Source organism: Pseudomonas sp. Soil_N_39 (genome assembly GCF_057655955.1).
The window spans coordinates 71793-128862 of record NZ_JBDGLI010000006.1 but is presented as its reverse complement, the minus strand read 5'-3'; the positions used below and the strand labels follow the sequence as shown (position 1 = coordinate 128862).

General features: G+C 60.9%; 52 protein-coding genes and 1 tRNA gene (1 of these 53 running past the window's edge). 31 read left to right on the top strand and 22 right to left on the bottom strand.

Annotation, left to right across the window (positions count from 1 at the left end):
- A protein-coding gene (rapA, locus tag AC3A5O_RS11355; RefSeq protein WP_122566806.1) for an RNA polymerase-associated protein RapA crosses the window boundary here: on the bottom strand, positions 1–2819 show its 5' portion. Its footprint begins 28 nt before the window's first position; 2819 of the gene's 2847 nt are visible here — the first part of the coding sequence; its start codon is at positions 2817–2819; its stop codon lies off the left edge, out of view.
- 230 nt (positions 2820–3049) lie between these two features.
- Here rapA and AC3A5O_RS11350 point away from each other — a divergent pair, with 230 nt between their 5' ends.
- The 3 genes from AC3A5O_RS11350 to ccoM all read left to right on the top strand — a co-directional run bounded on the left by AC3A5O_RS11350 (position 3050) and on the right by ccoM (position 3908).
- Positions 3050–3391, top strand: a complete 342-nt coding sequence (locus tag AC3A5O_RS11350; RefSeq protein ID WP_122566805.1) for an aspartate-semialdehyde dehydrogenase — start codon at positions 3050–3052, stop codon at positions 3389–3391.
- 94 nt (positions 3392–3485) lie between these two features.
- Complete coding sequence (locus tag AC3A5O_RS11345; protein ID WP_163006773.1) at positions 3486–3647, top strand: hypothetical protein; 162 nt, start codon at positions 3486–3488, stop codon at positions 3645–3647.
- 144 nt (positions 3648–3791) lie between these two features.
- Positions 3792–3908: a cytochrome c oxidase subunit CcoM gene (gene ccoM, locus AC3A5O_RS11340; protein ID WP_025212288.1), complete on the top strand. Its 117-nt coding sequence runs from the start codon at positions 3792–3794 to the stop codon at positions 3906–3908.
- Positions 3909–4163: 255 nt separating this feature from the next.
- Here ccoM and AC3A5O_RS11335 read toward each other — a convergent pair whose 3' ends face one another.
- The 3 genes from AC3A5O_RS11335 to AC3A5O_RS11325 all read right to left on the bottom strand — a co-directional run bounded on the left by AC3A5O_RS11335 (position 4164) and on the right by AC3A5O_RS11325 (position 6595).
- Complete coding sequence (locus tag AC3A5O_RS11335; RefSeq protein ID WP_122566804.1) at positions 4164–5639, bottom strand: inorganic phosphate transporter; 1476 nt, start codon at positions 5637–5639, stop codon at positions 4164–4166.
- Positions 5640–6004: 365 nt separating this feature from the next.
- Entirely contained in the window at positions 6005–6205 is a 201-nt protein-coding gene (locus AC3A5O_RS11330) for a hypothetical protein (RefSeq protein WP_003184509.1), read from the bottom strand.
- Positions 6206–6301: 96 nt separating this feature from the next.
- Positions 6302–6595, bottom strand: a complete 294-nt coding sequence (locus AC3A5O_RS11325; protein ID WP_122566803.1) for a hypothetical protein — start codon at positions 6593–6595, stop codon at positions 6302–6304.
- A 182-nt stretch (positions 6596–6777) separates the two neighbouring features.
- Here AC3A5O_RS11325 and pcaR point away from each other — a divergent pair, with 182 nt between their 5' ends.
- From pcaR to pcaC, 11 genes are all read left to right on the top strand, one after another.
- A complete protein-coding gene (pcaR, locus tag AC3A5O_RS11320; RefSeq protein WP_487753188.1) occupies positions 6778–7620 on the top strand; it encodes a pca regulon transcriptional regulator PcaR in 843 nt (280 codons plus the stop codon).
- 141 nt (positions 7621–7761) lie between these two features.
- Positions 7762–9108 carry a 4-hydroxybenzoate transporter PcaK gene (pcaK, locus tag AC3A5O_RS11315; protein WP_122566802.1) on the top strand — a complete coding sequence of 449 codons (1347 nt, stop codon included), beginning with the start codon at positions 7762–7764 and terminating at the stop codon, positions 9106–9108.
- A gap of 336 nt (positions 9109–9444) precedes the next feature.
- Positions 9445–10305, top strand: coding sequence for a CoA transferase subunit A (locus tag AC3A5O_RS11310; protein WP_018610924.1), 861 nt, complete (start codon positions 9445–9447; stop codon positions 10303–10305).
- Positions 10302–11081 (top strand): CoA-transferase subunit beta, encoded by a 780-nt coding sequence (locus tag AC3A5O_RS11305; RefSeq protein WP_053182625.1) that lies wholly within the window; start codon positions 10302–10304, stop codon positions 11079–11081. Before AC3A5O_RS11310 ends, AC3A5O_RS11305 begins: the two co-directional genes overlap by 4 nt.
- On the top strand, positions 11078–12283 hold the full coding sequence (gene pcaF, locus AC3A5O_RS11300) for a 3-oxoadipyl-CoA thiolase (protein WP_205929615.1): 1206 nt from the start codon (positions 11078–11080) through the stop codon (positions 12281–12283). Before AC3A5O_RS11305 ends, pcaF begins: the two co-directional genes overlap by 4 nt.
- Positions 12284–12320: 37 nt before the next feature.
- Entirely contained in the window at positions 12321–13025 is a 705-nt protein-coding gene (pcaH, locus tag AC3A5O_RS11295) for a protocatechuate 3,4-dioxygenase subunit beta (RefSeq protein WP_122566800.1), read from the top strand.
- Between the two features lies 1 nt (position 13026).
- Entirely contained in the window at positions 13027–13593 is a 567-nt protein-coding gene (pcaG, locus tag AC3A5O_RS11290) for a protocatechuate 3,4-dioxygenase subunit alpha (RefSeq protein ID WP_122566799.1), read from the top strand.
- 191 nt (positions 13594–13784) lie between these two features.
- Positions 13785–15083 (top strand): MFS family transporter, encoded by a 1299-nt coding sequence (locus AC3A5O_RS11285; RefSeq protein ID WP_122566798.1) that lies wholly within the window; start codon positions 13785–13787, stop codon positions 15081–15083.
- Positions 15084–15128: 45 nt separating this feature from the next.
- Complete coding sequence (locus AC3A5O_RS11280) at positions 15129–16493, top strand: 3-carboxy-cis,cis-muconate cycloisomerase (protein ID WP_487753187.1); 1365 nt, start codon at positions 15129–15131, stop codon at positions 16491–16493.
- A gap of 12 nt (positions 16494–16505) precedes the next feature.
- Positions 16506–17306: a 3-oxoadipate enol-lactonase gene (pcaD, locus tag AC3A5O_RS11275; protein WP_122566796.1), complete on the top strand. Its 801-nt coding sequence runs from the start codon at positions 16506–16508 to the stop codon at positions 17304–17306.
- A 10-nt stretch (positions 17307–17316) separates the two neighbouring features.
- Positions 17317–17709, top strand: coding sequence for a 4-carboxymuconolactone decarboxylase (gene pcaC / locus AC3A5O_RS11270; RefSeq protein ID WP_440799779.1), 393 nt, complete (start codon positions 17317–17319; stop codon positions 17707–17709).
- A 360-nt stretch (positions 17710–18069) separates the two neighbouring features.
- Here pcaC and AC3A5O_RS11265 read toward each other — a convergent pair whose 3' ends face one another.
- From AC3A5O_RS11265 to AC3A5O_RS11250, 4 genes are all read right to left on the bottom strand, one after another.
- Entirely contained in the window at positions 18070–19323 is a 1254-nt protein-coding gene (locus AC3A5O_RS11265) for an OprD family porin (RefSeq protein ID WP_122566794.1), read from the bottom strand.
- 716 nt (positions 19324–20039) lie between these two features.
- A complete protein-coding gene (gene adeC, locus AC3A5O_RS11260) occupies positions 20040–21497 on the bottom strand; it encodes an AdeC/AdeK/OprM family multidrug efflux complex outer membrane factor (RefSeq protein ID WP_354336261.1) in 1458 nt (485 codons plus the stop codon).
- Positions 21494–24658, bottom strand: a complete 3165-nt coding sequence (gene emhB / locus AC3A5O_RS11255) for an efflux RND transporter permease subunit EmhB (protein WP_122566792.1) — start codon at positions 24656–24658, stop codon at positions 21494–21496. The genes adeC and emhB overlap by 4 nt, the downstream gene beginning before the upstream one ends.
- Before the next feature lie 3 nt (positions 24659–24661).
- Complete coding sequence (locus tag AC3A5O_RS11250) at positions 24662–25819, bottom strand: efflux RND transporter periplasmic adaptor subunit (protein ID WP_122566791.1); 1158 nt, start codon at positions 25817–25819, stop codon at positions 24662–24664.
- A gap of 267 nt (positions 25820–26086) precedes the next feature.
- On the opposite strand from AC3A5O_RS11250, the gene AC3A5O_RS11245 reads away from it, so the two are divergent.
- Complete coding sequence (locus AC3A5O_RS11245) at positions 26087–26719, top strand: TetR family transcriptional regulator (RefSeq protein WP_186704494.1); 633 nt, start codon at positions 26087–26089, stop codon at positions 26717–26719.
- 368 nt (positions 26720–27087) lie between these two features.
- On the opposite strand, the gene AC3A5O_RS11240 is transcribed toward AC3A5O_RS11245, so the two are convergent.
- From AC3A5O_RS11240 to AC3A5O_RS11225, 4 genes are all read right to left on the bottom strand, one after another.
- On the bottom strand, positions 27088–27714 hold the full coding sequence (locus AC3A5O_RS11240; RefSeq protein WP_305470074.1) for a hypothetical protein: 627 nt from the start codon (positions 27712–27714) through the stop codon (positions 27088–27090).
- 171 nt (positions 27715–27885) lie between these two features.
- Entirely contained in the window at positions 27886–28935 is a 1050-nt protein-coding gene (locus AC3A5O_RS11235; RefSeq protein WP_122566788.1) for an alkene reductase, read from the bottom strand.
- Positions 28936–28969: 34 nt separating this feature from the next.
- On the bottom strand, positions 28970–30136 hold the full coding sequence (locus AC3A5O_RS11230) for an MFS transporter (RefSeq protein WP_122566787.1): 1167 nt from the start codon (positions 30134–30136) through the stop codon (positions 28970–28972).
- A gap of 17 nt (positions 30137–30153) precedes the next feature.
- Positions 30154–30456: an ArsR/SmtB family transcription factor gene (locus tag AC3A5O_RS11225; protein WP_003198672.1), complete on the bottom strand. Its 303-nt coding sequence runs from the start codon at positions 30454–30456 to the stop codon at positions 30154–30156.
- A gap of 157 nt (positions 30457–30613) precedes the next feature.
- Here AC3A5O_RS11225 and AC3A5O_RS11220 point away from each other — a divergent pair, with 157 nt between their 5' ends.
- On the top strand, positions 30614–31198 hold the full coding sequence (locus AC3A5O_RS11220; RefSeq protein ID WP_487753186.1) for an acyl carrier protein phosphodiesterase: 585 nt from the start codon (positions 30614–30616) through the stop codon (positions 31196–31198).
- A gap of 114 nt (positions 31199–31312) precedes the next feature.
- Here the strand turns inward: AC3A5O_RS11220 and AC3A5O_RS11215 are convergent, their stop codons facing one another.
- Together AC3A5O_RS11215 and olsB are read right to left on the bottom strand one after the other, a co-directional pair.
- Positions 31313–32107 (bottom strand): lysophospholipid acyltransferase family protein, encoded by a 795-nt coding sequence (locus tag AC3A5O_RS11215; protein ID WP_305491839.1) that lies wholly within the window; start codon positions 32105–32107, stop codon positions 31313–31315.
- The gene (olsB, locus tag AC3A5O_RS11210; protein ID WP_122566783.1) at positions 32107–32862 is read right to left on the bottom strand and encodes an L-ornithine N(alpha)-acyltransferase; all 756 of its coding nucleotides are present in this window, start codon (positions 32860–32862) and stop codon (positions 32107–32109) included. The genes AC3A5O_RS11215 and olsB overlap by 1 nt, the downstream gene beginning before the upstream one ends.
- A gap of 146 nt (positions 32863–33008) precedes the next feature.
- Between olsB and AC3A5O_RS11205 the strand changes: the two genes are divergently transcribed.
- The 5 genes from AC3A5O_RS11205 to AC3A5O_RS11185 all read left to right on the top strand — a co-directional run bounded on the left by AC3A5O_RS11205 (position 33009) and on the right by AC3A5O_RS11185 (position 37429).
- Entirely contained in the window at positions 33009–33881 is an 873-nt protein-coding gene (locus AC3A5O_RS11205) for an acyl-CoA dehydrogenase (protein ID WP_487753185.1), read from the top strand.
- Positions 33882–34061: 180 nt separating this feature from the next.
- Positions 34062–35156, top strand: a complete 1095-nt coding sequence (locus AC3A5O_RS11200; RefSeq protein WP_122566781.1) for a serine hydrolase domain-containing protein — start codon at positions 34062–34064, stop codon at positions 35154–35156.
- Entirely contained in the window at positions 35153–35464 is a 312-nt protein-coding gene (locus AC3A5O_RS11195; protein WP_305470083.1) for an amidase, read from the top strand. Before AC3A5O_RS11200 ends, AC3A5O_RS11195 begins: the two co-directional genes overlap by 4 nt.
- A gap of 215 nt (positions 35465–35679) precedes the next feature.
- Positions 35680–36270 (top strand): YceI family protein, encoded by a 591-nt coding sequence (locus tag AC3A5O_RS11190; protein ID WP_122566779.1) that lies wholly within the window; start codon positions 35680–35682, stop codon positions 36268–36270.
- Position 36271: 1 nt separating this feature from the next.
- On the top strand, positions 36272–37429 hold the full coding sequence (locus tag AC3A5O_RS11185) for a phospholipase D-like domain-containing protein (RefSeq protein WP_122566778.1): 1158 nt from the start codon (positions 36272–36274) through the stop codon (positions 37427–37429).
- Positions 37430–37604: 175 nt separating this feature from the next.
- Here AC3A5O_RS11185 and bglX read toward each other — a convergent pair whose 3' ends face one another.
- Entirely contained in the window at positions 37605–39896 is a 2292-nt protein-coding gene (gene bglX, locus AC3A5O_RS11180; RefSeq protein ID WP_122566777.1) for a beta-glucosidase BglX, read from the bottom strand.
- Between the two features lie 246 nt (positions 39897–40142).
- Here bglX and AC3A5O_RS11175 point away from each other — a divergent pair, with 246 nt between their 5' ends.
- From AC3A5O_RS11175 to AC3A5O_RS11150, 6 genes are all read left to right on the top strand, one after another.
- Positions 40143–40751, top strand: coding sequence for a LemA family protein (locus AC3A5O_RS11175; protein WP_109755930.1), 609 nt, complete (start codon positions 40143–40145; stop codon positions 40749–40751).
- Positions 40752–40888: 137 nt separating this feature from the next.
- Entirely contained in the window at positions 40889–41638 is a 750-nt protein-coding gene (locus AC3A5O_RS11170; protein WP_122566776.1) for a TPM domain-containing protein, read from the top strand.
- A 34-nt stretch (positions 41639–41672) separates the two neighbouring features.
- Positions 41673–42290 (top strand): TPM domain-containing protein, encoded by a 618-nt coding sequence (locus AC3A5O_RS11165; RefSeq protein ID WP_122566775.1) that lies wholly within the window; start codon positions 41673–41675, stop codon positions 42288–42290.
- A 228-nt stretch (positions 42291–42518) separates the two neighbouring features.
- Complete coding sequence (locus AC3A5O_RS11160; protein ID WP_487753184.1) at positions 42519–43736, top strand: class I SAM-dependent methyltransferase; 1218 nt, start codon at positions 42519–42521, stop codon at positions 43734–43736.
- A gap of 257 nt (positions 43737–43993) precedes the next feature.
- A complete protein-coding gene (locus AC3A5O_RS11155; RefSeq protein ID WP_305470089.1) occupies positions 43994–44575 on the top strand; it encodes a DJ-1/PfpI family protein in 582 nt (193 codons plus the stop codon).
- Positions 44576–44646: 71 nt separating this feature from the next.
- Complete coding sequence (locus AC3A5O_RS11150; protein ID WP_122566772.1) at positions 44647–44991, top strand: YegP family protein; 345 nt, start codon at positions 44647–44649, stop codon at positions 44989–44991.
- 161 nt (positions 44992–45152) lie between these two features.
- Here AC3A5O_RS11150 and AC3A5O_RS11145 read toward each other — a convergent pair whose 3' ends face one another.
- A complete protein-coding gene (locus AC3A5O_RS11145) occupies positions 45153–46172 on the bottom strand; it encodes a DUF4917 family protein (protein ID WP_305491845.1) in 1020 nt (339 codons plus the stop codon).
- A 140-nt stretch (positions 46173–46312) separates the two neighbouring features.
- Between AC3A5O_RS11145 and yiaY the strand changes: the two genes are divergently transcribed.
- Positions 46313–47461 (top strand): L-threonine dehydrogenase, encoded by a 1149-nt coding sequence (yiaY, locus tag AC3A5O_RS11140; RefSeq protein WP_122566769.1) that lies wholly within the window; start codon positions 46313–46315, stop codon positions 47459–47461.
- Here yiaY and AC3A5O_RS11135 read toward each other — a convergent pair.
- The gene (locus AC3A5O_RS11135; protein WP_122566768.1) at positions 47458–48621 is read right to left on the bottom strand and encodes an MFS transporter; all 1164 of its coding nucleotides are present in this window, start codon (positions 48619–48621) and stop codon (positions 47458–47460) included. The two genes, yiaY and AC3A5O_RS11135, sit on opposite strands and share 4 nt — an antisense overlap.
- 13 nt (positions 48622–48634) lie before the next feature.
- Positions 48635–49870, bottom strand: coding sequence for an aminotransferase class I/II-fold pyridoxal phosphate-dependent enzyme (locus AC3A5O_RS11130; protein ID WP_305482930.1), 1236 nt, complete (start codon positions 49868–49870; stop codon positions 48635–48637).
- 257 nt (positions 49871–50127) lie between these two features.
- Between AC3A5O_RS11130 and fos the strand changes: the two genes are divergently transcribed.
- The 3 genes from fos (at position 50128) to AC3A5O_RS11115 (ending at position 52814) form a co-directional block, all read left to right on the top strand.
- On the top strand, positions 50128–50544 hold the full coding sequence (fos, locus tag AC3A5O_RS11125) for a fosfomycin resistance glutathione transferase (protein WP_305470093.1): 417 nt from the start codon (positions 50128–50130) through the stop codon (positions 50542–50544).
- Positions 50545–50710: 166 nt separating this feature from the next.
- Positions 50711–52060: a sensor domain-containing protein gene (locus AC3A5O_RS11120; RefSeq protein WP_122566765.1), complete on the top strand. Its 1350-nt coding sequence runs from the start codon at positions 50711–50713 to the stop codon at positions 52058–52060.
- A 250-nt stretch (positions 52061–52310) separates the two neighbouring features.
- Positions 52311–52814, top strand: coding sequence for a DUF4142 domain-containing protein (locus AC3A5O_RS11115; RefSeq protein WP_163006772.1), 504 nt, complete (start codon positions 52311–52313; stop codon positions 52812–52814).
- Positions 52815–52900: 86 nt separating this feature from the next.
- Here AC3A5O_RS11115 and AC3A5O_RS11110 read toward each other — a convergent pair whose 3' ends face one another.
- The 4 genes from AC3A5O_RS11110 to AC3A5O_RS11095 all read right to left on the bottom strand — a co-directional run bounded on the left by AC3A5O_RS11110 (position 52901) and on the right by AC3A5O_RS11095 (position 56944).
- Positions 52901–53305 carry a low affinity iron permease family protein gene (locus AC3A5O_RS11110; protein WP_122566764.1) on the bottom strand — a complete coding sequence of 135 codons (405 nt, stop codon included), beginning with the start codon at positions 53303–53305 and terminating at the stop codon, positions 52901–52903.
- Positions 53306–53458: 153 nt separating this feature from the next.
- Positions 53459–55288 carry a hypothetical protein gene (locus AC3A5O_RS11105; protein ID WP_487753183.1) on the bottom strand — a complete coding sequence of 610 codons (1830 nt, stop codon included), beginning with the start codon at positions 55286–55288 and terminating at the stop codon, positions 53459–53461.
- 90 nt (positions 55289–55378) lie between these two features.
- A complete protein-coding gene (locus tag AC3A5O_RS11100; RefSeq protein WP_487753182.1) occupies positions 55379–56761 on the bottom strand; it encodes an MATE family efflux transporter in 1383 nt (460 codons plus the stop codon).
- Between the two features lie 105 nt (positions 56762–56866).
- A tRNA-Lys gene (locus AC3A5O_RS11095) sits at positions 56867–56944 on the bottom strand.
- Positions 56945–57070 lie beyond the last annotated feature (126 nt).

Genomic DNA, 57070 nt, shown 5'->3' with positions numbered 1-57070 from the left:
TCCAACCGCAACGCCGCCTTCTCAAGCATCGCCAGCCCTTGCTCGCGCTGTTGGCGCAGGGCCACCAGTTCACTGTCGCGCACGGTCGGGTTGACCGCTTGCAGGGCGGTCAGGCGGGCCAGTTCCTCGTCGGTATCGGCGGCCAGGCGGCGCTGGGCCTCGGCCACGCGTTCGGCGTGACGCGGGGCGATCTTCTCTTCGCCGGCATTGATCCGTGGCGTGAGCTGGTCGCGCTGGGCCTGGATGAACTTGTTGGCGCTGGCGCGGGGCACGCTTTCGAGTTGGTCGTTCAGGGTTTCGAACGAAACCCGGGCGGCCAGGTCGTTGCCGTTGGCGTCCAGCAGGCAGCGCAGGGCGGCCGGCGGCAGGTAGCGGCCCAGTTGCAGCGAGCGCGGGGCGACCACTTCGCTGACATAAAGCAGTTCCAGCAACACGGTGCCGGGCTTGAGCGCCTTGTTCTTGATCAGCGCCACCGCGGTGTTGCCCATCGAGCCGGACAGCACCAGGTCCATGCCGCCTTGCACCATCGGATGCTCCCAGGTGATGAACTGCATGTCTTCGCGCGACAGCGCCTGGTTGCGGTCGTAGGTGATGGTCACGCCTTCGTCGTCGCCCAGCGGGAAGCTGGCGTCGAGCATTTTTTCGCTCGGCTTGAGGATCAGCGCGTTTTCCGAATGGTCCTCGCTGTCGATACCAAATGCGTCGAACAGGGTTTCCATGTAGATAGGCAGGGCAAACTGATCATCCTGTTCAAGAATGGCTTCCACCAGCGCATCGCCTTCACCGGCGCCGCCGGAGTTGAGCTCCAGCAAACGGTCGCGGCCGGTGTGCAACTCGGCTTCCAGGCGCTCGCGTTCGGTACGGGCTTCATCGATCAGCGCTTGCCACTGGCCATCGTCGGCTTCTTCCAGCAAGGGCAGCAGGCGCGGGCCGAACTGGTGCTGCAAGGCGTTGCCGGTCGGGCAAGTGTTGAGGAAAGCGTTCAGGGCTTCGTGATACCACTGGAACAGCCGCGCTTGCGGGCTGGTTTCCAGATAAGGCACATGCAGCTCGATGACGTGTTTCTGGCCGATCCGGTCCAGACGGCCGATGCGCTGCTCCAGCAAGTCCGGGTGGGACGGCAGGTCGAACAGCACCAGGTGATGAGCGAACTGGAAGTTGCGACCCTCACTGCCGATTTCCGAGCAGATCAGCACCTGGGCGCCGAACTCTTCGTCGGCGAAATAGGCCGCCGCGCGGTCACGCTCCAGGATGTTCATGCCTTCGTGGAACACCGTGGCCGGAATGCCGGAGCGCACGCGCAAGGCGTCTTCCAGGTCCATGGCGGTTTCGGCGTGAGCACAGATCACCAGCACCTTGGTGCGTTTGAGCATCTTCAGGGTGTCGATCAGCCACTCGACCCGCGGGTCGAAACGCCACCAGCGTTCTTCTTCGCTGGCGTCCGGCTGGGCCTGGAAGCTGACTTCCGGGTACAGCTCGGCGTGATCGCCCAACGGCAATTCGAGGTATTCGGCCGGGCAGGGTAGAGGGTAGGCATGCAGCTTGCGCTCGGGGAAGCCTTGCACGGCGGCGCGGGTGTTGCGGAACAGCACGCGGCCAGTGCCGTGGCGGTCCAGCAATTCGCGCACCAGGCGGGCGCTGGCTTCGACATCGCCATCATTGACAGCGGTCAGCAATGCTTCGCCTTCATTGCCCAGGAAGCCGTGGATGGTCTTGTGGGCTTCAGGCGAGAGGCGGCCTTTGTCCAGCAACTCCTGCACGGCTTCGGCCACCGGGCGATAGTTTTCGCTCTCGGCGCGGAAGGCCTTGAGATCATGGAAGCGGTTCGGATCCAGCAGGCGTAGGCGGGCGAAGTGGCTGTCCTGACCCAGTTGTTCCGGAGTCGCGGTCAGCAGCAGTACGCCCGGGATGGTTTCGGCAAGCTGCTCGACCAGGGCGTATTGCGGGCTGACCTGGTCTTCGTGCCACACCAGGTGATGGGCCTCGTCGACCACCATCAGGTCCCAGCCGGCGGCGAACAGCGCGTCCTGGGCCTTTTCATCGTCCACCAGCCACTCCAACGCCACCAGGGCCAGTTGGGTGTCTTCGAACGGGTTGCTGGCATCGCTTTCGATGAAGCGTTCTTCGTCGAACAGTGCGACCTGCAGGTTGAAGCGCCGGCGCATTTCCACCAGCCACTGGTGCTGGAGGTTTTCCGGCACCAGGATCAGGACGCGGTTGGCGCGGCCGGACAGCAATTGACGGTGGATGACCAAGCCGGCCTCGATGGTCTTGCCCAGGCCCACTTCGTCGGCCAGCAATACCCGCGGCGCAATGCGGTCGGCCACTTCACGGGCAATGTGCAATTGGTGGGCAATCGGCTGGGCACGTACGCCGCCCAGGCCCCAAAGCGAAGACTGCAATTGGCGACTGGTGTGTTCCAGGGTGTGGTAACGCAGGGAGAACCAGGCCAGCGGGTCAATCTGGCCGGCGAACAGACGGTCGCTGGCCAGGCGGAACTGGATGAAGTTCGACAGTTGGGTCTCGGGCAGGGTGACGACTTCGTTCTGCCCGTTGAGGCCGTGGTAGACCAGCAGCCCATCGACGTCATCGACTTCGCGCACGGTCATCTTCCAGCCTTCGAAGTGAGTGATCACATCGCCCGGCGAAAACCGTACACGGGTAAGTGGCGCATTCCGTAGCGCGTACTGGCGAGTGTCGCCAGTGGCCGGATAGAGCACGGTCAACAAGCGGCCGTCCTGTGCCAGAACGGTGCCTAAACCCAGCTCGGCTTCGCTGTCACTGATCCAGCGTTGCCCCGGTTGATACTGCTGCGCCATGCTGCCTGACTCCCGCCTTGAAAAAGCCGGTTATCTTAACGGAAGGATCCTTCAGACCAAAGGATTTACGTACGCTGATTCATTACCAACGGCACGGAACTTACGCTTGCCCAGCGATCAAACAAGCTCGGCCCTGGTGATCGCTGCAATTGCCAACTGGGTCACAAGTTTCAGACCGGCGGTTCAAGCTGCCACTTTAGCCGCCGACAACCTGAAGACAGGAGAACTTTATGTTGCCACCCATGCTCCCTTTGAGCGCCGTACCCATCACCGCTCAACAGGATCCGGTTCGTCAGCGACCGGACATCCCGCCCGTGGTTCCGGTGCAGCAAAGCTCCAACGAAAGCACCATCGACCTGCAAAATCGTGACCCGGAAGAGACCGCGCTGCTGCTGCGCGAGGAGCAGCGTCGCCAGCAGGAACGCGAGCGCCGCCGCCGCGAGGCCGATGAAGACCCTGAAGAGCACCTGGCCGTACCGGGTACCGAACTCAACGCCGACAACACCGTACCGGTGGTGCCGCTGATCGACGACGAGACACGCCAGGGCCTGTGGGTCGATATCCAGATCTGATCCAGGCGTTTGCCTGCATCCACAGGCTGGTCAACGCCGCCAACAGCCCGCATCATGGGCGCATCCGCAATTCACTGCACGATGCCCACACGCCATGAGCCAAGAAGACAAACTGATCGACCTCAGCGCCGAGCGCGCCAAGCGCGTTCACGACCTCAACGAAAAACGCCTCAATGAAGTCCGCCAGGCCTTCGAGCAGGCCATGCCGTTGGGCAAGCCCAAGAAAAAGCCGAAGAACAAGCCGAAAAAGCGCTGAACCCCCTCGATCCATTGATGCAGATCAGTTATTTCCCCACCTTTGCGCTCCGTTGCGGGCGTTATTGACCCCGGTCAATTTTCATCCAGGCCTGATTGGTTACCTTGAACCCATCGCAACAGGGGCAAGACCAGGAGGCTAGTCATGTTTTTCGATAATGTGGTGTTTGCCGGGGTGTTGACGGTCGGCCTCATGTTCGTGTTTTTCGCAGGTTTCGGATTATTCATCTGGAAAGATGCACACAAGCGGAAAAAACCGTAGGTCTTTCCGGCTACAACGAGCACGCAAGGCATTTTGGGCGACTTCGGTCGCCCTTTTTTTTTGAGCAGATTTCCCCTGTTCCACACAAGCCCATTGTGGGAGCGAGCTTGCTCGCGATAGCGGTATGTCTGTAGATACATGTGTTGACTGACCCGGCGCCATCGCGAGCAAGCTCGCTCCCACAGTAGTCAGGTGTCCGGGCATAAAAAAAGGTGCGACCCGTAAGGGTCGCACCTTTTTTGCAAGCCGCTAGAATCAGCTACCCAGGGCCTTGGACGCCAGCCAGAACAGCCCGGCCGACAGCGCCACCGTCGCTGGCAGGGTCAATACCCAGGCCAGCAGGATGGTTCGTACCGTGCCACCTTGCAGGCCGCTCTTGTTGGCGACCATGGTGCCGGCCACGCCCGAGGACAGCACGTGGGTGGTGGAAACCGGCAGGCTGAAGATATTCGCCATGCCGATCATGCACGCGGTGGTGATCTGCGCCGACATGCCCTGGGCGTAGGTCATGCCTTGCTTGCCGATCTTCTCGCCGATGGTCAGCACGACACGTTTCCAGCCAACCATGGTGCCCAGGCCCAGCGCCAGTGCGACAGCCAGGATCACCCAGAACGGGGCGTATTCGGTGGTGGCGGTCAGGTCCTTGCGCAGCTTGTTCAGGTCGTCTTTCTCACGGGCTGCCAGGCCTGGCAACTTGCCAACCTTCTTCGCCGTGTCGTCCAGGCAAAGCAGGTAGCGACGAACCTCGATGCGTCGTTCCGACGGCAGCGAGTGGTAGTCCGCCACGCCTTTGAGCGTGTCGAGCAGGGCATTGATGGTCGGCTCGGTCTGCTGCGGGTTGCAGCGGAACTTCTCCGGCAGATCGCCTTTCACGCTTTTGCCCAGCGCCAGGTATTCACCCAGGGATTCGTTGTTGCGTTGGTAGAACTGGCTCAGGTGCAGGGTCGCGTCACGGGTCCGTTCGATCTGGTAGGTGGTGCTGCCCAGGTCGAGTACGAATTGCGCCGGCACGATACCGATCAGCACCAGCATGATCAGGCCGATGCCTTTCTGGCCATCGTTGGAACCGTGGACAAAGCTGACGGCCATGGCCGAGATCACCAGTACCAGGCGATTCCAGAACGGCGGGTGCTTCTTATCGTCGATCTTGCGGCGCTGTTCCGGTGTCTTGTGCATCTTCGACAGCGGGCGCCACCATTTCAGAGCGATCAGCACCAGGGCGGCGATCAGGAAGCCGGCCATGGGCGAGAACACCAGGGAGGCGCCGATATCGATCGCCTTCTGCCAGTTCACCCCATCGGCCAACGGGATATCGTTGATCAGGGCGTTGGCCAGGCCCACGCCGAGGATCGAGCCAATCAACGTGTGGGAACTGGAGGCCGGGATACCGAAGTACCAGGTGCCCAGGTTCCAGGTGATGGCCGCTGCGAGCAGCGAAAACACCATGGCCAGCCCGTGTCCGGTGTTCACATTGATCAGCAGCTCCACGGGCAGCAGGTGAACGATGGCGTACGCCACCCCCACGCCGCCCAGCAGCACACCGAGGAAATTGAACACACCGGAAAAGAACACCGCCAGGTGAGGCGGCATAGCTTTGGTGTAGATAACAGTGGCAACCGCGTTAGCGGTGTCATGAAAGCCGTTGATGAACTCGAAGGCGAGGACAAAAGCCAGGGCGAGCAAGAGGCTCACGAGCACCCAAGCATCCAGTCCGCTGAATAAATCGATCATGAAGGTTTTCTGACCCGGTCGTAAGGGGGCGCGATTATGCCAGAAAACCTTGGCAATCGATGCATTGCCTGCTCGTCGGTAACATTCTTCAACGAAATAATTTGTAGGAAAGCCTCAAGGGCGAGGTTTTCCGCGGGACGCGTAACCCCTTGATTCAGGGGGGCAAAGCGCATCTGGCCGGGATCACCGCCAGCGGTAGGACGCCTCGAGGGATTGTATGAAATATCTGAAAAGGAGGTCGGCCATGACCCTTCCCGACCGTCGGACGGGAGCGGATGGCGGCCCGCTCATGGCGGGCGTGCGCTACGGTTTCCGGCCTGGGTGGTGGCCGGAGACCTCTTCACAAGAACATCGGGCCCGGAGCGTCACTGCTCTTCGGCTTTGAGTTCTTTTTCCATTTTCTGGAGTTCCTGGGTGAAGGCCTGGTCCTGAACGGTGGCGCGCTTACGCCAAGGCTTGCGTTCCGGTTCAGGTTGCGCGGCGTAGGTGGTGACTTCCCCGCCGTAAACTTCCTTGTAACGTTGTTCCTGGCGCTCAAGTTCCGCGCGCAGTTCGTCTTTCGTCACAGTTTTACCTAAATTAATTGAAGTTGAATCTGGTGATACGCACTGCATGTGGACATGCAGACGGCCACGGCACCAGAGCTGACAGCTGACGTAGCATCAGGGCTTCGCGTTGTTGCCAAACAGGGGAAGCGACCATGAAGGTGCTTCGGGCACCGGGGTAGCGACCACGATGCCTGCGTACGGGAACGGTCGATTGGCCGTACCGTCGCTGTTTTGCATTATAGCGGTCCAGCCGAATAACACTATCGGGAAAAAGTAAAAGACGTTGTTGTTGTGTGAACTCATGTTTGTATGTGCAACTTGTATCACAGCTTGCAGAAAGATGCCGGCGAGTGCCAGTAACCAGATGCCATTGAGGCCAACAAGTTCAAATATCGCCAGCCCCTTCACGGCAAACCGCGTGTCACTGTTTCCTTCGACTTACTGGCGAACGCACGCGCGGCTGGCCAACACACGGGTCTGATTGCGATTATCGGTCGACGGTTCGATAATCGAACGATCTTGGCCGGCAGCCCTTGCTTGCCCATCGTGCAGCCGTTTGAATAGCCGTCACTTCCGGGGAAGGATCAGACATGAACGACCAATTGCGCAATGCCTTCACTTCCGTCGCGCCACCGATCGTCGCCTCGCCGGCCAAGCGAATCCAGGCGCTGACCGGCGATCCTGACTTCATGACCTCCTTGGCCCGCGGGTTGGCCGTGGTCCAGGCCTTCCAGGAGCGCAAGCGGCACCTGACCATCGCCCAGATCAGCCATCGCACGGAAATTCCCCGCGCCGCCGTCAGACGTTGCCTGCATACCTTGATCAAGCTTGGCTACGCCACCACGGACGGGCGTACCTATTCGCTGTTGCCTAAAGTGTTGACCCTCGGTCACGCCTATCTGTCCTCCACGCCCCTGGCCGTTTCTGCCCAGCCGTACCTGGACCGCATGAGCGAGCAACTGCACGAAGCCTGCAACATGGCCACGCTTGAAGGCGACGACATCCTCTATATCGCCCGTTCCGCCACCACCCAGCGCCTGATCTCGGTTGACCTGTCGGTGGGCGGGCGCCTTCCCGCCTATTGCACCTCGATGGGCAGGATTCTCCTGGCGGCCCTGGATGACGCTTCGTTGCGCGATTACCTCGACCATGCCGACCTGCAAGCCAAGACCAGCCGCACTTTGCACACACCCGAAGCGTTGCTCGAATGCGTGCAACAGGTGCGCCAGCAGGGCTGGTGCATCGTCGACCAGGAACTGGAACAGGGCCTGCGTTCGATTGCCGTGCCGGTGTACGACGCTTCCGGCCAAGTGGTGGCCGCGCTCAACGTCAGCACCCATGCTGGGCGGGTCAGCCGCAATGAGCTGGAACAGCGCTTCCTGCCAGGCTTGCTGGGGGCCAGTCGCGACCTGAGCGCGCAACTGTTCACTTAAGCTGTTCGATAAACGCACACAGTCGGCGACGATGAATTGACGGTATTTGCCTGGCCTCATTAATGTCGCGCAGCGTCATCCGGCGTGTTTCGCCGGTCTCTGATTCGTTCGCCTGCGTTTCTTGCGTGGAATAAAAATAAAATGAACCAGCCCCAGACCTCCGTAGGCAACTGCCTTGATGTGCAGTCCTTCATCAATGCCCAACCCATTTCGCGCTATCAGTGGCGGGTGGTGATCCTCTGTTTCCTGATTGTGTTCCTTGACGGCCTCGACACCGCGGCCATGGGGTTCATCGCCCCGGCCTTATCCCAGGACTGGGGCATCGATCGCGCCAGCCTCGGCCCGGTGATGAGCGCCGCGCTGATCGGCATGGTGTTTGGCGCACTGGGCTCAGGGCCGCTGGCTGACCGCTTCGGGAGAAAAGTCGTACTGGTGGGCGCGGTCCTGCTGTTCGGCGCGTTCAGCCTGGCGTCGGCCTACAGCACTAACGTCGATCAATTGCTGGTCTTGCGTTTCCTGACTGGCCTGGGCTTAGGCGCCGGCATGCCGAACGCCACCACCTTGCTCTCGGAATACACCCCGGAGCGCAAGAAATCCTTGCTGGTGACCAGCATGTTCTGCGGTTTCAACCTGGGCATGGCCGGCGGCGGGTTCATCTCCGCCAAGCTGATACCGGCGTTTGGCTGGCACAGCCTGCTGCTGATTGGCGGGATCCTGCCGTTGATCCTGGCGGTGGTATTGCTGTTCTGGCTGCCGGAGTCGGCGCGTTACTTGGTGGTGCGCAATCGCGGTACCGACAAAGTGCGCAAGACCCTGGCACCCATCGAGCCGCATACCGTGGCCCAAGCGGCGAGCTTCAGTGTGCCGGAACAGAAAACCGTGAAAGCCCGTAACGTACTGGCGGTGATTTTCTCCGGCAGCTACAGCGCCGGCACCTTGCTGCTGTGGCTGACCTATTTCATGGGGCTGGTGATCGTCTACCTGCTGACCAGTTGGCTGCCGACCTTGATGCGCGACAGCGGCGCGAGCATGGAACAGTCCGCGTTTATCGGCGCGTTGTTTCAATTCGGCGGCGTGTTGAGCGCCGTCTTCGTGGGTTGGGCGATGGACCGGTTCAATCCGCACAAGGTCATCGGCCTGTTCTATCTGATGGCCGGGGTGTTTGCCTACGCGGTGGGGCAGAGCCTGGGCAATATCACTTTGCTCGCTACCCTGGTGCTGGTGGCGGGCATGTGTGTCAACGGCGCGCAATCGGCGATGCCTTCCCTTGCGGCGCGTTTCTATCCGACCCAGGGCCGGGCCACCGGCGTCTCGTGGATGCTGGGTATCGGTCGCTTCGGGGCGATCCTCGGGGCCTGGATGGGCGCGACCCTGCTTGGCCTGGGCTGGAATTTCGAGCAGGTCCTGACCGCGCTGGTCATCCCCGCCGCCCTGGCGACCACGGCGGTGGTGATCAAGGGCATGGTCAGCCATGCGGATGCGACCTGAGCCAACGGCATAACCCTTGTGGGAAGACAAAACTGTGGGCAGGCAGGATCCCTGTGGGAGCCGAGCTTGCTCGCGATAGCGGTGGATCAGGCATGTATCCATCGCTGACACATCACCATCGCGAGCAAGCTCGGCTCCCACAGGGTCTGCTCTCACGGGGGGGCTCCGTGTACTTTGGTAGATCGATAGCCAAACAACAATCTGTTCGATAAACGAACACTCAGTCGATTATCGGATTGTTTGGCGTTATCCCGAAGCTTAATCTTCAGTCACCTCGGCGCTTAACCTCGCGCTTTTTTCTTCATGTCGGTCTACTGGAAAACGGGAGCCTGCCCCATGGCTGAAATCCTTTCGCTGCACGACGCGGTGAAGCAATTCGTCAACGACGGCGATACCGTCGCGCTCGAAGGCTTCACTCACCTGATTCCTACGGCGGCGGGTCATGAAATCATTCGCCAGGGCAAGAAAGATCTGACCCTGGTGCGCATGACGCCTGACCTGATCTATGACCAGTTGATCGGCGCCGGTTGTGCTCGCAAGTTGATTTTCTCCTGGGGCGGCAACCCTGGCGTCGGGTCGTTGCACCGCTTGCGCGATGCCGTGGAGAAACAGTGGCCGCACCCGCTGGAGATCGAGGAACACAGCCACGCCGACCTGGCTAACGCCTACGTCGCCGGCGCCTCCGGCCTGCCATTCGCGGTGTTGCGGGCCTACGCCGGCTCCGACCTGCCGAAGGTCAACCCGCTGATCAAGAGCGTGACCTGTCCCTTCACTGGTGAAGTCTTGGCCGCCGTGCCTTCGGTGCGCCCGGACATCACGGTGATCCACGCCCAGAAAGCCGACCGCAAGGGCAACGTGCTGCTGTGGGGCATCCTCGGTGTGCAGAAAGAAGCCGCCCTGGCCGCCAAGCGTTGCATCGTCACCGTGGAAGAAATCGTCGACGACCTGAATGCGCCGATGAACGCCTGCGTGCTGCCGACCTGGGCGTTGAGCGCGGTGTGCCACGTACCGGGCGGTGCTCATCCGTCCTACGCCCACGGTTACACCGAGCGTGACAACCGTTTCTACCAGGCGTGGGACCCGATCGCCCGGGACCGTGAGACCTTTACCGCCTGGATCAACGAATACATCCATGGCACTAAAGACTTCAGTGAATTCCAGGCCAGACTGGCAGCCGCTTCGCAGGTGAAACCATGACCTACTCCACCAACGAAATGATGACCGTCGCCGCGGCGCGTCGCTTGAAAAACAATGCCGTGTGCTTCGTTGGCATCGGCCTGCCGTCGAAAGCAGCCAACTTGGCGCGCTTGACCTCGTCGCCGGACGTCGTGCTGATCTACGAGTCCGGCCCGATCGGTGCCAAGCCCAGCGTGCTGCCGCTGTCCATCGGCGACGGTGAGCTGGCGGAAACCGCCGATACCGTCGTACCGACCGGTGAGATTTTTCGCTACTGGTTGCAGGGCGGGCGTATCGACGTCGGTTTTCTTGGCGCGGCCCAGGTCGACCGTTTCGGCAACATCAACACTACGGTGGTGGGTGACTACCACCAGCCGAAAGTCCGCCTGCCGGGTGCCGGTGGCGCACCGGAAATCGCCGGCTCGGCCAAGAGTGTGTTGATCATCCTCAAGCAGTCCGCGCGTTCGTTTGTCGACAAGCTGGATTTCATCACCTCGGTCGGCCATGGTGAAGGTGGCGATTCGCGCAAGCGTCTCGGTCTGCCGGGCGCAGGGCCCGTGGGCATCATCACCGACTTGTGCATCATGGAGCCGGAAGCCGGCAGTCATGAATTCGTGGTCACCGCGCTGCACCCCGGCGTGACCCGCGAACAAGTCATTGCGGCCACTGGATGGGCGATCCGTTTCGCCGACCAGGTGCAAACCACCGCCGAGCCGACCGAGGTGGAGCTGCGCGCCCTGCGCGACCTGGAAGCTCGCACTGCGGCGGCCCACGGCCAGGCACCGGGAGAAGCCTGATGCGCGACGTTTATATCTGTGATGCGATTCGAACCCCCATCGGTCGGTTTGGCGGCGGTTTGTCCACCGTGCGCGCCGATGACCTGGCGGCCGTGCCGATCAAGGCGTTGATGGAACGCAACCCATCGGTGGACTGGAGTGCCGTGGACGAGGTGTTCCTCGGCTGTGCCAACCAGGCCGGCGAAGACAACCGCAACGTGGCGCGCATGGCGCTGCTGTTGGCGGGCTTGCCGGAAAGCATTCCCGGCGTGACCCTCAATCGTCTTTGCGCCTCGGGCATGGACGCCATTGGCACGGCGTTCCGCGCCATCGCCAGCGGCGAGATGGAATTGGCGATTGCCGGCGGCGTGGAGTCGATGTCCCGTGCGCCGTTCGTGATGGGCAAGGCCGACACCGCGTTCTCCCGCAACATGAAACTGGAAGACACCACCATCGGCTGGCGCTTCATCAACCCGTTGATGAAAGCCCAGTACGGCGTGGATGCGATGCCCCAGACCGCCGATAACGTGGCCGATGACTACGCCGTGTCCCGCGCCGACCAGGACGCTTTCGCCTTGCGCAGCCAACAGCGCACGGCGGCGGCCCAGGCAGCAGGCTTTTTCGCCGAAGAAATCGTGCCGGTGCGCATCACCCATAAAAAAGGCGAAACCGTGGTCGAGCAGGACGAACATCCTCGCGCCGACACCACGCTGGAGACCTTGAGCAAACTCAAACCGGTCAATGGCCCGGACAAGACCGTCACCGCCGGCAACGCCTCGGGTGTGAACGATGGCGCGGCGGCGTTGATCCTGGCATCGGCCGAAGCGGTAAAAAAACATGGCCTGACGCCGCGGGGCAAAGTGCTGGGCATGGCCAGTGCCGGTGTCGCGCCTCGGGTGATGGGCATCGGCCCGGTGCCGGCGGTGCGCAAGCTTACTGAACGCCTGGGCCTGGCCGTCGCGGATTTCGATGTGATCGAACTCAATGAAGCGTTTGCCAGCCAGGGCCTGGCGGTGCTGCGTGATTTGGGGCTGGCGGACGATGCGCCGCAGGTCAACCCGAACGGTGGCGCCATCGCCCTCGGTCATCCACTGGGCATGAGTGGGGCACGCTTGGTGATGACGGCGCTGCACCATCTGGAAAAGACCGGCGGCAGGAAAGGCCTGGCGACCATGTGTGTCGGCGTCGGCCAGGGTCTGGCATTGGCAATCGAACGCGTCTGACGCGTCGCTCTACTAATAAGAAACCGAGGAATGCTACATGACTGACAAGCCTGGTTATCGTCGCCCTCAAGCGGGCACCCAGCCGGAGTATCTGCACCCGCCGTACCAGTCCACCAACCTGCGCTCGCCGTCCAAGCCATTGGTGTTCCTGCCGCATTCGCTGTCGGAAATTACCGGCCCGACTGTCGGCGCCGACCGCTTGCAGGAAAAGGACCATGACCTGACCGCCCAGCATGCCGGCGAGCCACTGGGGGAGCGGATCATCATTCACGGGCGCGTGCTGGATGAGCACGGCCAGCCGGTGCCGGGCATCCTGGTGGAGATCTGGCAGGCCAACGCCGCCGGTCGCTACAACCATGACCGTGACAACCATGATGCGCCGCTGGACCCGAATTTCACCGGCACCGGTCGTACCGTCACCGACGCCGACGGCTGGTATCAGTTCCAGACCATCAAGCCCGGCGCTTATCCGTGGGGCAACCACCACAACGCCTGGCGCCCGGCGCATATCCATTTCTCACTGTTCGGGCCGAGCATTCTGACGCGCCTGGTGACGCAGATGTATTTCCCGGGCGATCCGTTGCTCGAATACGACCCGATCTACAACTGCGTGCCGGACACCCGCGCCAAAGAACGCCTGATCGCCCGTTTCGACCTGGAAAAAACCGTCCCTCACTATGCCCTCGGTTACCGCTGGGACATCGTCTTGCGCGGCCGCGATGCCACGCCGATGGAGAAATAAGATGACGCTCACCGCCACCACGTCCCACACCGTTGGCCCGTACTACCACATCGGCCTGACCTGGCTGAACCGCGAAGACCTGACCGTCGCACAAACCCTCGGCCAGCGCGTGGCGATCACCGGGCAGGTGGTCGACGGTAACGGCCAGTTCGTCAACGACGCGATGCTGGAAGTCTGGCAGGCCAACGCCGCCGGCAAATACGCTCACCCGGAAGACGACCAGGACAAACCCCTGGACCCGCACTTCGAAGGCTTCGGCCGGGTGCCGGTGGATGCCGAAGGGCGTTTTCGCTTCACCACCATCAAGCCGGGCACTGTACCGGGGTTGGCAGGCACGACCCAGGCACCGCACCTGGTGGTGCTGGTGTTCGCACGCGGGCTGGTCAAGCATTTGCTGACGCGCATCTACTTCGACGGCGAACCGGCCAACGAAACCGACCCGCTGCTGGCCTGCGTGCCCGAAGAACGTCGCGCCACTATCGTTAGCAAGCCTGATGCGTCGGGCGTGTATCAGTGGAACGTAATCCTGCAGGGAACGGATGCCGAGACGGTGTTCTTCGACTACTGAGTGATTACACCTGTGGGAGCGAGCTTGCTCGCGATAGCGGTGGGTCAGCTTGCATCCATTATTGATGGTGCCGCCCTCATCGCGAGCAAGCTCGCTCCCACAGGGTGCCAGTACAGGCAATGCAATACTGTGGAACGGGAGTGTTACGAAGTGTGTCTAGAATTCGTCAGTCCCTAACGAGTGAACACCCCATGACCATCCCAATCAGCAGTCACTACACCGGTGAAGAGCGCAGCAAGCGCATCTTCGCCATCGTCGGTGCTTCATCCGGCAACCTGGTCGAATGGTTCGACTTCTACGTCTATGCGTTCTGCGCGATTTATTTCGCCCCGGCGTTCTTCCCCTCGGACAACCCGACGGTGCAACTGGTCAACACGGCCGGTGTGTTTGCCGCGGGATTCCTGATGCGACCCATTGGTGGCTGGATTTTCGGTCGGGTGGCGGACCGTCACGGGCGCAAGAATTCGATGATGATCTCGGTGCTGATGATGTGCTTCGGCTCGTTGCTCATCGCCTGCTTGCCCACCTATAAGGACATCGGCGTCTGGGCGCCGGTACTGCTGTTGTTCGCGCGTTTGCTGCAAGGCCTGTCGGTGGGCGGCGAATACGGCACCACCGCCACCTACATGAGCGAAGTCGCCCTCAAGGGCCAACGTGGCTTTTTCGCCTCATTCCAGTACGTGACACTGATCGGCGGGCAACTGCTGGCGGTGTCGCTGGTGGTGATCCTGCAACAGTTTCTCAACGAAGATGAATTGCGCGCCTACGGCTGGCGTATCCCATTTGTGGTGGGGGCGGCTGCGGCGTTGATTTCCCTGTTGCTGCGGCGTTCCCTGAAGGAAACCAGCAGCAAGGAAATGCGCGAGAACAAGGACGCCGGCAGCATTACGGCGCTGTTTCGCGACCACAAGGCGGCGTTCATTACCGTACTGGGCTACACCGCCGGCGGCTCGCTGATTTTCTATACCTTCACCACCTACATGCAGAAATACCTGGTGAACACCGCCGGCCTGCACGCCAAGACCGCCAGCTACATCATGACCGGCGCGCTGTTTCTCTATATGTGCATGCAGCCGCTGTTTGGCATGCTCGCGGACAAGATCGGCCGGCGTAACTCCATGCTCTGGTTCGGTGCCCTGGGGGCGTTGTGCACGGTGCCGATCCTGCTGACCCTCAAAAGCATCAGCAGCCCGTTCCTGGCGTTTGTCCTGATCACGTTGGCGCTGGCGATCGTCAGTTTCTACACCTCCATCAGTGGCCTGGTGAAAGCTGAAATGTTTCCACCTGAAGTGCGGGCGCTGGGAGTAGGGTTGGCCTATGCGGTGGCCAATGCGATTTTTGGCGGATCGGCCGAATACGTCGCCTTGAGCCTGAAAGCCCAGGGCATGGAGAACGCCTTTTATTGGTATGTCACGGTGATGATGGTGGTGGCGTTCCTGTTCAGCTTCCGCCTGCCCAAGCAACCGGCGTATTTGCACCATGACCTTTGACTCAACTGCGTCGGCCCGTGAGGCCGGCGCCCCCAAGGACTGTTTATGAGCGAACGACCGGGCAATCAGCTGTTCGATGCCTACTTCACGGCTCGCGAGATGCGCGAGGTGTTCTGCGATGCGGGGCGGGTCCAGGCCATGCTGGATGTCGAGGCCGCGCTGGCCCGGGCCGAGGCACGGGTAGGGTTGATCCCCCAGGACGCGGTGGCGCCGATCGAGAACGCCTGCCGTGCCCAGTTGTACGATTTTTCGGCATTGAGCGAAGCGATTGCCAGTGCCGGCAATTCGGCGATTCCGCTGGTCAAGGCGTTGGGCAAGCGCATCGCCACCCAGAGCGCCGAAGCCGAACGCTACGTGCACCTGGGCGCCACTAGCCAGGACGTGATGGACAGCGGATTGGTGCTGCAACTGCGCCAGGCGTTGGGCTTGATCGAGGGCGAGTTGGCGCAACTGGCCGCCACCCTGGCCCGACAAGCCGAACGTTATGCCGCCACGCCGTTGGCCGGGCGCACCTGGCTGCAACACGCGACGCCGGTGACCCTGGGCATGAAAATCGCCGGTTGGTTGGGGGCTGTCACTCGCAGTCGCCAACGCTTGCGGGAGCTCAAGCCGCGCTTGCTGGTGCTGCAATTCGGCGGTGCCTCCGGAACGCTCGCCGCATTGGGTGAACAGGCGCTGCCGGTCGCCGAAGCCTTGGCCGCCGAACTGCAACTGACCCTGCCGGAACAGCCGTGGCACACCCAGCGTGACCGCCTGGTGGAGTTCGGCGCGGTGCTGGGGTTGGTCGCCGGCAGCCTGGGCAAATTGGGCCGCGACATCAGCCTGTTGATGCAAACCGAGGCCGGCGAAGCGTTCGAACCCTCCGCGCCGGGCAAGGGCGGTTCATCCACCATGCCGCACAAGCGCAACCCGGTGGGCGCGGCCGTGCTGATCGGCGCAGCGACGCGAGTACCAGGTTTGTTGTCGACGCTGTTCAGCGCCATGCCCCAGGAACACGAGCGCAGCCTGGGCCTGTGGCACGCCGAATGGGAAACCCTGCCGGAAATCTGCTGCCTGGTCTCCGGTGCCTTGCAACAGGCGCGGCTGCTGGCCGAAGGGCTGGAAGTGGATGCTGTGCGCATGGCCCGCAACCTGGAACTGACCCAGGGCTTGGTGTTGGCCGAAGCGGTGAGCATCGTTCTGGCCCAGCGTGTGGGACGCGACACGGCGCATCATTTACTGGAGCAATGCTGCAAGCGCGCCGTGGCCGAACAGCGGCATCTACGCGAGGTGCTGGGGGACGAACCCCAGGTCACCGCGCAGCTATCCGCGACCGAGCTTGATCATTTGCTTGACCCGGCCCATTACCTCGGACAAGCCCAGACTTGGGTCGCCCGAGCCGTGGCCGAACACCTTGCCTTGAACGCCTGAAAGGAGATTGTTGTGGGATTCGTCAAACTCGCCGAGGGCGATCTGAATTACCGATTGGACGGGCCGCAAGACGCCCCGGTGCTGGTGCTCTCCAACTCCCTGGGCACCGATTTGCACATGTGGGACGAGCAGGTCGTGGCCTTCAGCGAACACTTTCGCGTGCTGCGTTTCGACACCCGTGGTCATGGTCAGTCGCTGGTGACCGAAGGCCCCTACAGCATCGAACAACTGGGCCGCGACGTGCTGGCGATGCTCGATGCCCTGGGCATCGACAAGGTGCATTTCTGTGGCTTGTCCATGGGTGGGCTGATTGGCCAGTGGTTGGGCATCAATGCTGGCGAGCGCCTGCGCAAACTGGTGGTGTGCAACACCGCTGCCAAGATAGGCGACCCGTCGGTGTGGAACCCACGCATCGAAACCGTGCTGCGTGACGGCAAGGATGCGATGGTGGCGTTGCGTGACGCCTCGATTGCCCGTTGGTTTACCCCCGACTTTGCCGAGGCCCAGCCTGCGACGGCAAAAAAAATCACTGACATGCTGGCCGCGACCTCGCCCCAGGGTTATGCCGCCAACTGTGCGGCGGTGCGCGATGCCGATTTCCGCGAGCAGTTGTCATCGATCCGCGTGCCGCTGCTGGTGATCGCCGGCACCGAAGATGCCGTGACACCGCCGTCGGGTGGGCACTTTATCCAGGAGCGGGTCAGTGGGGCCGAGTACGCTGAGTTCCATGCCGCGCACCTGTCCAACGTCCAGGCTGGCGCGGCGTTCAGCGCGCGGGTGCTGGATTTCCTGCTTGATTCTGGCCGGGCCTGAGGAGTTTCCTGTGGACGAGAAACAACGTTACGACGAAGGCATGCAAGTACGCCGCGCGGTGCTGGGCGATGCCCACGTCGATCGCAGCCTCAATGCCCTGAGCGAATTCAACAGCGAATTCCAGGAGATGATCACCCGCCATGCCTGGGGCGACATCTGGACCCGCCCGGGCCTGCCGCGCCATACCCGCAGCCTGATCACCATCGCCATGCTGATCGGCATGAACCGCAACGAAGAACTCAAATTGCACCTGCGCGCCGCCGCCAACAACGGCGTGAGCCGCAGCGAGATCAAGGAGGTGATCATGCAGAGCGCCATCTACTGCGGCATCCCGGCGGCCAATGCCACTTTCCACCTGGCCGAGTCGGTCTGGGATGAACTGGGTGTCGAATCCCGGACTTGAGCATCACCCCAACCCCTGTGGGAGCGAGCTTGCTCGCGATAGCGGTGGGTCAGCTGGCGACGATGTTGAATGTGATGACGCCTTCGCGAGCAAGCCCGCTCCCACATGGATTTTTACTGGTCACCGGATCTGCGTTCACCCCCAAACTCCCTGTGGGAGTCAAGACTGTGGGAGCAAAGCTTGCTCGCGATGCAATGCCACACTCAACAGAAATGCCACTGACCCACCGCTATATCGCGAGCAAGCTTTGCTCCCACACTGGATCTTCAGTGAGTACACATTTTGTGCTCGACACAGATCCCCTGTGGGAGCGAGCCTGCTCGCGATGACGGTGGTACAGCCTCCATCCATGTTTGGCTTCTACAGCAGGCTGATCGGATAGCTGACGATCAACCGGTTCTCATCGAACTCATTGCTGCTGTAATCCCGGCGCATCGTCGAGTTGCGCCATTTCACATTGAGGCTTTTCAGCGCACCGCTCTGCACGGTATAGGCCAGCTCACTTTCACGGCCCCATTCCTTGCCGTCGTCGACCGTGGCGGTGTGCACGTTGTCACCGCTGATGTAGCGGTTCATCAGGGTCAGGCCCGGCACGCCGACGGCGGCGAAGTTGAAGTCGTGGCGCAGTTGCCAGGATTTTTCCTTGGCGTTGTCGTAGCTGGAGTTGTAACTGTCGTTCGCCAGGGTGCCGCCGCTGGTGCCGTTGACGCGCATCCAGGCGTCATCGCCGCCGACTTTTTGCAGGCCGACGTAGAAGGTGTTGCCGCCGTATTTGGCCGAGAGCATGGCGAACGCGGTTTTGTTGTCCAGGTCGCCGGCCAGCGCGCTGCCGTTTTCCTTGCCGGTGAAGTAGCCGAGGTTGGCGCCCAGGGTCCAATCGCCGATGGGTTGGCTGTGGGTCAGGTTGAAATATTGCTGCTGGTAGATGTCGGACAATTCCGCGTACCACACGCCGACTTGGGTGCGTTTTTCGTTGAAGGCGTATTCGCCGCCACCGAAATTGAAACGGTCGGAGGTGAACGCGCCGCGGCCGTTCATCGACATGTCTTCCATGCTCGCGTCGTTGCGCGGGCTGTTGCCACGGAACTGGCCGCCGTAGAGGCTCAGGCCGTTGATTTCGGTGGAGGTCACCTGGCCGCCACGGAAGGTTTGCGGCAGGGAGCGACCGTCGTCGGAACGCAGGATCGGCAGCACCGGCATCCATTCGCCGACCTTCAACTCGGTCTTCGATACCTTGGCCTTCAGGGCTACGCCCAAACGGCCGAAGTCATCGGCGGGGCGACCGTCGTCATGCACCGGCAGCAACTGGGTGCCGGCGGTGCCGCGACCGCCATCGAGCTTGACCGAGTACATGCCCAGGATGTCCACGCCGAAACCGACTGTGCCTTGGGTGAAACCGGACTTGGCGTCGAGGATGAAACTCTGGGTCCATTCTTCGGCTTTGCCTTGGGCATTGTTCGGGTTGGTGAAGTTGCGGTTGATGTAGAAGTTACGCAAGTTCAGCGTGGCCTTGGCGTCTTCGACAAACCCCGATTCCGCGGCCAAGACGGGCAGGGCGGTGCTGGTCAGGGCGACGGCGATGAGGCTGGGGAACAAGTGCTGTGTGGGTTTCATGGGCGTGTCTCTAATTGTTGTGGGCGAAGCGAGTCGTTGCCGCAACGTTGGGTTGCAGACGGTGCGGTGGAACTGGGCGCGCTGTTGATCAGCCGGACGAAGTAGGGCGTGTGGGCATGGCGACGAACCTGTTGTTATTGGTTTTGTGGGAGCGATGGTGAAGGGCCGCTCGGGATCGGTTCAATTGCTGTTTGCGGGTTTTGGGCGATTATCGAACGGCAAAAATTACATCGGCCCAATGCCATTCCTGTGGGAGCGAGCTTGCTCGCGATGGCGGCCTGTCAGTTGGCTTTGCTCTTGTTGACTGAGTACATATCCGTTTTCGCGGTAACGGCGACTTAGGGGTCCGCCCTTACGGCGGGTCACTTTTGAAGGCGCAAAAGTAACCAAAACGCTCCTGCCCCACCACTCGGCACCTCGCTTAGGCTCGGTGTGCCCGAACGCGGGCATTGTGGTTAACGGGGCGCCGAGATCAACGTCCACCACGAGGCGGCCTAGTAGCCGACCTGGCTCTCCTGGTCGTACACCCATCAGATCTGTTTGAGCAGGTCCTGTGGGAGCAAAGCTTGCTCGCGAAACAGGCGCCTCGGTTCCTGAAAGACCGCATCGCCTCCATCGCGGGCAAGCCTTGCTCCCACATAGGCCAGCGTTAAAGCGCACACAAACAAAAAGCCCACCTTCCGGTGGGCTTCGTGTTTCAGCGTTCAGGCTTCAAATCAGAACAATTTCAGTGGCGGCGCTTTCTCCGCCACCGGCTCGTTCTTGCCCGTCTCGGCATTCCAACCACCGCCCAATGCCTTGTACAGATTGACCTCGCTGGTCAGTTGCGCAAGGCGGTCAGTGATCAGCGACTGTTGCGCGCTGAACAACTGGCGCTGGGCATCAAGGAAGGTCAGGTTGCTGTCGACGCCGATGCGGTAGCGACGCTCGGCCAGGCGGTAGTAGTCCTGGTTGGCGGCGACGAAGTCGGTCTGGGCCTGCAACTGTTCGTTGTAGGTTTGGCGCGCGGCCAAGCCGTCGGAAACTTCCTGGAACGCTGTCTGAATCGACTTCTCGTACTGCGCGACGTTGATGTCTTTCTGAATCTTGGCGTAGTCCAGGCTCGCGCGCAGGCTGCCGGCGTTGAAGATCGGCAGGTTGATTTGCGGCGCGAAGGTCCAGGTGCCCGAACCGCCTTTGAACAGGCCGGACAGGTCCGGGCTCAGGGTGCCGGCGTTGGCCGTCAGGCTGATGCTCGGGAAGAACGCGGCCCGTGCGGCACCGATGTTGGCGTTGGCGGCCAGCAAGTTGCGTTCGGCCTGGAGGATGTCCGGACGACGTTGCAGCAGGTCCGATGGCAGCCCGGCCGGCACTTCGCTGAGCAAGTCATCACTCAACGGTTGCGAGTTCAGGTTGGCCGGCAGGCCTGTACCCAGCAGCAGGGTCAGGCTGTTCTCGTCCTGGGCGACCTGGCGGGTGTAGCGGGCCAGTTGCACACGGGCGTTTTCCACCGCGGTGCGCGCCTGGCTCAGGTCCAGGGCCGAGGCGACGCCGACTTCGGCGCTGCGCGAGGTCAGCTTGAAGCTTTGCTCGTAGGCCCCGAGAGTTTCCTGGGTCAGCTTGAGCAGTTCCTTGTCGGCCTGCCAGGTCAGGTAGGCATTGGCGACGTTGGCCACCAGGCTGATCTGGGTGCTACGGCGGGCTTCTTCAGTGGCAAAGTAGCTCTGCAGCGCTTGCTCGCTCAGGCTGCGAACCCGACCGAACAGGTCCAGTTCATAGGCGCTGATGCCCAAGGTCGCCGAATAGGAACTGCTGATCGCCGCTTCGCCGGTTTGCGAAGCCCGTGCCGGTACCCGCTGACGGCTGCCGGAGCCGGTGGCCGAGACCGCCGGGAACAGGTCCGCACGCTGGATGCGGTATTGCGCGGCGTAGGCATCGATGTTCAGCGCCGCGACGCGCAGGTCGCGGTTGTTTTCCAGGGCGACCTGGATCAGCTGTTGCAGCGCCGGGTCATGGAAAAACTGCTTCCAGCCTTGCTCGGCGGCGGCCTGGCCGGGCGCATTGGCCGCCTCGTAGGCCGGCCCTTGCGGGTATTGCGCCGCGACCGGTGCTTCGGGCCGCTGATAGTCGGGGATCAGCGAGCAGCCGCTGAGTACGATGGCGGCGATGGTCAGGGAGAGTAGCGACTTGCTCATTGGCCAGCCTCTTTGGAAGTTTCAGGAGTGTCGTGCCCGTCGGTATTTTTGCGACGGCCTATCGACGACACGGTCACGAAGAACAATGGCACCCAGAAGATTGCCAGGATGGTGGCGGTGAGCATACCGCCGATTACACCGGTACCGATGGCGTGCTGGCTGCCCGAACCGGCGCCGGTGGAGATTGCCAGCGGGACTACGCCGAGGACGAACGCCAGGGAGGTCATGATGATCGGTCGCAGACGCATCCTACAGGCTTCAACGGCGGCTTCCACCAGGGTTCGGCCCTGCTCGTGGAGTTCCTTGGCGAATTCCACGATCAGAATGGCGTTTTTCGCCGCCAGGCCGATGGTGGTCAACAAGCCCACCTGGAAGTACACGTCGTTGGACAGGCCGCGCAGGCTGGTCGCCAGCAGGGCCCCGATGATCCCCAGGGGAACCACGAGCATGACCGCGATCGGAATCGACCAGCTTTCGTACAGCGCCGCCAGGCACAGGAACACCATCAGCAGCGACAAGGCGTACAACGCTGGCGCCTGGGAGCCCGACAGACGTTCCTCGTAGGACAGGCCCGTCCAGGAAATGCCGACACCGGCCGGCAGCTTCTTGGCGATGGCTTCGACTTCGGCCATGGCTTCACCGGTGGAATAGCCTGGCGCCGGGGTGCCAAGGATTTCCATCGCTTCCACGCCGTTGTAACGCGCCAGTTTCGGCGAGCCGTAGACCCACTCACCTTTGGCGAACGCCGTGAACGGCACCATGGTCCCGGCGCTGTTGCGCACGTACCACTTCTGCAGGTCTTCGGGGCTCATGCGAGAACCGGGTTGGCCCTGCACGTACACCTTCTTCACCCGACCACGGTCGATGAAGTCGTTCACATAGCTACTGCCCAGGGCAATCGACAGGGTGTTGTTGATGTCCGACAAGGTGATGCCCAGCGCACTGGCCTTTTCGTCATCGATTTCCAGCTGGTATTGCGGCTCGTCGTTCAGGCCGTTCGGACGCACCTGGGAAAGGATTTTGCTCTGGGACGCCATGCCCAGGAACTGGTTACGCGCCTCCATCAACTTGGCGTGGCCGATGCCGGCGCGGTCCTGCAGGAACACGTCGAAACCGGTGGCGTTACCCAACTCCAACACGGCCGGCGGGGCGAAGGCGAACACCATCGCGTCACGGAAGGTGAAGAAGTGCTGCTGGGCACGGGTCGCGAGCTTGAACACGCTGTTGTCGGCGTTACGCTCGTCCCATGGCTTGAGCATGATGAAGGCCATGCCGGAACTCTGGCCGCGACCGGCGAAGTTGAAACCGGTCACTGTGAACACCGACGCCACGGCATCGCCTTCACCGCCGTCCTTGCTTGGACGCAGCAGGAACTCACGCATCTTGTCCACCACCACTTGGGTGCGTTCGGCGCTGGAACCGGCCGGTGTCTGCACCTGGGCGAACAATACGCCCTGGTCTTCTTCCGGCAGGAACGCTGTCGGGATGCGAGTGAACAGCCAGACCATGCCGACCACGATGATGATGTAGGCCAGCAGGTACGGCGCCTTGTGCTTGAGCATATTGCCCACGCCACGTTCGTAGCTCCGTACGCCGCGGTCGAAGTTGCGGTTGAACCAGCCGAAGAAACCGCGTTTCGGCGTGCCGTGCTCACCCTTGGGAATGGGCTTGAGCATGGTGGCGCAAAGCGCCGGGGTGAAGATCAACGCCACCATGACCGACAGGGCCATGGCCGAGACGATGGTGATGGAAAACTGCTTATAGATCACACCGGTGGAACCGCCGAAGAACGCCATTGGCAGCAGTACTGCCGAGAGCACCAGGGCGATACCCACCAGGGCACCCTGGATCTGGCCCATGGATTTCTTGGTGGCTTCCTTGGGCGACAGGCCTTCTTCGCTCATCACCCGTTCGACGTTTTCCACCACGACGATGGCGTCGTCCACCAGCAAGCCGATGGCCAGCACCATACCGAACATGGTCAGGGTGTTGATGCTGAAGCCGAACGCCGCGAGGATCCCGAAGGTACCCAGCAACACTACCGGCACCGTCATCGTGGTGATGATGGTGGCGCGGAAGTTCTGCAGGAACAGGAACATCACCAGGAACACCAGCACGACCGCTTCGACCAGGGTTTCCACCACGCCCTTGATCGATTCGCTCACCACCGGGGTGGTGTCGTACGGGAACACCACCTCCACGCCTTGCGGGAAGAAGGGCTTGAGGTCGTCGATGGTCTTGCGCAGGGCCTTGGCCGTGTCGAGGGCGTTGGCGCCGTTGGCCAGTTTGACCGCCAGGCCCGAGGCCGGGGCGCCGTTGAACTGGGCGCTGACGCTGTAGTTCTCACCGCCCAGGCCCACCTCGGCAACGTCGCCGACGCGCACTTGCGAGCCGTCCGGGTTGACCTTGAGCAGGATCGCCTTGAACTGCTCGGCGGTCTGCAAACGGGTCTTGCCGATGATGGTGGCGTTCAGTTGCTGGCCGGGCAGGGCAGGCAAGCCGCCGAGTTGGCCGGACGAGACCTGGACGTTCTGCGCGGCGATGGCGTTTTTCACGTCCACCGGGGTCAGGTTGAAGTTGTTCAACTTGGCCGGGTCGAGCCAGATCCGCATCGCGTACTGGGCGCCGAAAACCTGGAAGTCGCCGACACCGGCAGTGCGCGAGATCGGGTCCTGCATGTTGGACACGATGTAGTTGGACAGGTCGTCCTTGGTCATGCTGCCGTCGCGCGACACCACACCGATGACCATCAGGAAGTTCTTCACTGACTTGGTCACGCGGATGCCTTGCTGCTGCACTTCTTGCGGCAGCAGCGGGGTGGCCAGGTTCAGCTTGTTCTGGACCTGGACCTGCGCGGTATCGGAGCTGGTGCCCTGCTCGAAGGTCGCGGTGATGGTCATGCTGCCGTCGGAGTTACTTTCCGAGGACACATACCGCAAGTTGTCGATGCCGTTGAGCTGCTGCTCGATCACCTGCACCACGGTGTCCTGCACGGTTTGCGCGGAAGCGCCCGGGTAGGTCACTTGGATCGCAATGGCTGGCGGCGCAATGCTCGGGTATTGGTTGATCGGCAACTTGAGGATCGATAGAGCCCCGACCAGCATGATCACCAGGGCGATCACCCAGGCGAAAATCGGACGGTCGATGAAAAATTTCGACATGGTTTACTCCCCTTTGCCGCCGGCTGCTTTATCAGCTGCCTGAGCGGGGGCCGGGTTCTTGGTATCGACGTTGGTGGCTTCGGTGGCTTTGACTTCAGCCCCCGGCCGTACGTATTGCAAACCTTCGGTGATCAAGCGATCGCCGGCCTTGAGCCCGTCTTCGATCAACCACTGGTTGCCGACGGTGCGGCTGGCCTTGAGCTGGCGCAGTTCGACTTTGTTGTCGGCGCCCACCACCATGGCGGTCGGCATGCCCTTGAGGTCGCGGGTCACGCCTTGTTGCGGCGCCAGGATTGCCGCGCTGTTCACTCCGGCCTGCAACTGTGCATGGACGAACATGCCCGGCAGCAAGGTGTGGTCAGGGTTGGGGAACACTGCGCGCAAGGTCACCGAACCGGTGGTCTGGTCGACCGACACTTCGGAGAACTCCAGCTTGCCTTCGTGCGGATACTGGCTGCCGTCTTCCAGGGTCAGCTTGACCATGGCAGCGTTTTCGCCGGCCTTTTGCAGGCGACCGCTTTCCAGCTCGCGGCGCAGTTGCAGCAGCTCGACCGAACTCTGTGTCACGTCGACATAGATCGGGTCCAGTTGTTGGATGGTTGCCATGGCATCGGTCTGGCCATTACTGACCAGCGCACCTTCGGTCACCGAGGAGCGGCCGATACGACCGGAAATCGGCGCATAGACCTTGGTGTAGCGCACGTTGATCTGGGCGGTCTGCAGGTTGGCTTCCGACTCCAGGCGATTGGCCACTGCGGTGTCGTATTCCTGACGGCTCACCGCCTGTTCGTCCACCAGCTGTTTGTAGCGGTCGGCAATCGACTTGGTGGAGCGCAGGTTGGCCTCGGCGCTCTTGAGGGTTGCTTCATAGACGGCCGGGTCGATCTGGTAAAGCTGCTGGCCGGCCTTGACGTCGGCGCCTTCCTTGAACAGGCGCTTGAGAATGATCCCGTTGACCTGTGGCCGTACTTCCGCGACGCGGAACGCACTGGTGCGCCCCGGCAGTTCCGAGGTCAAGGTGAAGGCTTGGGTCTTGAGGGTTACGACGCCGACCTGAGGAGGGGGAGCAGCAGGTGCAGCCTCTTCCTTTTTGCATCCGCTGAGCAGCGATGCCAGGGCGATGGCGGTAACCAGAGCAGTAACAGCTGGCTTGAATTGCATGGAAATCCTCGGGTCCAGGCGCGCAGCGGGCGCACTCGAAAGGTGGAAAGGTAAAAAAGCAGCAGTAATTCAATTAGTAGGATGCTAAGAAATATACTTACGTACATGGTTGTTTGTAAACAGCCAAATTGCGTAATATCCGGATTTACAAAAGCCTGACAAAGGCCAGCGTAGATCGGGGACGCCTTCCAGGAGACGTCGCCTCACATTTTGTTCAGCTGATTCTTACGCATTGCTGACCGCATCCTGATTGAGGTGTTTACTGCCATGGTCCGTCGTACCAAAGAGGAAGCCCAGGAGACTCGCAGCCAGATACTCGAAGCGGCCGAAAAGGCCTTTTTCGAGCGTGGCGTGGCGCGTACGACCCTGGCCGACATCGCGACACTGGCCGGTGTGACGCGCGGTGCCATCTATTGGCATTTCAGCAACAAGGCGGATCTGCTCCAGGCCATGCTCGATACCCTGCACGAGCCGCTCGACGAGTTGGCCCGTGCCAGTGAGAGTGAAGAGGAGCTTGATCCGCTGGGCTGTATTCGCAAGTTGTTGGTCCGGTTGTTCCAGCAAGTGGCCCTGGATCCGAAAACCCGACGCATTAATGAGATCCTGTTCCATAAGTGTGAATTCACCGATGAAATGTGCGATTTGCGCCAGCAGCGACGCGAAGTCAGCCTCGACTGCAATGTGCGCATCGCCCTGTCGTTGCGCAATGCGATGAAACGCGGCCAGTTGCCGGATGATCTGGACCCTGAAAGGGCGGCAGTCGCCATTCATGCCTACATCGATGGCATTTTGTACCAGTGGCTGCTGGCCCCCGACAGCTTCGCCCTGGCGGGTGAAGCCGAGCGTTGGGTGGAGATCGGGCTGGACATGCTGCACTTGAGCCCCAGCCTGCGCAAATGAAACAAAATGCGTAATTGCGTCGGTTTGTGTCAATACGAAGCGCGTAAGGATGCTTTTATAAACCGACACTGGCGCGGTTGATAGGCAACCGGCGGCGAATTTTGTAGGAAATTTGTTTCGCGTGGATGAAATGTGCAGGAAGAGCCCGGTCGACAAGGTCTTCCGAACAGGCCGCCAGACGGCCCTGGCGAGGCTGTAATACTGTTCTTAAGAAAACTATGAACCTGTGGCGAGGGAGCTTGCTCCCGCTTGAGTGCGAAGCGCTCACAAGAAAGGGGTTGCTACGCAGCCTAGCGGGAGCAAGCTCCCTCGCCACAAGGATTCAGGCAAGCCTTAAGTGAACAGCATCACGGGCGAGGCCGAATTTTTCAGCTCAGCGTGAGTTCCACGGTAAAACCATAGGGCTCTTCACGGGCTGTGCGAGTGATTCGAGTCGTGCATTGGATCGGGCTTGTTCCAATCGAGGTCAGTGTGTGGGTCCGGACGGGGGTCAGCGTTGGTGAAATAACACCGAAGGATGTATTGACGCGCAAACCGAAGTCAAAACGAAAGCCAAACTCTTTATCGCCGAACACAATGAAATGTTTGAACATGTCCTTACTGGGACTGCCCAGGCGCCGGGTATACGCGAGGTCGAACTTCCAGGCTTGGATATCCCAGGGAAGAATCTGTGTGGGGTGTTGCTCGTCCGCATTCCACTGCAAGTTATGTTCACCGACTTCAAAATCCAAGTCGGTATGGTTGATCAACTTTACGACGAGACGGGTGCGGCTTGGGTTGAGGCGTTCCTGTTCCCAGGCTTGAACCTCCTTGTTGACCTTGTCATTCAGGTTCGCTTTCTCTATCAGCGCCGTGAGCATCGGCACATATTCTTGCGTATCGAGTGATTTGAGGAACTGGTACAACACGGCCAACGGTGCCCAACTGAATTGAGAAGCGATGAGTTCATAAATACTATTGTTGGTCTGTTGGCTGTTTTCTAGGGTAGTGTTCATTTGAAATCCTTTTCAAAGAGAGTGACTGCAAGCGGGCAAGACGTTTGGTCTTGTGGCTGGCGATAATATGGACAGTTAGATGGGTTTTAGAAGTTTGGATGTTTGACTGGATATTAAGCGCAAATAAAAAAGCCCTGGCTCTTTCGAGGCAGGGCTTTTGTTTTTTTAGACTTACATCACTGGATAATCGATATAACCCACCGGACCTTTACCATAGAAGGTCTCCGGGTGCGCTTCGTTCAGCGGTGCATCGGCTTGCAAGCGGGCCGGCAGGTCCGGGTTGGCAATGAACGGCACGCCGAAGGCCACGGCATCGGCCTTGCCCTCGGCCAGCCAGGCGTTGGCGCTGTCCTTGGTGAAGCGTTCGTTGGCGATGTACGGGCCGCCGAAAGCCTGCTTGAGTTGTGGGCCGATGCTGTCGTCGCCTTCTTTCTCACGGGAGCAGATGAAGGCGATGCCGCGCTTACCCAACTCGCGAGCCACGTAGCTGAAGGTTTCCAAGCGGTTTTCGTCGCCCATGTCATGGGAGTCGGCGCGTGGCGCCAGGTGCACGCCAACCCGGCCGGCCCCCCAGACTTCGATGGCTGCGTCGGTCACTTCCAACAGCAGGCGGGCACGGTTTTCCAGGGAGCCGCCGTAGTTGTCGGTGCGCTGGTTGGTGCTGCTTTGCAGGAACTGGTCAAGGAGATAGCCGTTGGCGCCGTGGATTTCCACGCCGTCGAAACCGGCGGCCTTGGCGTTCTCGGCACCGACACGGTAAGCGTCGACGATGTCGGCGATTTCAGCGGTTTCCAGTGCGCGCGGCGTTGGGTAGTCGGCCAGCGGACGCACCAGGCTCACGTGGCCCTTGGGTTGGATCGCGCTGGGCGCCACCGGGGTTTCACCGTTCAGATACGACGGATGGGAGATCCGGCCCACGTGCCACAGTTGCAGGAAGATTTTGCCGCCAGCGCCGTGGATCGCCTTGGTGATATTGGCCCAGCCGCGCACCTGATCGTTGGACCAGATACCCGGCGTGTCCGGGTAGCCCACGCCCATCGGCGTGACGGAGGTCGCTTCGCTGAGGATCAGGCCGGCGGACGCGCGTTGCACGTAGTACTCGGCCATCAACGCGTTGGGCACGCGGCCTGCGTCGGCGCGGCAGCGGGTGAGCGGGGCCATGATGATGCGGTTCTTCAGCTCGATGTCGCCGAGTTTGATGGGGTCGAAAATAGTCGCCATGAAAATACAACCTCGAAAGTGAAAGGGTTAACAGTCAATGAGTTGCCGGGGCCAGGTCGGCGTTGCCGCCCTGACGGAAAGTGATGAGGGTGACGAGCAGCGCCAGCACGGCCAGCGCGCCGGCGGCCAGGGGAACGGAGGTCAGGCCCAGGCCGTGGTCGATGACACTGCCGCCGACCCAGGCGCCCAGGGCGTTGCCGATGTTGAAGGCGCCAATGTTCAGGGTGGACACCAGGTTGGGTGCGTCTTTACCGAAGGTCACCACGTTGACTTGCAGGGCCGGTACGGCGGCGAAGCAGGCGGTGGCCCAGAGGAACAGGGTGATTTCACTGGGGATCAACGCCACGCTGGTCCAGCTCAGTACGGTGGACACCACGGCCATGGTGAGGAAGACGCCCATCAGGGTGTTCGCCAGGCTCTTGTCCGCCAGCTTGCCGCCGATGATGTTGCCCAGGGTCAGGCCCAAGCCGATCAGCACCAGGGTCCAGGTCACGCCACGGGGCGATACGCCGGTGACTTCACCCAACAATGGGGCGACGTAGGTGAACAGGGTGAACACCGACGCGGAGAACAGCGCGGTCATGCTCAGGGACAGCCACAGGCCAGCGCCTTTGAGCGCGACGAGTTCCGAGCGCATGTCGAGTTTTTCTTCATCGCGTTTGGCGGGCAGGAAGCGGATCAGGCCGATCAGCGCTACCACGCCAATGACGGTCACGGCCCAGAAGGTCGAGCGCCAGCCGGCTTCCTGGCCCAGTGCGGTGCCCAGCGGCACACCTAGCACGTTGGCCAGGGTCAGGCCAGTGAACATCAGGGCCACGGCCGAGGCGCGCTTGTTGGGCGCCACCAGGCCAGCGGCCACCACCGAACCGATGCCGAAGAACGCGCCGTGGCACAGGGCCGTGACCACCCGGGCGAACATCAGCACGTTGTAGTCGCTGGCGATGGCGCAGAGCAGGTTGCCGACGATGAAAATCCCCATCAACGCCACCAGGGCGGCCTTGCGCGGCAGCCGGGCGGTGGCCAGGGCCATGAACGGCGCACCGATGGCCACGCCCAGAGCGTAGCCGGTCACCAGCCAGCCGGCGCCGGGAATCGACACGCCCAGGTCGGCCGCCACATCGGGCAACAGGCCCATGATGACGAACTCGGTGGTGCCGATGGCGAAGGCGCTCAGAGCCAGGATCAGGAGTGAGAGGGGCATGATGGGTCCTTGTCAGGTCAGAGCTCTTGGCTCATTTGCTTGAGGAACTGCTGGATCACTTCCTCGTTGCGTTTGAAGAAGTGCCATTGACCGACTTTCTGGCTGGTGATCAGCCCCGCCCGTTGCAACACCGCCAAGTGCGCAGACACCGTGGATTGCGACAGGCCGCAACGCTGGTCGATCTGCCCGGCACAAATGCCGAACTCGTGGTTGTGCAACTGTTCCGGGAACTGGACCTTGGGGTCTTTGAGCCAGTTGAGGATGTCTCGCCGTACTGGGTGCGCCAGGGCTTTTATTATTTCGTCGAGGTCGAGGGTCATGGGTGGCAAGCTCGGGGTGAGTAAAACGCTATATCGCGATGGAGCGAACCTTAAATCGTTATTTTGCGATATACCAATATGGATTTGATCTGAGGATCGAATAAATCGCTATATCGGGTTATAACGATATTGGCGTGACGATGCTAAGCTGCTCGCCATGAACTATCTCGCGCACCTGCACCTCGGCGGCCTCGGCCGGGAACAATTGCTCGGCAGTCTCTACGGCGATTTCGTCAAAGGGCCGCTGCAAGGGCAGTACGATGCCCGGATCGAAGCGGCGATTGCCTTGCATCGGCGCATCGACATGTACACCGACCGCCATCCCTTGGTGGACGTTGCCCTGTCGCGTTTTTCCACGGTACGCCGGCGCTATGCCGGGATCGTCCTCGACGTGTTTTTCGATCACTGTCTGGCCCGGGACTGGATGCTGTACGGCGAGGGGCCGCTGATGGATTTCACCTCTCGGGTGTACCAGGTACTCAATACCGAACCGCAACTGCCGGGGCGCCTGGCGCAGATCGCGCCTTATATGGCGGCGGATGATTGGCTGGGGTCTTATCAGGAATTCGAGGTGCTGGGGCAGGTGCTGCGGGGAATCTCCCGACGCCTGTCCCGGCCGGAGGAGCTGGCAGGGGCGATGCCGGAACTGGTCAGACTCTATGAGCCGTTGAGCGAGGATTTCCGGTTGTTCTATCCGCAGCTTCAGGATTTTGCCCAAAACCAAATCACGCCGCAGGACTAATTGTGGGAGCGAGCTTGCTCGCGATAGCGGTGTATCAGCCAACTGATCTGTTGAATGTTAAGCCGCTATCGCGAGCAAGCTCGCTCCCACAGTGGGGCTTCGCAGAGGTCCGGATCAGGCCGCAATCGCCGCAGGCCGTACCGGCGCTTGCTGTTTCTCGGGAATCGTCCCGAACAACGCCTTGTGCACCGCCTGTTGCGCCTGGAAAGCCAGGGCCGCGCGTTCCTGGCCGTGGCAGGCAATCGGTTTCAGCAGGTGGATGTGCACCTCGCCCCGATCATTGGCGAACAGGCGCATCAGGTGCGACAGCAAATCATCATCGCCAATGAACGGTGCCAGCGAATCCGGTTCACCGTTGCGCAGGTAACGGATCGCCACCGGTTGCAACGCGACGTCGGCATCGATGGCTGCCGACAACAAGCGCCCGTGGAAGGTGCGCAGGGAGCGGCCATCGGTGGTAGTGCCTTCCGGGAACATCAGCAGCGGATGGGCCTGTTCCAGATGGCGGCTCATTTGCTTGCGGATCAATTGGCTGTCACCCGACCCGCGCCGGATAAACAGGCTGCCGGCCTTGGCGGCCAGCCATCCGGCGACCGGCCAGGTGCGCACTTCGGCCTTGGACAGGAATGACATCGGCGTGAGCATGCCCAGCAACGGGATGTCGGTCCAGGACACATGGTTACTGACCCACAGCATCGGCCGTTGCGGCAGTTGACCGTGGACGGTGACGGAAAAGGGCAGGGCATGGCTCAGCCGCGCCATGAAGAAGCGCGACCAGCGCTGGCGACGGACCATCGAGTTGGCGACCCCCAGGCGTTCGAACAGGCCGAACACGCTGGCCATGCTCAGGCCCAGGGTCACCACCAGCAAGACTCGCGCAATACGCGCGTACACCCGCAACCGGCTCATTACACCGCTGCCTTGAAGTGACGGGCGTAGCGCGGGCAGAGTTCGTCGCGTTTGAGCAGGATGAACACGTCGGCCACCTGAAAGTCTTCGTCCCAGCACGGCTCGCCGCAAATCTTCGCGCCCAGGCGCATGTAGGCCTTGAGCAGCGGTGGCATTTCGGCGATCACGTTGGACGGCACGTCCAGGGTCGGCAGTGGTTTTTTCGGCACGGCTTGCAGGTGTTCGGTGCACAGGTAGCGTTCGCGCAGGCGCTGCATGATCGCCTGGGCCTGGATGCCGCCATCCTGCATCGGAATGCTCGCGCAGCCCATCAGGTAGCTGTAGCCGCCTTCGTTCAGGACCTCGGCCAGCTCGCCCCACAGTACGGCGATGGTGCCGCCGTTGCGGTAGGCCGGGTCGACGCAGGTGCGGCCGATTTCCAGGATCGGGCCCTTGAGATGGACCAGGCCGTGGAGGCTGAATTCTTCTTCGCTGTAGAACCGGCCCAGGCTGCTGGCGGCCTGGTGGTCGAGCAGGCGAGTGGTCGCCACGAGGCGGCCGGTGTTCAGGTCGCGTACGCCGATGTGGGCGCAGTGAACATCATAGTCATCCATGTCCAGACCCTTTTCCGCGCCCTTGAGCTTGGCGTTGAATTCGCCGCTGAAGACGTTGAAGCGCAGGGCCTGGGCTTCTTGCAAGGCGTGGGCGCCAATCAGGCGTTCGGCTTGCAGGCGGCGTTCATTGCCGGTGTCGCTGATGCGGGCGATCTGGGTCATAGCGAATCTCCGTGCGGGCTGTTCAGTTGCAGCCTGTCGACTTTCTTTATGCAGCCATGTTGTGCAAAGTCAGGCTATGTAGCCCCGGTGTCATCGCCATGAAGCTTTGGTGATGCTTATATGACAGCCTTCAAGGAGCCCCTCTCATGCCCTGGCACACCCTGATCGAACGCGGCGAACGGCTGCCCACCCATCCGGACCTGGCTGAAGGTTATGCCGCGTTGTTGCAACGCCTGGGGCCGGTGACGCCGTTCGAGTTGGCCGTGGTTGGGGCTCGGTCGATGGCCACGCCGGGGCTGGCGTTCCTGGTCGGGTACCAGGCGGCGCTGCGGGTGCTTTGGCCGAGCGCGCCGCAGAGCCTTGGCGCCCTGTGTGCCACTGAACAACGCAGCCTGCGCCCGGCGGACATGCAAACCCGCCTCGACGACTTGCGCCTGAGCGGGCGCAAGGATTTCGTCACCGCCGGCGATGCCGCCGAGTGGCTGTTGATTGCCGCCCGCTGCGAAGCGCCCGGTGAAACGCCACGGCTGAACCTGGCGGTGGCCTATGCGGGCGAGCCCGGCGTGACCCTGGAAAAACTGCCCGCCATGGGCCTGATGCCCGACATCAGCCATGGTCGCGTGCTGCTTGACGGCGCGTTGTGCGAGTTGCTGGCAGGTGATGGTTGGGACGCCTACGTCAAACCGTTCCGCACCCTGGAAGACCTTTATGTGCTCAGTGCGATGACGGCTTGGTTGTATGGCGTCGGGCAGGAATGTGCCTGGCCCCAGGTGTTGCAACTGCGCCTGCTGGCGTTACTCGCCGGCTGCGCGGAAGTGAGTCGCCACAACCCTTCCAGCCCTGCCGGACATGTGCTGCTGGGAGGGTTGTTCGCCCAGTTCCAAGGGCTCGACGGCGAACTCAATGCGGCCCTGGCCGCCGGGCCTGCGGCGTGGCACGAGATGTGGACGCGGGATAAGGGAGTGATGGACCTTGCGGCGGGGGCGCGGGCCAAACGGCTGGTCAAGGCGTTGGGATAGCCCTTCAAGCGCCCCCCCTTGTGGGAGCGAGCTTGCTCGCGATAGCGAAATGTCAGGTAAGCATAGGGTGACTGACAAACCGCCATCGCGAGCAAGCTCGCTCCCACAGGGGGCACACAAAACTCAAATTGTCATCAAGTCTGAATAGGCTTCGAAGGTTCATCCCTGCGAGCCCCAAGCATGTCCAAAGGCTGGTTCCTGATCCCGCTGCTGTTGCTCAACCTGAGCGTTCAGGCCGAAGACTGGCCCGGCGAGCAATGGCCAAGTGGCCCGACCCCCACCGGGCAGTCCATTGAAGCCTTGGAACAATACGCCTTCCCACCCCGGGACGATGCGAGCCGCGAGGGCATCCGCACCGACGCGTTGCTGGTGATCCAGGACGGTCGGCTGGTCTACGAACGCTACGCCGGGCCGACCACCGCCCAGACACCGCACCTGACCTGGTCCATCAGCAAAAGCCTGCTGGCGACGGTGTTTGGCGTGGCCTACGGTGAACAGCGCTTTGTCCTGGACGATCCGGTAGCCAAATACTATCCGCCACTGAGCCAGCATTCGGACATGACCCTGGCTGATCTTTTCCACTGGGCTTCGGGCCTGGACTGGCAGGAAGACTACGAATACGCACCGCTCAAGTCATCGGTGGTGGCGATGCTCTACACCCGCGGGCGTCATGACATGGCGGCGTTCACCGCGCAGCATGACAGCTTCAGCCCACCGGGGCAGGCGTTCCGCTATTCCAGCGGTGACAGCAACCTGTTGGCGGCGGCCCTGAAAAACATCGTCGGCGCGGCACGTTATCCCGATTATCCCTGGACGGCCCTGTTCGAACCCCTGGGCATCCGCCACGCCACTTGGGAAACCGATGCCAGTGGCACGTTCGTGGGATCGTCCTATGCCTACCTCACCGCGCGGGACTTGGCGCGTGTCGGGTTGTTGATGCAGCGGGACGGTCGTTGGGGCGAACGGCAACTGATCCCCAAGGATTGGGTCGCGTTCAGCCGCGAACCGTTCGTGCACTTCCTGGCCGGCCAGGACGAAGCCGTGCCGGGCGGGCACTGGTGGCTCAACCGCGGCGCCGATCCAACGCTCCGCCCCTGGCCCGATGCGCCGCCGGATACCTTCGCCGCCCTTGGTCATTGGGGCCAAGCGCTGTACGTCATTCCCAGCGCCAAACTGGTGATCGTGCGCTACGGCGACGACCGCGACGGGAGCTATCGCCATAACGAACTGCTCAAGCGCGCCATGGCGGCGTTCGCCGGGAAGGTGCAGCCATGAAGCGCAAAATATTGCTTACCTTGCTGTCGGTGCTGCTTATCGCCTTGTTCGGTTGGGTCTGGCTGGAGCGGGTGGCGCTGCGGGCCTTTCCCGACATTATCAGCGCCTACACCGCCAAGGAATACTGCTCGTGCCGCTATGTGATGGAGCAACCGGCCGAGTATTGCCGGGGGTATGTGAAGCAGTCAGTGCCCATCAGCGATTTACTCGAAACCGTTGAGGCCAAGCGCGTCACCGTCAGTGGGTTGGGGCGCAGCAACAGTGCGCAATGGCTGGGCGAGCGGCAGGGGTGTCGGTTGGAACCCTGAGCTGGGTACAAGGTCTGACGCCGATCCTATTGTGGGAGCAAGGCTTGCCCGCGATGGCGTTTTAGGAATCGCCATCGCGGGCAAGCCTTGCTCCCACAAACGAATCCCTTTACCACAGGTTCTGTGTGTTCCTGGCAGTTATTGAAACAGACAGTTTGCAAGCGCCCTCGGCCCGGTTAAGGTTCGCCACAGGTTTATCTGCCCCCCGAGTGTGTATGTTCAAGCGGTTTTTCCCTCACGCGATCGCCAGTTTGCTGCTGGCCTGCGCAGCGCTGCCGGCCCAGGCCGACTGGTACCTGGACGGTGAGTCGTCGCGGCTGTCGTTTATCAGCAGCAAAAATGGCAACGTCTCCGAGGTCCAGCGTTTCCTGGTGCTGCACGGCCAAGTCCAGCCCGACGGCTTGGCGCGCCTGGAAGTGGAACTGGAATCCATCAACAGCGGCATCCCCCTGCGGGACGAGCGCATGCGCGCCGAGCTGTTCGAGATCAAGCAATTTGCCGAAGCCACCGTCACTGCCAAGATCGACCTGGCGCCGATCCAGGACCTGGCCAACGGCGCCCAGTTGGAGTTGCGCCTGCCGCTGACGGTGAACCTGCACGGCAAGCAGCACGAGTACCCGGTCGAACTGCTGGCGACGCGCCTGGATGAACGTCGCTTCCAAGTGGTGACCCTGGAACCGGTGGTGCTCAACGCGGCGGATTTCGATCTGGCGCCGGGTCTGGAAAAGCTGCGCAACCTGGCCGGGTTGTCGGCCATCAGCCTGTCGGTGCCGGTGAATGCGGTGCTGATCTTCACGGCGCGCTGACATGAGCGGCCCGGTCTTTCCCTGGCGTGAAGGCAATCGCTTCGAGCTGTTGATCGACGGCCCACAGTTCTTCCCGCGCATGCTGGTGGAAATCGCCCGAGCCCAGGAACAGGTCGAGCTGGAGCTGTATCTGGTGGAAGCGGGGGCCTGCGCCGAGGCGATGGTCCAGGCACTGGTCCAGGCCTGCGAGCGCGGCGTTCGCGTGCGCTGCCTGTTCGATGACTACGGCAGCCTGGCGTTTACCCTGGCCCTGCGCAAGCGCCTGACCGAGGCCGGGGTGGAGTTGCGTTTCTACAATCGCCTGAGCTGGCGTCGCTGGGTGCGCAACCTCTACCGGGATCACCGCAAGCTGCTGTTGGTAGACCAACGCCTGGCTGTGGTGGGCGGCACCGGGGTGACCGATGAATTCTGGAACCCCCTCGACGACCGCAGCGAGTGGCACGAAGTGATGGTGGAAATCGTCGGTCCGTTGGTGCTCGACTGGCAGTTGCTGTTCGACCGCCAGTGGCTTGCCAACCGTCATCGGCGAGCCTGGAAGCCCGCCTCCAATTTCGGCTTGCCGCGCCTGCCTCGCGTTCCGCCGGTGGGCGAGGGCATGGGCCGGGTGGCGTATGCCGACGCCCGCCAGCATCGCGACATCCTGCAGTCGCTATCGCGGGCGTTGAACAGCGGTCAGAAACGCATCTGGATGGCGACGCCGTATTTCCTGCCAACCTGGAACGTGCGCCGCTCCTTGCGCAAGGCCGCCGCCCGAGGCGTCGACGTGCGCCTGCTGCTGACCGGCCCGCGTACCGATCACCCGTCCGTGCGCTACGCCGGGCACCGTTACTACCCGCGATTGCTCAGGGCCGGCGTGCAGATATTCGAGTACCAGCCGTGTTTCCTGCACCTGAAAATGGTGCTGGTGGATGATTGGGTCAGCATTGGGTCGTGCAATTTCGATCACTGGAACCTGCGCTTCAATCTGGAAGCCAACCTCGAAGCCCTGGATTCCAGGCTCAGCAGCGCCGTGGCGGCCAGTTTCGAGCGGGATTTCGCCCAGAGCCTGCAAGTCAGCCTCGACGCCTGGCAGCGCCGGCCGCTGTGGAAGCGGTTCAAGCAGCGGGTGTGGGGATTGGTGGATCGGGTGGTGGTGAATCTGTTGGATCGGCGGGGTTAGTCCGAACAACCAGATACAACTGTGGGAGTTTCAGCGATCACAAAAGCGTTTGTCACAGAACCAATTGTGGGAGCGAGCTTGCTCGCGATAGCGGAGTGTCAGTCGATATTAATGTGACTGATCTGACGCCATCGCGAGCAAGCTCGCTCCCACATGGGTTTTGTGTTGCCAGGGGTCAGAGCAACTCAAAACTCTGCTGCTTCACGTCCTGGGAATCCAGGCCGATCTGCACGTTGAACTTGCCCGGTTCAGCCCCGTACTTGAGCTGGGCATTGAAGAACTTCAGGTCGTCTTCGGTGATGGTGAAGTGAATGACTTTCTTCTCGCCGGCCTTGAGCATCACCTTGCGGAAGTTCTTCAGCTCTTTCACCGGACGAATGATCGAGCCAGTCACGTCCTGGATGTACAGCTGGACCACGGTTTCGCCGTCACGCTTACCGGTGTTTTCCAGGGTCACGCTGGCATCGAGCTTGCCGGTCTTGTTCAGCGTGGTCGACGACAGGGCCATGTCCGACAGGCTGAACTCGGTGTAGCTCAGGCCGTAGCCGAACGGGTAGAGCGGACCGGTGGTGTCATCGAAGTATTGCGAGGTATAGTTACCCGGCTTGCCCGGCGTGAACGGCCGGCCGATGCTCAGGTGGTTGTAGTAGGTCGGAATCTGCCCCACCGAACGTGGGAAGGTGATCGGCAGCTTGCCCGACGGGTTGTAGTCGCCGAACAGCACATCAGCGATGGCGTTGCCGCCCTCGGTGCCGCTGAACCAGGTTTCCAGGATCGCGTCGGCCTGTTGCTTTTCTTCCAGCAACGACAACGGACGGCCATTCATCAGCACCAGCACCAGCGGCTTGCCGGTGGCCTTCAGGGCCTTGATCAGCTCGCGTTGGCTGGCCGGGATGTTCAGTTCGGTACGGCTCGACGATTCATGGGACATGCCACGGGACTCACCCACGGCGGCCACCACCACATCGGCGTCCTTGGCGGCTTTTACCGCTTCGTCGATCAGCACCTGAGCTGGGCGCGGGTCATCCACCACTTCCGGGGCGTCGAAGTTGAGGAAGTTCAGGTAGTCGAGCACCTTCTTGTCGCCGGTGATGTTGGCGCCACGGGCGTAGATCAGCTTCGAGTCGGCGCCCAGGGCGCGGGTCATGCCGTCGAACAGAGTGACCGATTGCGCAGGGCGCCCAGCCGCGGCCCAACTGCCCATCATGTCGATCGGTGCCTTGGCCAGCGGGCCGACCAGGGCGATTTTCGCGGTCTTCTTCAGGGGCAGGGTCTGGTTGCGGTTTTCCAGCAGGACCAGGCTGCGGCGCGCCACGTCACGGGCGTCGGCGCGGTGCAGGCGGCTTTCGGCGTAGGTGTCGGCCGGGTCGTCCTCGACCTTGCCGATGCGCAGGTAGGGATCCTTGAACAAGCCCATGTCGTATTTGGCCGCGAGCACTTCGCGCACGGCATTGTCGATGTCGCTCTGCTCGATCTCGCCGGCCTTGAGCAGCCCTGGCAGTTCCTTGCCGTAGAGCGAGTCGTTCATGCTCATGTCGATACCGGCCTTGATCGCCAGCTTCGCCGCTTCGCGACCGTCCTTGGCGACGCCGTGCTTGATCAGTTCGAAGATGGCGCCGTGGTCACTGACCGCCAGGCCCTTGAAACCCCATTCCTTGCGCAGCAGGTCGTTCATCAGCCAGGTGTTGGCCGTGGCCGGCACGCCATTGATGGAGTTCAGCGCGACCATCACCCCGCCGGCTCCGGCGTCGATGGCGGCGCGGTAGGGGGGCAGGTAGTCCTGGTACATTTTCAGCGGACTCATGTCCACGGTGTTGTAGTCCCGGCCGCCTTCCACTGCGCCGTACAGGGCGAAGTGCTTGACGCTGGCCATGATGCTGTCGGCCGCGTTGGCGCCGTTGCCCTGGAAGGCCTTGACCATCACCCCGGCAATGCGCGACACCAGGTAGGTGTCCTCACCGAAACCTTCGGACGTTCGGCCCCAACGTGGATCGCGGGAAATGTCGACCATGGGCGCGAAGGTGATGTCCAGGCTGTCGGCGGCCGCTTCCTTGGCCGCGATGCGACCGGAGTGGTAGATGGCGTCCATGTCCCAGCTCGAGGCCAGGGCCAGGGGGATCGGGAAAATCGTGCGGTGGCCGTGGATCACGTCATAGGCGAAGAACATCGGGATCTTCAACCGGCTGCGCATGGCCGCGTCCTGCATCGGACGGTTCTCATCGCGGGTGATGGAGTTGAACGTGCCACCGATGTTGCCGGCGGCGATTTCCTTGCGAATCATCTCCCGGGGCATTTCCGGGCCGATGCTGATCAGGCGCAATTGGCCGATCTTTTCCTCGAGGGTCATTTGCTTCATCAGGTTGCTGATGAACGCGTCCTTGTTCTCTATGGGGGCGGGCAGGTTGTCGGCTAATACGGATTGACTGGCCAGGGTGACAAACAGGCCCAGCAAACACAGCTTCTTCATGAATAGTTTTCTCGCAAGCCTAAAAGGCGGTGATCACGCCGGTCAGCCAAAATGTGAGGAGCGGCTATTGTTGTTCAGTTAAATGCAGCACACTTTCGAACCCATTGGGCTGAACTTAGTTTCGCACTGCGCATCTTTTAGCCCATCGACCCGTTTCAATCCAGTGCGGCGGCAGATTATGCCCCAGACGCCAGTGAGATAGGTGGCCGGGTTTTTCCAATGTCATGCCAGGGAGCGCTTCATCCCATGAATCCACGACTGAACCACCTTCGCAGCCTGCCGATGCTGGCCTTGATGCTGCTCACCACGCTGCTGGCCGGTTGCGGCATCAATAACATCCCGACCCTGGACGAACAGGCCAAGGCCGCCTGGGGCCAGGTGCAGAACCAATACCAGCGCCGTGCCGACCTGATCCCCAACCTGGTGGAAACCGTCAAGGGCTACGCCCAGCACGAACAGGACACCCTCACCGCAGTGGTTGAGGCGCGGGCCAAGGCCACGTCGATCCAGGTCGACGCCAGCACCTTGGACAACCCGGAAAAACTCAAGCAGTTCCAGCAGGCCCAGGACCAGTTGAGCGGCGCGTTGAGCCGGCTGATGGTGGTGGTCGAGCGTTATCCGGACCTCAAGGCCAACCAGAACTTCCTGGCGCTGCAATCGCAGCTCGAAGGCACCGAGAACCGCATCGCCGTGGCCCGCCGCGACTTCATCCTGGCGGTGCAGAAGTACAACACCGAGATCCGCACGTTCCCGGGGCGTCTGTGGCACAGCGTGATGTACAGCGACCTGCCAATCCGCGAAACCTTCGAGGCCACCAGCCCCAATGCCGAAAAAGCCCCTGAAGTGAAGTTTTGAAAAAAACTGTGGGAGTGAGCCTGTGGGAGCAAAGCTTGCTCGCGATGAACGATAACGCCGACATTAGAAAGACCGAGGTGCCTTCATCGCGAGCAAGCTCAGCTCCCACACCCGCTCGCTCCCACACAGGAGTTACGATGCGAGTGTTGAAATTTGGCCTGGTGCTGTTGCTCTGGGTCTTTGCTATCACGGCCCAGGCCGAGCTGAAATTTCCGGCACTGACCGGACGAGTGGTGGACACTGCCCAGATGCTCGACCCTTCGGTGCGCACGCAACTGGAGACGCAGCTCAAGGCCCACGAACAGGCCACCGGCGAACAGGTGGTGGTGGTCACGCTGGCGGATCTGCAAGGCAGTAGCATCGAAGACTTCGGTTATCAACTGGGGCGCCATTGGGGCATTGGGCAGAAGGATAAAAACAACGGCGCGCTGCTGATCGTCGCCCGGGATGACCGTAAACTGCGCATCGAAGTGGGCTATGGCCTGGAGGATCGCCTGACCGACGCCCAGAGTTCGGTGATCATCAACCAGGTGATCACCCCGGCCTTCAAGACCGGCAACTTCAACAAAGGCATCAGCGACGGCGTCGCGGCGATGCTGGTGGTGCTGGGCGGCAGCCCGCTGGACGAGCCGGCGCCGGCGTACAGTGCGGATGGGCAGCAGGAGCAGGGCGATTTCGTCGAGCGCCATCCCGGGCTGTTCATCTTCCTGGTGATACTGTTTATTTTGACGATATTGGTCTGCCAGATGCTCGGTATCCTGCCGACTGGAGGCGGCGGCTCCAGTCGTTCGGGCGGCTCCGGTGGGGGAGGCTTCGGCGGTGGAGGCGGCGGCTTCAGCGGTGGCGGTGGCAGTTTCGGGGGCGGCGGTTCGTCGGGCGGCTGGTGACAATAATAATGAGAATGGGCAGGCACTTTTAACCATGGCATTACTGACTGAACACGAACAACGCAAGGTCGCCGAGGCCATCGCCCGGGTCGAGCGGCATACCGACGCCGAACTGGTCACGGTGCTGGCCGCCCGCGCCGACGACTATGCTTACATCCCACTGCTGTGGGCGAGCCTGTTGGCCCTGGTGGTGCCTGGCGTGGTCCATTACCTCACCGGTTGGCTGGCCCTGCATAGCCTGTTGCTGGTGCAGTGGGTCAGTTTCATCGTGTTGTGCCTGGTGTTCCGCATCCCCAGGGTCACCACGCACCTGATCCCTCGTTCCGTGCGTCACTGGCGGGCCTCCAACCTGGCGCGCCGGCAATTCCTCGAACAGAACCTGCACCACACCGTGGGCAGCACGGGCGTGCTGATTTTTGTCTGCGAGGCCGAGCGTTATGTGGAAATCCTGGTCGATGAAGGCATCTCCAAGCACCTGGATAACAAATGCTGGGACGCCATCGTCGCAACGTTCACCCAGCAGGTTCGCCAGGGGCAGACCTTGCAGGGGTTCGTGACCTGCATCGAAGCCTGTGGCGAATTGCTCAAGGTGCACGTACCGGTGACCCACGAGCGCAATGAACTGCCGAATCGGTTGGTGGTGCTGGGCTGAAAATTTCCCGCCAGCACAAGCCTGTGGGAGCAAAGCCTGTGGGAGCAAAGCTTGCTCGCGATGAACGATAACGCGGTGAGCCTGCACTATCGCGGCGTATCCATCGCGGGCAAGCCTTGCTCCCACAGAGGCTACTGCTCACTACACGAACTTTTCCGTGCCCTCGCTGCCCATCCCCCCTAAAATACCCGTCATTCCCGATCCGCCCGCCCCGAGGCCGCTTTTTTCATGTCTGTCACCGCCACCCCCGCCCGTCCTGCGCCGGATCACCACGCCCAGTTCATCGAGCTGCTGCAAACCAGCCTCGAGCACAATGCTTTCATCAAACTGGTGCTGGCCAAATATGTCGGGGATGAGGCGGACCTCCAGCGGCTGATCATCAAGCAACTGACGGTCAAGGAGCAGCCATGCCTGTCCTTCGTCTACCGCTACAAGACCCGCGACATCACCAAGAATTTCCCGCTGGCCGAAGGCGTGGCGACCATCGCCGCGCTGTTGCCGGCATCGTTCAAGAACGCGCATTTGCTGGCGGTCACCGACGAGGCGCAGTTGGAGTACAGCAAGAAGGGCAAAAGCTCGCTGTTCAAGAGCAAACCCCAGCAACTGCGGGAAGTGCCGTCTGCCGAGCACAACCGCGAGAAAAACCGCTTCCTCGACCTGAGCCGGCCATTCTTGGCGGACCTGGGCGTGACCAACCACAAGCACGAGCTGATTCCGGCGATGTCGCGCAAGTGGAAGCAGATCAACAAGTTCATCGAGGTCTTCAGCCATGCGCTGACGTCTTCGCCACTGGCCCTGGACAAACCGGTGCGGGTCTCGGATTTCGGTTCGGGCAAGGGCTACCTGACCTTTGCCATCCATGATTACTTGCGCAACACCTTGCAGGCCGAAGGCGTGGTGACCGGTGTCGAGCTGCGCGAGGACATGGTCAAGCTCTGCAACGAAGCGGCCGCGCGGCTGGAACACCCGGGCCTGAGCTTCCAGCACGGTGACGTGCGCAGCGTGGCGCCGAGCGCGGTGGACGTGATGATCGCCTTGCACGCCTGCGACATCGCCACCGACTACGCGATCCACATGGGCATTCGCTCGGGCGCCTCGATCATCATGTGCTCGCCGTGCTGCCACAAGCAGATCCGCCTGCAGATCCAGAGCCCGGCGTTGCTCAAGCCGATGCTGCAATACGGTCTGCACCTGGGCCAGCAGGCGGAAATGGTCACCGACAGTTTGCGGGCGCTGTTCCTGGAAGCCTGCGGCTACGAGACCAAGGTCTTCGAGTTCATCTCCCTGGACCACACCAACAAGAACAAGATGATCCTGGCCGTCAAACGCGCAGAACCTGCGGACCCCACCGAGCTGCTGGCAAAAATCGACGAACTCAAGGCCTTCTACCACATCACCGAGCACTGCCTCGAAACGCTGCTGCGGGCGGATGGTTATCTCGCCTGACTCCTGTTTACGCCAACTCCTGGAGTAGGGGACTGTGGGAGCAAAGCTTGCTCGCGACGAAGGATGACTCGGTTCTACTGTCGAGTCATGGTGCCTGCATCGCGAGCAAGCTGTGCTCCCACAAGGTTGAGTCTGGCCTGTGAGAACAGCGTATCGATGCAGCCCGTCAGGTAATCACTGCTTATCCTTCATCCACCGACGTACCGGTCTACCTTTAATGCGTTCACCCCTCACGCATTCCCAAAGGAGCCCTTCCCATGGCCGCCAAGAAAATCCTGATGCTGGTCGGCGATTACGTCGAAGATTATGAAGTCATGGTGCCATTCCAGGCCTTGCAGATGATCGGCCACACCGTGCACGCCGTGTGTCCGGGCAAAAAGGCCGGGCAGACGGTGCGCACGGCGATCCACGATTTCGAAGGCGACCAGACCTACAGTGAAAAACCGGGGCACTTGTTCGCCCTCAATCATGATTTTGCCAGTGTCCAGGCCGCCGACTACGACGCGCTGCTGGTGCCAGGTGGGCGTGCGCCGGAATACCTGCGCCTGGACGAAGCGGTCTTGCAACTGGTGCGCGATTTCGATCTGGCGGGCAAACCGATTGCCGCGGTGTGCCACGGTGCGCAATTGCTGGCGGCGGCGGGCATCCTCGAAGGGCGCGAATGCAGCGCCTATCCAGCGTGTGCCCCGGAAGTACGGCTGGCGGGTGGGACCTATATGGACATTCCCGTGACCCAAGGCCATGTCCAGGGCAATCTCGCGACCGCACCGGCCTGGCCTGCGCACCCGAACTGGTTGGCGGGGTTCCTGACCCTGTTGGGCACCGCTATCACTTTGTAGTAACGCACTGGCAGGACAAGCGCAGCGGGTCTTTACTCTCGGGGCATGCCCTCATTGCCTGGAGAACAATCATGTCTGGATGGTACGAAATCAGCAAAAGCAGCAGTGGCCAGTTTCGGTTTGTACTCAAGGCGGCCAACGCCGAGACCATCTTGACCAGCGAGCTGTACACCACCCGCAGCGGCGTCGACGGTGGCATTGCTGCGGTGCAGAAAAACAGTCCGTTGGCCGAGCGCTATGAACTCAAGAACACCAAGGACGGCCATCCGTACTTCAACCTCAAGGCCGGCAACCACGAAGTGATTGGCAGCAGTGAGGCGTATTCATCGGACGCTGCGCGGGACAAAGGCATCGCCAGCGTCAAGGCCAACGGACCGACGACGGTCATCAAGGACAAGACCGTGGTTGCGCTCTGACAGGACGGCAATAAGAGGATCTGTGGCGAGGTTACCTGTGGGAGCAAGGCTTGCCCGCGATGCAGGCGCTGCGATTGTGCAGGCTAGCCGAGTTATCGTTCATCGCGAGCAAGCTTTGCTCCCACAAGTGAACCCCCTCGCCACTCAGGTTTAGCCTGCCTTTAAACCTCCACCGGCACCGACAGCTTCGGATCGCCCAATGGATGGCTCTTGGCATCGAAGAAGCGCAATTGCACCTCCAGCCCCTGGAACACCTTGGCGTAATGCCGCTTCTGATGCTGGATGAAGGCCTGGCTACGGGGATAGATCGAGATCGCCACGGTTTTCGGGGCGGCCAGGCGCAGGGCATGGACAATGTGCCGGTCCTGCTCGCCCAAGGCATGGCCGAACAGGCACAGGTTGTCGCCATGCTGCAGCAACTGGTCGTAGCAGAACGACAGGTAATCGCTGCTGCGGATGGTCTTGAGCTTGTCGGCGCTGGGGCCTTCATTGACGAACAGTGGCACGTCGTCGAGGGTCTTGATCGTGTTGTTGATGGCGAAACTGCCCAGCAAGGTGCCTTCGGTGGACGTGAGCTTGCGCGCTGTGCCGTCCTGGTTGCGCACCAGGTGCAGACCGCCGTGCAAGTACAGCAGGCGCGGTTTGTCTGTGGCCGCCTGGCTCAGGTCGAAACTGTGGTCATCGCCGAAGAACAGGTCGCTGATGGTCTCGGCGCTATGCTGGATCGCCCAGTAGTTGAGCAGGTCGTAGTTGGTGGTGAACACCGTGCGGTAGCGGCTCAGCTCCTGGTTGAGCGTCGCCAGGGTCGACGGTTGCACCAGCCGCCACGGGATGTGTACCGCGTGCACGGTGTTGATCAGTGCTTCCTTGATCGCGTAATAGCGGTTGCGCGGGGCGGCGGAGCTGACGGCCAGGGCCTTGTTGACCCGGCTGGTGGTTTTCAGCGCCCCGAGTACCTGTTCGAAACTGCGGGTCTGCATCGCGTCGAACACGCTCAGTTCCGACGGGCTCAAGGGCTTCTCCTCGACGGTGCGGGCATTTTCGAACAGCGAGTCATAGCCGAAATCGTCCCACACCGCGCGGCTGGCCCCATTGCCCACCAGCAGGCCGCTGAAGGCGGTATCGGCGCGCACGGCCTCCCAGTCTTCGAGCCGGGTGTCGTATTCCTGGAAATCGGTCATCGCAAGGATCATCTCAAAACGTGGCAAAGGCAGGTCGCGACTTTATCACGACCCAGTCTTGAGCCAGATCAAGATGCGTCATGACTAGTCGGTCATTCTGTAGGCCCTGCCGATCCGGCCTCAACCAGGAGCGTGACCCCATGAGCAGCACTTTTTTCATTCCCGCCGTGAACATCATGGGGCTGGGCTGCCTCGATGAAGCGATGACTGCCATTCGCAACTACGGCTTTCGCAAGGCCCTGATCGTCACCGACGCGGGGCTGGCCAAGGCCGGCGTCGCCAGCAAGGTGGCTGAACTGCTGGCGCTGCAGGATATCGATTCGGTGATTTTCGACGGCGCCAAGCCCAACCCAAGCATCGCCAATGTCGAGCTCGGGCTGGGGCTGCTGAAGGAGAGCCAGTGTGATTTCGTCGTGTCGCTGGGGGGCGGTTCGCCCCATGATTGCGCCAAGGGCATTGCCCTGTGCGCCACCAACGGCGGGCAGATTCGCGACTATGAAGGCGTCGACCGTTCGAGCAAGCCGCAATTGCCGCTGATCGCTATCAACACCACGGCAGGCACCGCCAGCGAAATGACCCGCTTTTGCATCATCACCGACGAGACACGCCACGTGAAAATGGCGATTGTCGATCGCAACGTGACCCCATTGATGTCGGTGAACGACCCGGCGCTGATGGTGGCGATGCCCAAGGGCCTGACGGCCGCCACCGGCATGGATGCGCTGACCCACGCGATCGAGGCTTATGTCTCCACCGCCGCCACGCCGATTACCGATGCCTGCGCGCTGAAGGCCATCACCCTGATCAGCAACAACCTGCGCCTGGCCGTGCGCGACGGCAACGATCTGGCGGCGCGGGAAAACATGGCTTATGCGCAGTTTCTCGCGGGGATGGCGTTCAACAATGCGTCGTTGGGGTTCGTGCACGCCATGGCGCATCAACTGGGTGGTTTTTACGACTTGCCTCATGGCGTGTGCAACGCGGTGCTGTTGCCTCATGTGCAGAGCTTCAACGCCTCGGTATGCGCTGCTCGCCTGACCGACGTGGCCCATGCCATGGGCGTCGATACGCACAGGGCCGGCCCAGAAGAGGGGGCCCGGGACGCTATTGCGGCGATCCGCAGCCTGGCCCTTGACGTGGACATTCCGGCCGGTTTGCGTGACCTGGGTGTGCGCCTCAACGACATACCGGTGCTGGCCACCAACGCCTTGAAAGATGCGTGCGGCCTGACCAACCCACGGGCGGCGGACCAGCGGCAGATCGAAGAGATTTTCCGCAGCGCGTTCTAAGCGACCCGGGGCGGCACGAACCGCACACAGAGCATCGCCGCCGCCCCCAGCAGTGCGCACAACGCCGCCAGTGGCCAAGCTTGTTGGCTCAACAACAGGCTGGCCATGGCGCCGATCACCGAGGCCATCAGTTGATGCAGGAACCCGCTCAACGCCATGGCATAAGCGCCGGCCACCGGTGCGCCTTCATTGGCCAGGGACAGGCTGATGGGATAGATCAACGACTGGCCAAACACCGCGAAGCAATACGGCAGCCAGAAGAGCAACGCGATGCTGCTCAGGGTGAGGCTGCCTGCCAGCATGGTCATGCTGCCGCCCAGCACCAGTGCGATGCCCCAGCCCATCATCCGCCGTTGGCCGGTGCGCAGTACAAACGCGTTCACCGCTAGCGCCCCGAGCAGGTACGCCGCACTGATCGGCCAGCCCAGCAGGCCGTATTCGATGGCCGACCAGTGGAAGCTCTCCTGCAGGATCAGCGGCGCTGCGGTATTGAAGGCGACGATCACGCCGTAACCCAGCCCACCGGCCAAGGCCGGCAACAGGAACGCCCGTTGCCGGAATATCTGCCCGTAGATCCCCCACGCCGATTGCCCATTGCTGGCGTGCACCAGTATCGGGAACCTGGCCTGGGACACAGCCGCTGCCATGGCCAGACTGACGGCACCCAAGCCCTGGAAAATCGCCTCCCAGCCGAAAGCGGCCTGGATCAGCGAGCCCAGGTATTGGCCGATACCGAGGGCAATCACAAAGGCGATCGATATCCAGGACAGGGCCTTGGCCAACAGGTCGCCGCTGAAACTGTCGCGAATCAAGACCCGCGCCATCACTGAGATACCGCTGGCACCGATGCCCTGGATCAACCTGAACGTCAGGAATGCCTCCACGGTTGTGCTCAGCGGCAGGGCCAGGTTGCCCAGGCCGTACAACCCCAAGGCCGCCAGCAAGACCGGCTTGCGCCCCAAGCGCTGGCTCAGGCTGCCCCACAGCAACATGGGCAGCGCCATGCCGATCAGGTACACCGACAGGCCCCAGGAAACCCGCGACGCATCGGCACCAAGATCCCGGGCGATAGCGGGCAGGGCCGGCAAGTAGATGCTCATGCCCAGTTGTGCCAGGAAGACGGTGGTGCAGGTGACGATCAGGGTGGTACGGTTCTTCATCGAGCGTCCTGTCTCAAGGGCGAAGGTCACGCCCGTGGGTAAGCAGCAGTTCGGTGATCTGTTCGCAAAACGAGCGAATCACGTCCGGCTCCATGTCGGCGCGCAGGGTAATGCGAATGGCGGCCTTGCCTTGCGGCACCACGGGAAAAAACACCGCCGAGGTGAAATACCCCAGTTCGGCCAGTTCGACCGCCAGGCTGTTGGCCAGGGTCGCTTCACCGCAAGGCACCATGCGGATCGCCATGGGGGTGCCGCGCTGTCCGGTCCGCACGAGGCTGTCGAAGAGGCGGATATTAGCTTGTAAACGCGCCTGCAATGCACTGAATTCCCGGCTGCGGTGCAGGCGGATCGACGCCATGCCGGCGCCAATGGCCGCGGCGTCCAGGCTCTGGGACCAATTGCTCGGCCCACCGTAGCGCTGCACCAGAGCCTTGTGCCGCTCACAGCCAAACATGACCAGCCCGCCACTGGCGCCGAATGACTTGGCCAACGAGGCCACGATCAGGGTGCGCTCGTCCACCGCCGGGATGCGCGAACGGACCAGACCAGCGCCGGATTCCCCGACGGCAGACAGGGCGTGGGAATCGTCCAGGTAAAGAAACAGGCCATAGCGCTGCTTGAGGTACATCAGGCTGTCCAGGTCAGCCATCCCGCCCATGCTGTAGGCGCCGTCGGCCACATACGCCACCTCGCGCTGGCGTTTGCACACGTCTTCGATGAAGTCCATGTCGTTGTGCGGGCAGGTGATAACCTGGGTTTCGTCGGCGCAGGCGGCCTTGCTGTGGTTCATCGAATAATGGGCATGTTTGTCGAACACCATGACGGGCGCGCGATTTTGAGTGAATGCGCCGCTGGCCAGCAGCGGCAGGATCCCGGCGCTCGCCGCACTGCACGACAGGGCACTGAGGCAACTGGCGCCAAACAGCTCCGACAATTGGCTTTCGTACTGCTCCAGGATCGCCAGCTTGCAGCGATTCCTTGAGTTGGCGACCCGCAAGGTCCCGGCTTCCCATAGGGCGGTCATGGCGCCGTCCAGCAACGCGGGGTGATAGTCCAGGCCCAGGTAGGACGTGGTGCAGAAGTGATGAAACGTCCGACCGTATTGATCGACCAGTACATTGGGTGTCTTGACCTCGACATTCAGCCCTGAGATTTTTCCGGCTTCGGTGCCCTGCCAATCCAGGTCAGCAAGGGAAATGAGCTTGCGGTAGTTGGTGAAGTAATGAGGTGGTTGAGCAGTCTGGTCCATGGCGCGATTACATTCCTTGGTTGATGGTGCTGTCCGTGGGGTGTTTCGATAGCGGTGTGTTTCCAGACTTTACAGATTGTTGTGCAGGGCTTTGAATCGGCTGTTTCCGGCGTGTTTGAGTGTCACTGGAGATTTCCACGTAGGACTTTGCCTAGGACCCTGGCCGGGGAATCCATCGGCGCTGTCGGAGCTTGGGAGCACCCAGGTTTTGCCCCAAGCCCGCTGGGTTATCACTCTTTTCTGAAGGTTGCTTGCTGATGCTCTCTGGCCTCAATCATCTGACCCTTGCGGTCACCGACCTGGATCGCAGCGTGGCTTTCTATGGCGAACTCTTGCAGTTGCGTCTTGAGGCCAAATGGAACAGCGGGGCGTATTTGTCGCTGCCGGAGCTGTGGTTGTGCCTGTCTTTCGACCCGTTGCGCAGGACTGAGCCGAGCGCGGACTATACCCATTACGCATTCAGTACCAGCGCCGAGCATTTCCCGCTGCTGGTGGCGCGGCTGAAAGCGGCCCAGGTGTCATCGTGGCGAGACAACCGCAGCGAGGGTGATTCGTTCTACTTTCTCGACCCGGACGGGCACAAGCTGGAGGTCCATGTGGGTGACCTGGCGTCGCGGTTGAAGGCCTGTCGGCAGGCACCGTATGCTGGCATGAGGTTTTTTACCGCGCGGTGATGGGGCGGCGTCGAATCGAGTAGGCGTTTGATCCTCTGCACTCTGATCGCCTGCGCTATCCTCATCGATATCGGGGGCGCGTCGGTCTCGCTCGTTGTATCGGCGTCACGAACTGACGATCACCCGCTTCGCTCACCGCTGCATTACCCGGATGACCACCAGCCCCATGGACACTTCAAGTTCCGCGCCGCTGGCCAGCTACATCGACCTTCTGCTGGACGCCGTATGTGCCGTCGACGGTCAAGGGCGTTTCGTGTTTGTCAGTGCCGCCTGCGAGCGCATTTTTGGTTACACCCCGCAAGAATTGATCGGTCAGCCAATGATCGATCTGGTACACCCTGCCGACCGCCAGCGAACCCTCGAGGCGGCGCGGGAGATCATGGAGGGCGAGCCCAAACTCAATTTCGAGAACCGCTACCTGCGCAAGGACGGGCGGGTGGTGCACATCCTGTGGTCGGCACGCTGGTCGCCGGTGGACCAACTGCGCATTGCCGTGGCCCGGGACATCACCGAACGCAAGCAGGCCGAGTCCCGCCAGGCGGCGTTGTATGCGATTTCCGAGGCGGCCCATGCCGCGGCCGACTTGCTGGCGCTGTTCAAGCGCATCCACCTGATTATTGGCGAGTGGCTGCCGGCGCTGAATTTTTCGGTGGCGCTGTATGACGAACAATGTTCGCAGTTGAACTTCCCCTATCACGTCGATGATCGGGAAGGGCAGCCCGAATTGCCGGGCACGGTCACAGGGCGTTTGTGCGCCGAGGTGATTCGCAGTGGCCAGCCGATCCTCCTGACGCCCGGTTGCAGCCAGTTGCCAGCGGGGTTCGACGACCTGGTGGCGCAGCCGGACGCGCCGTGTTGGCTGGGCGTGCCGCTGAACTCACAGAGCGGCACGATTGGCGCGTTGATCGTCAAGAGTGCGCCGGACAACGAGCGCTACACCGAACAGGACAAGGAACTGCTGCAGTACGTCTGCGTACAGATCACCATCGCCATCGAGCGCAAGCAGTTGCACGCCCGCTTGCAGCACATGGCTCAGTACGATCAGTTGACCCAGGTGCCCAACCGCGAATTGCTCCGTGAACGGTTCAAGTGCGCACTGGCGACTGCCCGCGCTGCGTCCGGGCGCATGGCCTTGCTGTATATCGACCTGGACCGTTTCAAACAGGTCAACGACACCTATGGCCACGGCGTGGGCGACATGCTGTTACAGGCGGTGGCCAATCGTATCAAGGGCTGTATTCGCGACACCGACACCGTGGCGCGCATTGGCGGAGACGAGTTCGTAGTCTTGCTGCACAGCATCCAGGCCTTGGAGGATGCCCATCGCGTGCAGGAAAAAATCCGCCATGCACTGGCCCAGCCGCTGCGTCTGGACGGGCACTGTCTGAGCATCGAACCGAGCATCGGCGTGGCCTGCTTCCCCGAGCATGGCACTGAAGATGTCGCGCTGTTTCGCCACGCCGACGAGGCGATGTACGCGGCCAAGCGTCACAATCACAGGGCATTCGGCATTTGATAGCGCGTCGCCGTTCGTCGCGGCGCCAAAGTCTTTTTCAACCTTTCAAGCGTTGTCCTTTTCAGATGTCAGGCGGGCTCCGCTCGCCGGAAACATCGTCCATGATCGAACGAAGAGGTTTGAAGTGGGTCGCAGAAGTAGGAGAACCACTCTCGCGGCTGTCGACAGCTACTCAGCGGAAAGCGAAATCGGGTGGTTCTGATTCAGAGGCGGGAACCCGTCAGAACTTTTATCAGAGGAGGGCGCGACTATGAGCCGTATGGCCAGCTTCTTTCGCACCACCAGTGTCATCGTGTTGATGGGTCTGGGTGCCAACAGTGCCTGGGCCCAATCGCCTGCCGAATTCATCAACGATGCTTCAGCCAAAGGCATGGCCGATATCGAGGCCAGTCGCATGGCCCACGGAAAAGCCGAATCCAGGGAGGTCAAGGACTACACCATCATGGTGATCAACGACCGCACCACCGCTAATCAACATCTGGCGAAGATCGCCAAGAAGCTCGACTTGCCTGTCGCCCCCCGGGAGGAGGTGGCTGACAAGGCCAAGACCCTGATGCCGCAGGTCAAGGAAGGCGAGTCGTTCGAAGCCGCGTATGCCGCCAGCCAGGTCAAGGCCACCGAGGAGGCCATCGCGCAGATCCAGCAGCAGGCTCAGACCACCGAAGTGCCGGAGATCAAGGCTTTCGCCGACGAAACCCTGCCCAAGTTGCAGACCCATCTCGAAATGGCCAGGGCACTGCAGGCCAGCCGCTGATCCACATGTTGTTGCATCCTGGGCCGGGACGTTCGCGTCCCGGCTGATGTTTGCCCGCTAGATGGGGGCCTTCCAGCGCATCTGCCTCAGCACTGGTTCAGGTCCACTTTGCTGTCTTTTTCCAAACCTTCAAGGTTCTTGGCTTCGCCCTGGCCCATGGCCTGGTAATGTTTTCTCAGCGCTTCCAGTTGCTTGAGGTCCAGCGACTCGAGGCCGAGCATCGCATTCTGTGCTTCCTTGGTCGCCCGCAACAATTCGTCCACTTTCAAATGCAAGATGTCCGTATCGCGGTTCTGCGTGTTCTGGATCAGGAACACCATGAGGAAGGTGATGATGGTGGTCGAAGTATTGATGATCAATTGCCAGGTGTCGTTGAAACCGAAGAAAGGTCCGCTGGCGGCCCACAGCGCCAACAACACGATGGCCCCCAGGAATGTCTTGGGGCTCCCCGCCCAGAGGGCCAGTTTTTGAGCGATTTTTGCGAACGTCATTGCCGTGTTTCCTTGTTGGATGCACCTGTCTGGTGTGACAGCAACGAGGCGGTGAAAATTCTACTTACATTTCAACTGGTCCCCCACGTTCATCGTCCGGCGCGATGACAGTCGCAACCAGTGCTTCTGCCGCAGGTCCCCTGAACACCCTCTTCAATCCAATTTTATTTTGAGGCAGCTAACTACACCGGACAGGTTGTTCCCGAAAGATTCGAAGAACGGTATGAGTCCGTGCGGCATCGCCTGATAGATTTCCATCCCTTGATAAAAGCGCCGCAGATAACGAGGCTTCACCGGTAGCCCCATATGGAAAATCGCCTGGGCTATGAACTGCTTTGGGACATTGTTGTAGGTCGCCTTGCAGTTAATGTAATAGGCGCTCAATCCACAACGCTTGGCGAATTCACCAACGCTGTCCAAGATGTCCAACAGCCGTTCTTCTGATTGCAGCAGGCGACCGCCGCCTTCGACGCCGTCAAGCAATAGCCCGGGCACACCTTTGACATCTGCCACGGCAATCAGATTAATACGGCCAATGCGCCGCCCTTGATACCAGACATACAGGCGACATAAATTTGGTTCAACCAAATATCCTGGGGCATTGTTGACCGCGTAGTCACCGATACCGGTACAAGAATAAAACTCGTCGGAGCGACTGTAGTCCTGCCATGGATTTCTGTTCCAGGTACTAATGAACCCCCTCTGCCTTGATTGACGTTCCCTTAAACCCTCCCAATCCTTATCGTCGAGGAAGGTTCTGATACTTGTAATATTTTCAGGTTCTGGCGATCCAATGCCGTCTCTGGGGAAGGCCGCATCTATTATTGACCGCAAACGGGTTTCGGTGTACTCGGCATGTCGGTCGAACAATGATTTGTTCCGGTACACCAAGGTTTGCCGGGCGACTTTGTCGTAGGTCGCGTCTATCGCCTGTCCGATCAGCGTTCTGAAACGGGCGATACCCATTTCACCGCCCCAATAGTTGAACGGTAAAAACCAAGCGCCAGCATAAGCATCGGTGATATGCCTACGGGCATTGGCAAAGGCGTGTTGCTGTTCGAACCATTTATTGAAATTATCAATCGCCAACTGATACCGCATGTTTTCGATTGTTTTCGGGTCCATGAGATTTATATTGGAAAGAATCGCGGAGATCAGCCCGCCATCGAATACCCCAGGTGCATCGATATGCGAGATCAGACTCGCTGCATTCAATTGCTCAAGCGAAGCGGTGATGGTACGAACCGCCCCAACCTCCGGCAAACCATTGACCAACAGGTAATGGAAGTAGTCAACACTTCCGTCTGACAGCGCGTCAAGACGTTTGTGCACCGTCTGAATACTATGGTGTTCAAATACCACATCGGCATTTTCCAGCAACGCAACGGCACCAAAACTGCCGTAACGAGCGTGTACGGCGCAAACCAATGCCACCAGCGCATCCAGCTCCGTGGCAGGCAGGTGCCGATGATAGTGCTTGATATGGATGAGCAAAGGGGCGCAGCAAGGGCCTAGTACATCCTTGTGGCGTAGCACGCAGCCCATGGCGGCCTGATAATAAGCCACGCCTACCGCCTCAAGGATCGACTCCAGATCATCACACAAGGCGGAGTCGGATGTGCCGATCAGACAGGACACGCCGCGTGCAGATTGATCCTTGATGGCCAACAGGAATTCCACGAACGCCTGCATATCCAAGTGACGCTTGAGCAGCGGGATTTTTTCTATCAGATACGCCGCGACAAAGGCGCTGTTGCGTTCCAATTCAAGAATGCCGGGCAAGAACCACGCCCATTCCTCAGCGCTGAGTTCAAGTACATGGCCATGATGCTTAAGTACATTGTTGACCAGTACATCATCGCAGGCGGCAATTCGCGACAGTAATTCACCTACCGCCGTCGCAAGCTCGACGCCATGTAACTGCTCAAGGTAGTTGATTGCAACTTCATAAGCGTCGATGTAAGTAGCCAGTACTTCACGCATACGCATTTCCCCTCATACCAACCGGTGATGGTTGCAAAAGCTCTGATGATCAGCCTCTCGGCCTGCTTCGACTGGCGTGATAAATGGCGACTAGTCGTGTGTAGGGCTTGCGCTCAGTAAGGGACTGTTGGGTTTTGTGACCAGTACCAGCCGTACCGTCAGCATCAGCAACGAAAGGAGATGACTGAGGATCAGCGCCACCCATAGACCGACTACGCCTTGATCCATGTTGAATGCCAAGTGATATCCACCGGCCACGCCGACCAACCAGGCGGTAGCGGTATTGATAAGGAAGGGCACCTTGGTATCTTCCAAACCCTTCAATGCGCCCAGCAGCATGATCTGGACGCACTCAAAGACGATGCTCAGTGTCGCCAGGCAAACAATCAGATTGAACTGGGTTAGAAGATCAGAGTTCGAGGAGGCTTTGACGTCGAAGAACATGGATGCGACCAACGTGGAATCGAAAAATACGATAAGGGCAAAAGGCAACAAGACCAGCATGCCGACCATGGATGCCACCCCCGTCAGTTTTCGCACTTTGTGCACGTTATTCAGCGCATGCTCTTGAGCGACACGAATGGCAATGGCTTCACGAACCCCTTCAACCAGCATGTATACTGGAAAGATATAGGAGAACACCAGTTGTGCCGCTGCCAACTCCAATGTGCCCACCTTCTCTGTAAAGAGCATAAGGAGGATGATCATCAGCGAAATGACAAAGCTAGTGGCAGAGAGTGGCAACCCCATCGCCAAGTATTTTTTTACCAGGGATAGTTTAGGTGCCGTCCAGCCTGTGAAGATGGCGTATGCCTTGGCGGATTTGCGGTTGCTCAGTGAGTAGAGCCCGACCTCCGCAGCCAGCATTCCCCAGCTTACCAAGGAGGTTGAAAGCCCCGCACCATATGCACCCAGCCGCGGAAAACCGAACTCACCTAGGATCAGTGCGTAGGAAATCACCGCTTTAAATACGCTGGCAAACAGCGTGATGTAGAAAATGGACGAAAAGTCGGAAACCGCCGCCGAGTGGTCCCTCAGGACGCAGAACAACGCTAACGGCAAGATTGAGTAGGCCGCGCCTTGTGCGTATTGATCAGCCTGGAAAGACACCGCTGGGTCGACATTGAAGGCAAGCAGCAAGCTGCCAAGATTCAACGTCACCAGAACGACTGGGAGGCCAAGTAGAAAGCACATGTAGAAACCATGTTGCACATGCACTTCCACGGCTCGTTTGTTCTGAATGGCGTCGTACTTGGCTGAAAAAACCGCAACCATGCCAATGACGCACACGCAAATGACATTAGCGGTGTCGAAAACAATACGAGCGCCTAAACCATAGCCAGCAATTTCATCTGCACGAAATCTGCCCATGAATACGGAGTCAACGAATGCCATCATGCTCTCAATCAGATAGACGATTGAAAGTGGTACCGCAATTTTGATGATGCGCCGACCCTCTGAAACCCACTGCATATCCTGCATCCTTCATTCAAGTCAGCACAGACAAGAAGATCGAATGTGCTTACAAACTGTTCAAGTTGTCCCTCGCTGAGCTGAACAAACCGAACTGCCGATAATTGGTGGAGGAGAGTGAGACTCGAACTCACGACTACCAACTTAAGTAGTTGGCGCCCAAGCCACCGGGCGTTCTCCCCCGTTACATGCCTTGCCTGTCGAACGCGAAGCAATCGCGATCGAATAAAAATTGGTGGAGGAGAGTGAGACTCGAACTCACGACTACCAACTTAAGTAGTTGGCGCCCAAGCCACCGGGCGTTCTCCC

Bases quoted from the DNA above. Each gene is read 5' to 3' on its own strand.
- yiaY (WP_122566769.1), top strand. From the start codon at position 46,313: ATGAGCAGCACTTTTTTCATTCCCGCCGTGAACATCATGGGGCTGGGC.
- AC3A5O_RS11250 (WP_122566791.1), bottom strand. From the start codon at position 25,819: ATGCAATTCAAGCCAGCTGTTACTGCTCTGGTTACCGCCATCGCCCTG.
- AC3A5O_RS11190 (WP_122566779.1), top strand. From the start codon at position 35,680: ATGTTCAAGCGGTTTTTCCCTCACGCGATCGCCAGTTTGCTGCTGGCC.
- AC3A5O_RS11305 (WP_053182625.1), top strand. From the start codon at position 10,302: ATGACCTACTCCACCAACGAAATGATGACCGTCGCCGCGGCGCGTCGC.
- emhB (WP_122566792.1), bottom strand. From the start codon at position 24,658: ATGTCGAAATTTTTCATCGACCGTCCGATTTTCGCCTGGGTGATCGCC.
- AC3A5O_RS11225 (WP_003198672.1), bottom strand. From the start codon at position 30,456: ATGACCCTCGACCTCGACGAAATAATAAAAGCCCTGGCGCACCCAGTA.
- AC3A5O_RS11145 (WP_305491845.1), bottom strand. From the start codon at position 46,172: ATGACCGATTTCCAGGAATACGACACCCGGCTCGAAGACTGGGAGGCC.
- AC3A5O_RS11185 (WP_122566778.1), top strand. From the start codon at position 36,272: ATGAGCGGCCCGGTCTTTCCCTGGCGTGAAGGCAATCGCTTCGAGCTG.
- AC3A5O_RS11135 (WP_122566768.1), bottom strand. From the start codon at position 48,621: ATGAAGAACCGTACCACCCTGATCGTCACCTGCACCACCGTCTTCCTG.
- fos (WP_305470093.1), top strand. From the start codon at position 50,128: ATGCTCTCTGGCCTCAATCATCTGACCCTTGCGGTCACCGACCTGGAT.
- pcaK (WP_122566802.1), top strand. From the start codon at position 7,762: ATGAACCAGCCCCAGACCTCCGTAGGCAACTGCCTTGATGTGCAGTCC.
- AC3A5O_RS11200 (WP_122566781.1), top strand. From the start codon at position 34,062: ATGTCCAAAGGCTGGTTCCTGATCCCGCTGCTGTTGCTCAACCTGAGC.
- pcaG (WP_122566799.1), top strand. From the start codon at position 13,027: ATGACGCTCACCGCCACCACGTCCCACACCGTTGGCCCGTACTACCAC.
- AC3A5O_RS11195 (WP_305470083.1), top strand. From the start codon at position 35,153: ATGAAGCGCAAAATATTGCTTACCTTGCTGTCGGTGCTGCTTATCGCC.
- AC3A5O_RS11345 (WP_163006773.1), top strand. From the start codon at position 3,486: ATGAGCCAAGAAGACAAACTGATCGACCTCAGCGCCGAGCGCGCCAAG.
- AC3A5O_RS11110 (WP_122566764.1), bottom strand. From the start codon at position 53,305: ATGACGTTCGCAAAAATCGCTCAAAAACTGGCCCTCTGGGCGGGGAGC.
- AC3A5O_RS11155 (WP_305470089.1), top strand. From the start codon at position 43,994: ATGGCCGCCAAGAAAATCCTGATGCTGGTCGGCGATTACGTCGAAGAT.
- AC3A5O_RS11150 (WP_122566772.1), top strand. From the start codon at position 44,647: ATGTCTGGATGGTACGAAATCAGCAAAAGCAGCAGTGGCCAGTTTCGG.
- AC3A5O_RS11175 (WP_109755930.1), top strand. From the start codon at position 40,143: ATGAATCCACGACTGAACCACCTTCGCAGCCTGCCGATGCTGGCCTTG.
- AC3A5O_RS11310 (WP_018610924.1), top strand. From the start codon at position 9,445: ATGGCTGAAATCCTTTCGCTGCACGACGCGGTGAAGCAATTCGTCAAC.
- AC3A5O_RS11335 (WP_122566804.1), bottom strand. From the start codon at position 5,639: ATGATCGATTTATTCAGCGGACTGGATGCTTGGGTGCTCGTGAGCCTC.
- AC3A5O_RS11350 (WP_122566805.1), top strand. From the start codon at position 3,050: ATGTTGCCACCCATGCTCCCTTTGAGCGCCGTACCCATCACCGCTCAA.
- AC3A5O_RS11240 (WP_305470074.1), bottom strand. From the start codon at position 27,714: ATGAACACTACCCTAGAAAACAGCCAACAGACCAACAATAGTATTTAT.
- AC3A5O_RS11115 (WP_163006772.1), top strand. From the start codon at position 52,311: ATGAGCCGTATGGCCAGCTTCTTTCGCACCACCAGTGTCATCGTGTTG.
- AC3A5O_RS11100 (WP_487753182.1), bottom strand. From the start codon at position 56,761: ATGCAGTGGGTTTCAGAGGGTCGGCGCATCATCAAAATTGCGGTACCA.
- bglX (WP_122566777.1), bottom strand. From the start codon at position 39,896: ATGAAGAAGCTGTGTTTGCTGGGCCTGTTTGTCACCCTGGCCAGTCAA.
- AC3A5O_RS11130 (WP_305482930.1), bottom strand. From the start codon at position 49,870: ATGGACCAGACTGCTCAACCACCTCATTACTTCACCAACTACCGCAAG.
- AC3A5O_RS11235 (WP_122566788.1), bottom strand. From the start codon at position 28,935: ATGGCGACTATTTTCGACCCCATCAAACTCGGCGACATCGAGCTGAAG.
- AC3A5O_RS11205 (WP_487753185.1), top strand. From the start codon at position 33,009: ATGCCCTGGCACACCCTGATCGAACGCGGCGAACGGCTGCCCACCCAT.
- AC3A5O_RS11245 (WP_186704494.1), top strand. From the start codon at position 26,087: ATGGTCCGTCGTACCAAAGAGGAAGCCCAGGAGACTCGCAGCCAGATA.
- AC3A5O_RS11285 (WP_122566798.1), top strand. From the start codon at position 13,785: ATGACCATCCCAATCAGCAGTCACTACACCGGTGAAGAGCGCAGCAAG.
- AC3A5O_RS11215 (WP_305491839.1), bottom strand. From the start codon at position 32,107: ATGAGCCGGTTGCGGGTGTACGCGCGTATTGCGCGAGTCTTGCTGGTG.
- AC3A5O_RS11120 (WP_122566765.1), top strand. From the start codon at position 50,711: ATGGACACTTCAAGTTCCGCGCCGCTGGCCAGCTACATCGACCTTCTG.
- AC3A5O_RS11230 (WP_122566787.1), bottom strand. From the start codon at position 30,136: ATGCCCCTCTCACTCCTGATCCTGGCTCTGAGCGCCTTCGCCATCGGC.
- AC3A5O_RS11265 (WP_122566794.1), bottom strand. From the start codon at position 19,323: ATGAAACCCACACAGCACTTGTTCCCCAGCCTCATCGCCGTCGCCCTG.
- olsB (WP_122566783.1), bottom strand. From the start codon at position 32,862: ATGACCCAGATCGCCCGCATCAGCGACACCGGCAATGAACGCCGCCTG.
- pcaR (WP_487753188.1), top strand. From the start codon at position 6,778: ATGAACGACCAATTGCGCAATGCCTTCACTTCCGTCGCGCCACCGATC.
- AC3A5O_RS11220 (WP_487753186.1), top strand. From the start codon at position 30,614: ATGAACTATCTCGCGCACCTGCACCTCGGCGGCCTCGGCCGGGAACAA.
- AC3A5O_RS11170 (WP_122566776.1), top strand. From the start codon at position 40,889: ATGCGAGTGTTGAAATTTGGCCTGGTGCTGTTGCTCTGGGTCTTTGCT.
- AC3A5O_RS11105 (WP_487753183.1), bottom strand. From the start codon at position 55,288: ATGCGTGAAGTACTGGCTACTTACATCGACGCTTATGAAGTTGCAATC.
- AC3A5O_RS11160 (WP_487753184.1), top strand. From the start codon at position 42,519: ATGTCTGTCACCGCCACCCCCGCCCGTCCTGCGCCGGATCACCACGCC.
- adeC (WP_354336261.1), bottom strand. From the start codon at position 21,497: ATGAGCAAGTCGCTACTCTCCCTGACCATCGCCGCCATCGTACTCAGC.
- AC3A5O_RS11280 (WP_487753187.1), top strand. From the start codon at position 15,129: ATGAGCGAACGACCGGGCAATCAGCTGTTCGATGCCTACTTCACGGCT.
- pcaH (WP_122566800.1), top strand. From the start codon at position 12,321: ATGACTGACAAGCCTGGTTATCGTCGCCCTCAAGCGGGCACCCAGCCG.
- ccoM (WP_025212288.1), top strand. From the start codon at position 3,792: ATGTTTTTCGATAATGTGGTGTTTGCCGGGGTGTTGACGGTCGGCCTC.
- AC3A5O_RS11165 (WP_122566775.1), top strand. From the start codon at position 41,673: ATGGCATTACTGACTGAACACGAACAACGCAAGGTCGCCGAGGCCATC.